At 44.2% G+C, this 57,671-nt stretch carries 37 protein-coding genes (1 of these 37 running past the window's edge); 19 read left to right on the top strand and 18 right to left on the bottom strand.

What is annotated here, in order from left to right:
• A protein-coding gene (locus AC55NX_RS12745) for a TolC family protein (RefSeq protein ID WP_496996117.1) crosses the window boundary here: on the bottom strand, window positions 1-1,171 show its 5' portion. 212 nt of this gene lie to the left of the window's left edge; the window shows 1,171 of its 1,383 coding nt (coding positions 1-1,171); it begins with the start codon at window positions 1,169-1,171; its stop codon lies off the left edge, out of view.
• 84 nt (window positions 1,172-1,255) lie between these two features.
• Window positions 1,256-1,603, bottom strand: a complete 348-nt coding sequence (locus AC55NX_RS12740) for a hypothetical protein (RefSeq protein ID WP_496996091.1) — start codon at window positions 1,601-1,603, stop codon at window positions 1,256-1,258.
• A gap of 233 nt (window positions 1,604-1,836) precedes the next feature.
• Here AC55NX_RS12740 and AC55NX_RS12735 point away from each other — a divergent pair, with 233 nt between their 5' ends.
• Window positions 1,837-2,304 (top strand): hypothetical protein, encoded by a 468-nt coding sequence (locus tag AC55NX_RS12735; protein WP_496996090.1) that lies wholly within the window; start codon window positions 1,837-1,839, stop codon window positions 2,302-2,304.
• A 120-nt stretch (window positions 2,305-2,424) separates the two neighbouring features.
• Window positions 2,425-3,399, top strand: coding sequence for a zinc transporter ZntB (zntB, locus tag AC55NX_RS12730; protein ID WP_496996089.1), 975 nt, complete (start codon window positions 2,425-2,427; stop codon window positions 3,397-3,399).
• A 194-nt stretch (window positions 3,400-3,593) separates the two neighbouring features.
• Here zntB and xylA read toward each other — a convergent pair whose 3' ends face one another.
• Window positions 3,594-4,913, bottom strand: a complete 1,320-nt coding sequence (gene xylA, locus AC55NX_RS12725) for a xylose isomerase (protein WP_059122479.1) — start codon at window positions 4,911-4,913, stop codon at window positions 3,594-3,596.
• Window positions 4,914-5,244: 331 nt separating this feature from the next.
• Between xylA and AC55NX_RS12720 the strand changes: the two genes are divergently transcribed.
• Window positions 5,245-6,648 carry a sugar porter family MFS transporter gene (locus tag AC55NX_RS12720; protein WP_496996088.1) on the top strand — a complete coding sequence of 468 codons (1,404 nt, stop codon included), beginning with the start codon at window positions 5,245-5,247 and terminating at the stop codon, window positions 6,646-6,648.
• 150 nt (window positions 6,649-6,798) lie between these two features.
• Here AC55NX_RS12720 and AC55NX_RS12715 read toward each other — a convergent pair whose 3' ends face one another.
• A complete protein-coding gene (locus AC55NX_RS12715) occupies window positions 6,799-8,058 on the bottom strand; it encodes a XylR family transcriptional regulator (RefSeq protein ID WP_496996087.1) in 1,260 nt (419 codons plus the stop codon).
• A 276-nt stretch (window positions 8,059-8,334) separates the two neighbouring features.
• Between AC55NX_RS12715 and xylB the strand changes: the two genes are divergently transcribed.
• Window positions 8,335-9,789, top strand: coding sequence for a xylulokinase (gene xylB / locus AC55NX_RS12710; RefSeq protein WP_496996086.1), 1,455 nt, complete (start codon window positions 8,335-8,337; stop codon window positions 9,787-9,789).
• Window positions 9,790-9,993: 204 nt separating this feature from the next.
• Here the strand turns inward: xylB and AC55NX_RS12705 are convergent, their stop codons facing one another.
• The 3 genes from AC55NX_RS12705 to AC55NX_RS12695 all read right to left on the bottom strand — a co-directional run bounded on the left by AC55NX_RS12705 (window position 9,994) and on the right by AC55NX_RS12695 (window position 13,797).
• Window positions 9,994-11,391, bottom strand: coding sequence for a peptide MFS transporter (locus tag AC55NX_RS12705; RefSeq protein WP_496996085.1), 1,398 nt, complete (start codon window positions 11,389-11,391; stop codon window positions 9,994-9,996).
• Window positions 11,392-11,714: 323 nt separating this feature from the next.
• Complete coding sequence (locus tag AC55NX_RS12700) at window positions 11,715-12,905, bottom strand: cellulase family glycosylhydrolase (RefSeq protein ID WP_496996084.1); 1,191 nt, start codon at window positions 12,903-12,905, stop codon at window positions 11,715-11,717.
• A 439-nt stretch (window positions 12,906-13,344) separates the two neighbouring features.
• Window positions 13,345-13,797, bottom strand: a complete 453-nt coding sequence (locus AC55NX_RS12695) for a DUF1353 domain-containing protein (RefSeq protein ID WP_496996083.1) — start codon at window positions 13,795-13,797, stop codon at window positions 13,345-13,347.
• A gap of 301 nt (window positions 13,798-14,098) precedes the next feature.
• Between AC55NX_RS12695 and AC55NX_RS12690 the strand changes: the two genes are divergently transcribed.
• The 5 genes from AC55NX_RS12690 to AC55NX_RS12670 all read left to right on the top strand — a co-directional run bounded on the left by AC55NX_RS12690 (window position 14,099) and on the right by AC55NX_RS12670 (window position 19,821).
• Window positions 14,099-14,785 (top strand): DUF4336 domain-containing protein, encoded by a 687-nt coding sequence (locus AC55NX_RS12690; RefSeq protein WP_496996082.1) that lies wholly within the window; start codon window positions 14,099-14,101, stop codon window positions 14,783-14,785.
• A gap of 295 nt (window positions 14,786-15,080) precedes the next feature.
• The gene (locus tag AC55NX_RS12685) at window positions 15,081-15,710 is read left to right on the top strand and encodes a 2OG-Fe(II) oxygenase (RefSeq protein WP_496996081.1); all 630 of its coding nucleotides are present in this window, start codon (window positions 15,081-15,083) and stop codon (window positions 15,708-15,710) included.
• Between the two features lie 25 nt (window positions 15,711-15,735).
• Entirely contained in the window at window positions 15,736-16,137 is a 402-nt protein-coding gene (locus tag AC55NX_RS12680; protein ID WP_496996080.1) for a GFA family protein, read from the top strand.
• A 153-nt stretch (window positions 16,138-16,290) separates the two neighbouring features.
• The gene (locus AC55NX_RS12675) at window positions 16,291-18,084 is read left to right on the top strand and encodes a CHASE domain-containing protein (RefSeq protein WP_496996079.1); all 1,794 of its coding nucleotides are present in this window, start codon (window positions 16,291-16,293) and stop codon (window positions 18,082-18,084) included.
• A gap of 27 nt (window positions 18,085-18,111) precedes the next feature.
• Window positions 18,112-19,821: a putative bifunctional diguanylate cyclase/phosphodiesterase gene (locus AC55NX_RS12670; protein ID WP_496996078.1), complete on the top strand. Its 1,710-nt coding sequence runs from the start codon at window positions 18,112-18,114 to the stop codon at window positions 19,819-19,821.
• A 36-nt stretch (window positions 19,822-19,857) separates the two neighbouring features.
• On the opposite strand, the gene AC55NX_RS12665 is transcribed toward AC55NX_RS12670, so the two are convergent.
• Window positions 19,858-21,894, bottom strand: coding sequence for an oxidoreductase (locus AC55NX_RS12665; protein WP_496996077.1), 2,037 nt, complete (start codon window positions 21,892-21,894; stop codon window positions 19,858-19,860).
• Between the two features lie 86 nt (window positions 21,895-21,980).
• On the opposite strand from AC55NX_RS12665, the gene AC55NX_RS12660 reads away from it, so the two are divergent.
• Window positions 21,981-22,592 carry a TetR/AcrR family transcriptional regulator gene (locus tag AC55NX_RS12660; protein ID WP_496996076.1) on the top strand — a complete coding sequence of 204 codons (612 nt, stop codon included), beginning with the start codon at window positions 21,981-21,983 and terminating at the stop codon, window positions 22,590-22,592.
• 128 nt (window positions 22,593-22,720) lie between these two features.
• Here the strand turns inward: AC55NX_RS12660 and AC55NX_RS12655 are convergent, their stop codons facing one another.
• Window positions 22,721-22,903, bottom strand: a complete 183-nt coding sequence (locus AC55NX_RS12655; protein ID WP_496996075.1) for a hypothetical protein — start codon at window positions 22,901-22,903, stop codon at window positions 22,721-22,723.
• A 705-nt stretch (window positions 22,904-23,608) separates the two neighbouring features.
• Here AC55NX_RS12655 and AC55NX_RS12650 point away from each other — a divergent pair.
• Both AC55NX_RS12650 and AC55NX_RS12645 read left to right on the top strand, forming a co-directional pair.
• The gene (locus AC55NX_RS12650) at window positions 23,609-24,373 is read left to right on the top strand and encodes a putative ATP-dependent zinc protease (protein ID WP_496996074.1); all 765 of its coding nucleotides are present in this window, start codon (window positions 23,609-23,611) and stop codon (window positions 24,371-24,373) included.
• A gap of 379 nt (window positions 24,374-24,752) precedes the next feature.
• Window positions 24,753-26,249 (top strand): endo-1,4-beta-xylanase, encoded by a 1,497-nt coding sequence (locus AC55NX_RS12645; protein WP_496996073.1) that lies wholly within the window; start codon window positions 24,753-24,755, stop codon window positions 26,247-26,249.
• Window positions 26,250-26,535: 286 nt separating this feature from the next.
• Here AC55NX_RS12645 and fruA read toward each other — a convergent pair whose 3' ends face one another.
• From fruA to fruB, 3 genes are read right to left on the bottom strand one after another with little or no spacing between them, the layout of a single operon-like run.
• Window positions 26,536-28,269: a PTS fructose transporter subunit IIBC gene (gene fruA / locus AC55NX_RS12640; RefSeq protein ID WP_496996072.1), complete on the bottom strand. Its 1,734-nt coding sequence runs from the start codon at window positions 28,267-28,269 to the stop codon at window positions 26,536-26,538.
• Window positions 28,270-28,291: 22 nt separating this feature from the next.
• Window positions 28,292-29,245, bottom strand: coding sequence for a 1-phosphofructokinase (gene pfkB / locus AC55NX_RS12635; RefSeq protein ID WP_496996071.1), 954 nt, complete (start codon window positions 29,243-29,245; stop codon window positions 28,292-28,294).
• Between the two features lie 9 nt (window positions 29,246-29,254).
• On the bottom strand, window positions 29,255-30,391 hold the full coding sequence (gene fruB, locus AC55NX_RS12630) for a fused PTS fructose transporter subunit IIA/HPr protein (protein WP_496996070.1): 1,137 nt from the start codon (window positions 30,389-30,391) through the stop codon (window positions 29,255-29,257).
• Window positions 30,392-30,749: 358 nt separating this feature from the next.
• Between fruB and cra the strand changes: the two genes are divergently transcribed.
• A complete protein-coding gene (cra, locus tag AC55NX_RS12625) occupies window positions 30,750-31,745 on the top strand; it encodes a catabolite repressor/activator (protein ID WP_496996069.1) in 996 nt (331 codons plus the stop codon).
• A gap of 99 nt (window positions 31,746-31,844) precedes the next feature.
• Here the strand turns inward: cra and AC55NX_RS12620 are convergent, their stop codons facing one another.
• The 5 genes from AC55NX_RS12620 to AC55NX_RS12600 all read right to left on the bottom strand — a co-directional run bounded on the left by AC55NX_RS12620 (window position 31,845) and on the right by AC55NX_RS12600 (window position 39,055).
• Complete coding sequence (locus AC55NX_RS12620) at window positions 31,845-32,594, bottom strand: class I SAM-dependent methyltransferase (protein WP_496996068.1); 750 nt, start codon at window positions 32,592-32,594, stop codon at window positions 31,845-31,847.
• A gap of 74 nt (window positions 32,595-32,668) precedes the next feature.
• On the bottom strand, window positions 32,669-32,851 hold the full coding sequence (locus tag AC55NX_RS12615; protein WP_496996067.1) for an MbtH family NRPS accessory protein: 183 nt from the start codon (window positions 32,849-32,851) through the stop codon (window positions 32,669-32,671).
• A gap of 87 nt (window positions 32,852-32,938) precedes the next feature.
• Window positions 32,939-35,263, bottom strand: coding sequence for a penicillin acylase family protein (locus AC55NX_RS12610; RefSeq protein ID WP_496996066.1), 2,325 nt, complete (start codon window positions 35,261-35,263; stop codon window positions 32,939-32,941).
• Window positions 35,264-35,394: 131 nt separating this feature from the next.
• A complete protein-coding gene (locus AC55NX_RS12605; RefSeq protein ID WP_496996065.1) occupies window positions 35,395-38,067 on the bottom strand; it encodes a lyase family protein in 2,673 nt (890 codons plus the stop codon).
• Entirely contained in the window at window positions 38,060-39,055 is a 996-nt protein-coding gene (locus AC55NX_RS12600; RefSeq protein WP_496996064.1) for a pyridoxal-phosphate dependent enzyme, read from the bottom strand. The genes AC55NX_RS12605 and AC55NX_RS12600 overlap by 8 nt, the downstream gene beginning before the upstream one ends.
• Before the next feature lie 803 nt (window positions 39,056-39,858).
• Between AC55NX_RS12600 and AC55NX_RS12595 the strand changes: the two genes are divergently transcribed.
• The 6 genes from AC55NX_RS12595 (at window position 39,859) to tnpA (ending at window position 56,288) form a co-directional block, all read left to right on the top strand.
• Window positions 39,859-41,160: a KamA family radical SAM protein gene (locus AC55NX_RS12595; RefSeq protein WP_496996063.1), complete on the top strand. Its 1,302-nt coding sequence runs from the start codon at window positions 39,859-39,861 to the stop codon at window positions 41,158-41,160.
• 26 nt (window positions 41,161-41,186) lie between these two features.
• The gene (locus AC55NX_RS12590; RefSeq protein ID WP_496996062.1) at window positions 41,187-42,272 is read left to right on the top strand and encodes a hypothetical protein; all 1,086 of its coding nucleotides are present in this window, start codon (window positions 41,187-41,189) and stop codon (window positions 42,270-42,272) included.
• A 21-nt stretch (window positions 42,273-42,293) separates the two neighbouring features.
• Entirely contained in the window at window positions 42,294-52,616 is a 10,323-nt protein-coding gene (locus tag AC55NX_RS12585) for a non-ribosomal peptide synthetase (protein WP_496996061.1), read from the top strand.
• A gap of 10 nt (window positions 52,617-52,626) precedes the next feature.
• Window positions 52,627-53,544 carry a GHMP family kinase ATP-binding protein gene (locus tag AC55NX_RS12580; RefSeq protein ID WP_496996060.1) on the top strand — a complete coding sequence of 306 codons (918 nt, stop codon included), beginning with the start codon at window positions 52,627-52,629 and terminating at the stop codon, window positions 53,542-53,544.
• Window positions 53,545-54,389: 845 nt separating this feature from the next.
• Window positions 54,390-55,631, top strand: coding sequence for a hypothetical protein (locus tag AC55NX_RS12575; protein WP_496996059.1), 1,242 nt, complete (start codon window positions 54,390-54,392; stop codon window positions 55,629-55,631).
• A 219-nt stretch (window positions 55,632-55,850) separates the two neighbouring features.
• On the top strand, window positions 55,851-56,288 hold the full coding sequence (gene tnpA / locus AC55NX_RS12570; RefSeq protein WP_077333056.1) for an IS200/IS605 family transposase: 438 nt from the start codon (window positions 55,851-55,853) through the stop codon (window positions 56,286-56,288).
• A gap of 267 nt (window positions 56,289-56,555) precedes the next feature.
• Here the strand turns inward: tnpA and AC55NX_RS12565 are convergent, their stop codons facing one another.
• Window positions 56,556-56,738: a hypothetical protein gene (locus AC55NX_RS12565; protein ID WP_496996058.1), complete on the bottom strand. Its 183-nt coding sequence runs from the start codon at window positions 56,736-56,738 to the stop codon at window positions 56,556-56,558.
• Between the last annotated feature and the right edge of the window lie 933 nt (window positions 56,739-57,671).

Below are 57,671 nucleotides of genomic sequence, written 5' to 3'. Positions count from 1 at the left end.
GTGAATCCGCCTGAGGTAATAAGGTGGATTCAAAGCGTTCGAGGCGCTGAGCAAGGTTATTTTTATCCGTCAGCAAGGCATTCACTTTGGCGTTCATTTGACTGATAAGGGTATCTTTTCGCGACTGAGCCGCACTGACCTGATATTGTGCGGCGGCTAAGTTTCGATCTTGTTTATTCCCTGTAAACAAAGGGATATCCACGGTGATGTAGGCACTGATTAAGTCAGAAGCGGGGTCACCACGCATATTGTTTGACTGGCGATAGGCATACATCAGCTCCACACCGAACTGTGGTGTGTAGGATTGACGCGCGAGGTCAACTTGCGTGCGACGCACATCAATAGAAGCATCGGCCATCCGTACCACAGGGTTTTGATTGAGCTGAGAGTAATAGTTGTGATGGGGCGCTGTCGTTTCGATATCGTGTAAAGTGTCCCAATTCAGTTGGTTAGACGCTGGCAGCGATTTGGTATTGAAGAGCCAGTCAGAGCCTAACCATTCTGAGAACTGGGCTCTGAGTCGCTGTTGCATTTGCTCATTCGCCTGAATTTTTTCATCCAGTTTGGTCACTTGCAACTGGGCATTAATCAGATCCTGAGTTTCGCTTTTGCCAATGGCGTAATTGGTTTGAATGAAACTTTCCAGCTCTTGCATGAGTTTGCGATTTTCAAGCAGAACCCGGTTTGCCACTTGCTGATAACCCAGTTCGAGCCATATTTTAGTCATGGCATTGATGACTTCGAGTTCTCTGGCCGCAGCCTGAACTTCCAACCCGCCCGCTTGAAATACGGCTTTTCTATCATTGAGTGCAGCAGTATTTCCACGGTTGAATTGCTGCATCAGACCCACCGAAATATTCGTCATTGAGTCTTCATCGAAAGCAAAGCTATCGGTCGGTAATCCTGTTACTCCGAATCTGAGTTTGGGATCCATTAAGGTTGCACTTGCTTTACCCGTTTCACGCATCGCTTGAGCTTCTGCGTAATACTGACGACGAATCCCGTCATTAGAAAGCGCCGCTTCGATGAGTTGAGAGAGCATATTTTCGGCTATTGGCTTGACGACACCATCGGCTTGCCCAGTACTGAGTTGCTCACTGGCGTATACAGATGTTGTCGTCAATACCGCTGCGCTAACCGATAGCGCTAAAAGGTATTGTTTTAATTTCACTTGTTTAAAATCTATCACTGAGCGCGTGACGCGCACGAAAATCTCTCCGTATCAATTTACGGAACCGGAAGGTGAGAGATGGATTTAAGCGATTGGGGGCCTATAGAGGCTTTGAGTTTGGTGAACGACATCACCAAAAAGGAGGGTGGTGAATAAGGCGAGTGATATATTGGCTGTGAACAGGGTATTCGGTGTGATGAGAATCGCAGCAGATGTTGTACAGGTCGAATCACAACACTCGTGGATCATATCGGCCTGTACTTCACATTGCACATTCATTGAATTATCGATGTCCATGCTTTGATGATGTGATGACATCTTTTGAAAACTTGGGCAACTTGATGTTGCCGCTTGATTGCCGTGTGGCATGGCACTATTCATCACTGTTGAACTGAAAGCAAAACCTGACATAAGCTGTGCTGCTAATGCCAAGATAGCGATCCAAGTTGTCGGAATGATATTTAAGTGCATATTGAAACTTTCTTAACCGAATTAGAGAAAATATAAAGCTTTCCCCTGGGGGAAGGTCAAGGTGTATATCCGTAGCGACATATTCTGGGTGGAACTTAAGATTAATAATTTTTACACTGTATGACTGCTATCATCTACGGGCAGTGCGCCCTGTTATCACGCTGCGAACTAATCGGACCTGACAATGTCTGTAAATGGAGACACAGATCGCGAGACAACGCGAAGAGAAGCAGGAGCCTGAAAGTATGCGAGGGTTGAGTACTATCATTCTGATTGCCGTCGGGTGTTTGATTGGTTATTTCACACCACAGTCGTTTGGGAAACATCACCATAGCCGCACCAATATGCAGGTCATTTCGGAAACCATTGCCCCGGGTGTGGTGTTAACGGGTTACCGGGAACCTGAAGAAAATGAGCAACAAAGTCCCCAAGGCTACCACTATCTTTATTATCTGCATTCCCCCGGGGAAGCGTTGAGCGACCCGTTTCTGATTACCGATACCCCAGTGTTTAACATGCGTAAACTGAGTCCGCATCATTTGAGTATTCGCATTACCGGACATGTCCTGCATTATCAAAGTCTGTCGCAGATTGAATGGCATGACCATCTGACGACCATTGCCGTTGATCTGACGGCTCACACTGGGGGGAGCGCCTCATGAGACTCGTTCATCAGCCACATGCAGTGGCTGATGATAATCGAAACGTAACCGACTCAGTTCCTTTATGTTTATCTGAAAAAATCTGCTAATTTAAACAAGATAACGATTCCCGGAGGCAGCATGAGTCAAAGTGCGTTTATAGCAGCTTTATTATTTGATGGGCAAGGTGGTGCGGTTGAACTGGATCTGGAACAGGTCAATGCCTGGCAACCTGAACAGGGCATATTATGGGTACATATTGATTGTGCCAATGAACAAGGCTGTCAATGGTTGTCGCATCAAAGTGGCGTCGGGGAACTGGTTGCCGATGCCTTGCTGAGTAATGATACGCGTCCGCGGGTGAGTCACGTCAATGAACAATCATTGATCTTTTTGCGCGGCGTGAACCTGAGTGAGGGGGCAAGCCCCGAAGATATGGTTTCGGTGCGGATTGTGATTGATGCGCAGCGGATTATTTCTACCCGGCGGCGGAAATTGTTGTCGGTCAGTGATCTAATTCAGTCTCTTCATCAGGGTGAAGGGCCGATCAACCCCTCGGATTTTTTAGTGAGATTGTGTCATTACCTGACATTGCGGATTGATGCGGTGACAGCCACATTCGAAGACCGGATCGCGCAGATTGAGGAAAATGTGCTTGAGGAGCAGGATCCTGCCGGGCAACGTAAAGAACTGATGGAAATCCGCCGTCAGACGATTCATCTGCGACGTTATCTGGCACCTCAGCGTGAGGCGATGTTAAAAATGATGGCTGAACGTAAGGCATGGTTACTGGCGGATGATCGGCTCTATTTACAGGAGAGTACTGATCGGTTGATTCGTTCCGTCGAAGAGCTGGATGCGGTTCGCGAGCGTGCGGTGGTGACTCAGGAAGAGTTGGTCAGTCAGGTCAATGATCAGATGAACCAGCGGATGTATGTGATGTCTTTGATCGCGGCGCTGTTTTTACCGCTGGGATTTTTGACCGGGCTGCTGGGGGTCAATATCGGCGGGATTCCGGGCACGGACAATCCCGGCGCATTCCTGTGGTTTTCTGCCATGTTGGTTGTGGTGATGAGCGCCATCTTAGGATTTTTTAAGTTTAAACGCTGGTTTTAGCATCTCGTCGTGCCAAGGCGCTGAGTGAAGGGCTTTAGCGGCTAACAACCGAATCGTGATAAAACGGCTCAGCGCAATGCACGCTGAGCCGTTTTGATATGAAGACGGCATCGAAATACCGTCTGTCAGGGGGTAAGGAGCATGAGTCCAATCTGGCACTCGTGATGGGATTATCGAACGCCAATCATGACGCATTACCGATAAATAAACCGGTTGACCAGATTTTCCAGATATTCTTGTTGGCCGGATACTTTTTGTGGCGCGATATCATTGTCTACAGCGAACTGTGCCAGTGATGTCAGTGAATGTTCTCCGGACAGAATGTCACGACCCAGTGACTGACTCCAGTCAGCATAACGCTGGGCGATATGTTTGGCGAGTTGGTCATTTTCGATCATGCTTGCCGCCCGTTCGAGGGCTAATGCCATGACGTCCATACCGCCGATATGACCGTGGAACAGATCTTCGGCATCAATGGATGGACGACGCAGTTTGGCATCAAAGTTCAATCCGCCGGTTGTGAACCCACCTGTTTTGAGAATTTCGTACATGATCAGGGTATTTTCTTCAACACTGTTCGGGAACTGGTCGGTATCCCAGCCAAGTTGTGCATCACCGCGGTTGGTATCAATGGAGCCGAAAATGCCCAGTGCAGTTGCCGTGGCGACTTCATGATGGAAGCTGTGCCCGGCCAGTGTGGCATGGTTGGCTTCAATGTTGACTTTCACTTCATCTTCAAGCCCGAACTGTTTTAAGAAGCCATAAACCGTTGCGCAGTCATAGTCGTACTGGTGTTTGGTTGGTTCTTGTGGTTTAGGTTCGATCAGGATGGTGCCTTTAAAGCCGATTTTGTGTTTGTGTTCGACAACCATTTGCATCAGGCGGCCCAGTTGTTTGCGTTCCTGACGCAAATCGGTGTTCAGCAAAGTTTCATAACCTTCCCGACCGCCCCATAATACATAGTTTTCACCACCGAGCTTTTGCGTTGCGCCCATCGCGTGGAAAATCTGAGTGGCCGCATAAGCAAATACTTTCGGATCTGGGTTCGTGGCAGCGCCAGCCATATAACGTGGGTGAGAGAATGCATTGGCGGTGCCCCATAACAGTTTGACGCCAGTGTCCTGTTGTTTCTGTCCTAATACATCAACCATCTCTGCGAAATTATTGACGTATTCTTTGATGGAGTTGCCTTCTGGCGCGACGTCGGCATCGTGGAAACAGTAGTAAGAGACGCCGAGTTTAGTAAAGAATTCAAATGCAAGATCGGCTTTTAAGCGAGCCAGTTCCATGGCACTACCGCCATGATGCCATGGACGATCAAATGTGGCTGCACCAAACACATCAGCGCCCGGCCAGACGAAGTTGTGCCAGTAGCAGGCTGAGAAACGTAAGTGATCTTTCATTGATTTGCCAAGAATCATACGGTCCGCATCATAATGATGGAATGCCAAGGGATTGGTTGATTCTGTCCCTTCAAATTGAATGGGTTCAATGTGTTTAAAAAATTCAGTCATGATGGTTTTCCTGTATTAGTGGATAAATGCAGAGCGAATAAACTCAATTTCTATTCATCATGAAGGGATTGTTGAGTTTGCGGCAATTGTGATTTTTCTTATTTCTATTATTCATTTTTTTAAATTTGAACTGCGTTGTTTTTTAAAAATACGGGCTTATCTACAGGATCACATAAATAAAAAATCATAACTCCGTTGAATCATTCCATAATATGCAAACCTGAATCGTTTGACTTTATATATAGCCAGATAACACCAAGATGAGGCGAAATCTGCATCTTGAGATTGTTGGATAGAAAGACACCCTACAAATATAAAAGAGGTCATTCAGATGAAAACAGGTACAAATGTTATTCATTTAACGCTGGTTGTGGCGTTAGGTGGATTGTTATTTGGTTACGATACTGCGGTCATTTCCGGTGCGGTTGAAGCACTGCAAAATTATTTTCAACTTACCGCAACCGAGTTGGGATTTGCTGCATCTTCAGCCTTAATCGGTTGTGTGCTTGGCGCTGCGTTGGCAGGTTATGTCAGTAACCGTCACGGGCGGCGGGGAGCATTAATTATTGCTGCGTTACTCTTTTTGATTTCTGCCATCGGTTCTGCAATACCGCAGCATTACTGGACCTTTGTGATTTATCGGATCATTGGCGGCGTCGGTGTGGGAATTGCGTCGATGGTTTCCCCGATGTATATCGCTGAGGTTGCACCACCCGCACGGCGCGGTGGATTGGTGGCATGGAACCAGTTTGCCATTATTTTCGGGATGTTAGTGGTGTACTTCGTTAATTACGGCATTGCACTAATGGGCAGCGATAACTGGCTCAATGATGTGGGTTGGCGGTATATGTTTGCATCGGAAGTCATTCCTGCAATCTTGTTTTTTGGGCTGCTGTTTACTGTGCCGGAAACACCCCGTTGGCTGGCACTGAAAGGGCGTGATAGCGAAGCGCACGACCTACTGAAGGCGATTAATTCCCATCAGGATGTAGAACCTCAGTGGCAAGAGATTAAACAATCGTTGATTAAAGTCCATCGTCCGGGCATTGTTGCTGCGGGATATCTGGGCGTGTTAGTGATCGGGATTATGCTGAGCGTGTTGCAACAGGTCACGGGGATTAATGTGTTTCTCTACTATGCGCCCGCAATTCTCAAAGGTTTCAGTGATTCCACGACGGATATCGCACTGCTGCAAACGATTCTGGTCGGTGCCGTCAATTTAAGTTTTACCGTGTTGGCGATTTTTACGGTGGATAAAATCGGGCGTCGTCCGCTGATGATGATTGGTGCCGGTTTGATGGCGATCAGTATGTTAGCTATTGGCACCGCGGCATATCTGAATGCAATTGGTGGTTATCTGTTAGTGTTCATGCTGATGTATATTGCAGCGTTTGCATTGTCACTGGGGCCGGTCACTTGGGTGTTACTGTCTGAAATATTTCCCAACAGCGTTCGCTCCAGAGCGTTATCGATTGCTGTGTTTGCGCAATGGTTCGCAAATTTTGTGGTATCTCAGTCCTTCCCGATGATGAATGAAAAAGAGAGTTTCATCTTTCAGCAATTTCACGGCGGTTTTCCGTTCTGGCTCTATGGCATTATGGGGATATTTACCGTTTACTTTATTTATCGCTGGGTTCCGGAAACCAAAGGCAAGTCACTGGAACAACTGGAAACCCTCTGGCAGCATGATTCAGCACAAGCCGGTAATCGGATAAAAGCGGCTGATTTATCTTGAATGGTAAATGGTAAGTGTATGTTGGTACCACCCGATGGTCTGATGCCAGACCAGTGTATGATAACAATTTGATTTTTCATGAAAATCGTTCTGTGCAGTTGCCCACCGGGATTCGGTGGGCCTGCCTATTCAGAGATGTAATCGATTTGGTTATAGCGCATCACGATGACGCCATCGGTCATGATGCTGTTCGCGAAATTCTTTCGGGGTACATTGCTGATGTTTTTTAAACACGCTGTACATGTATTGCAGTGACGGGTAGCCACATAATTCAGCAATCTCGGCTACCGGTAGCGACGTGGTTGCCAGCAGGTGGTGTGCTTGCCTCAGCTTCGAGTTATGGATTTCCTGATGAATGGAATGCCCGCACTCTTCTTTAAAACGGATTTCCATGTTGGAACGGGAGATACCGACATAGTCGAGTACCTGTTCGACTTTAATACCTTTGCAGGCGTGATGACGGATAAAATGCATCGCCTGAATGACATAGGGATCTTTCAGAGCCTGATAGTCGGTACTCTGCCGTGCATGAACCTGAGTCGGGGGAACCAGCCGACGTGTTTGCCTCAGCGAGTCTAATTGTTCGGTCTCTTGGGGATCGGTGCTCAGCAGGCGATGCAGCAGTTTGGCCGCCTGATAACCCATCTCTTTACATCCCTGTTCCACCGAAGATAACGATACACGGCTCAGGTAGCGGGTCAGCTCTTCATTATCAATCCCAATGACGGAAATCTTGTCCGGCACCATCAGCTTCAAATGATCACAAACTTGCAGCAGATGACGAGCCCGGGCATCGGTGACCGCCACAATTCCGACCGGTGTCGGTAGTTGTTGCAACCAGTCGGCGAGACGGTTCATATCGTACTGCCACGTTTGTGGGCTCACCTCATTGCCCCGGTAAACCGAACCGGAGTATCCCTCGCGCTGTAACAGATGAATAAAGGCTTGTTCTCGCTCATGAGACCAGCGTCGCCATGATTCCTGAGGCATCCCGTAGAACGCGAAATTCTCAATGCCTTTACTTTTCAGATGCTGAAATGCCAGTTCAATCAAGGCCTGATTATCGGTGGCAACATAAGGGACATTCGGATAATCGTCCGGATGTTCATAAGAGCCGCCGATTGCGACGACCGGGATCGTGGTATCTTCAAGCAGAGCCCGGATGTCAGGATTATCGAAATCAGCAATCACACCGTCACCTTTCCAAGTATGAAAATTATCCAGATGTGTGGTGAATTCTTCTTCAAGATAAATATCCCAGTTGCATTGGGAAGCCTGTAAATATTCTCCGATGCCTTCTATCACTTCTCGGTCATACACTTTATTGGCATTAAATAACAGTGTAATCCGATAACGGTGATCGATGAACTGACGATATAGGTTGTGAGGGTAAGGTTTCAGAGCAGTCATGGATGGGTTTTTATTCATAAATAATATTAATTATATTTTGTCCATAATTTTTAAGTCTAACAGGCAAGTACTGTGTTAAATGTGATCCTTCACTCAGTCATTAAATCCATGAAGCTATCTATGAAAAATCGTAATTGTGTCGTGAACTGAGAGACTTATGATAATGATTCGATAAATAAAATCATCACGAAGCATAAATATATCCGGATGACCCCGTCACGCAGTGTATTTCCTGAGGTTATCCGAGTCTATTGACTGAAAATAAAAGGGTAGCTTATGTATGTTGGAATCGATTTAGGGACATCCGGCGTCAAGGTCATTGTGCTGGCTGAAAACGGTGACGTGGTGGCGAGTGAGGTTGCGCCACTTGAGATCTCGCGTCCGTTTCCGCTGTGGTCAGAACAGGATCCGCAGCACTGGTGGCAAGCCATGTGTCAAGCCATTCAGGCGCTGGGAAAGCAGACGGATCTTCAGGCGGTCAAAGCCATCGGCTTGTCCGGACAGATGCACGGTGCGGTGTTGCTCGATCAGCAAGGGCAGGTTTTACGTCCGGCCATTTTGTGGAATGACGGGCGCTGTCAGGTACAATGCGCCGAACTGGAGCGACGCGTCCCTGGCAGTCGTCAGATTACCGGGAATATGATGATGCCAGGCTTTACCGCGCCAAAACTGCTGTGGGTGGCAGAACATGAGCCGGACATTTTTGCCCGGACAGACAAAGTGCTGCTGCCGAAAGATTACTTGCGTTACCGGATGACCGGCGTGTATGCGTCGGATATGTCCGATGCCGCCGGAACCATGTGGCTTGATGTCGCTCAGAGAGACTGGAGTGATGAACTGCTTGATGCCACTGGTCTGAAACGGTGTCAGATGCCGGATCTGTACGAAGGAAATGCGATCACCGGCACCTTGAATCGCGAACTTGCCAATGCCTGGGGAATGCCGGAAGTGCCGGTGATTGCCGGTGGTGGCGATAATGCTGCCGGGGCTGTCGGGGTCGGGATTATCGAGCCGGGGCAGGCGATGCTCTCTTTGGGAACCTCCGGGGTTTATTTTGCGGTCAGTGATGGTTTTCTTGCCAATCCGGACTCTGCGTTACACAGTTTCTGTCATGCATTACCCGGAACGTGGCATACCATGTCGGTTATTTTGAGCGCGGCATCTTGTTTGTCCTGGGTATGTGAGTTGACCGGATTTACCAATGTGACCGAGATGTTGCGTGAGACGGAAAGCCATGCTGATCCTGATTCAGGGGTGGTGTTTCTGCCCTATTTGTCAGGAGAGCGGACACCGCACAATGACCCGTATGCGAAAGGTGTTTTCTTCGGTATGACCCATTCGACTTCGAAATTCGAATTGGTTCAGGCGGTATTGGAAGGGGTCGGGTTTGCATTTGCGGATGGATTTGATGCACTGCATCAGACAGGGTTAGTACCGGAAGAGGTGGTTCTGATTGGCGGCGGGGCCCGTAGTCAATATTGGCGTCAGATGCTGGCGGATATTGTCCGCTTGCCGCTGGCCTATCGTCAGGGGGGGGATGTCGGTCCGGCGCTTGGTGCTGCACGACTGGCGATGTTAGCGGTTCAACCGGAGATGACCGCGCGGGATATTTGTGCGTCACCGGTCTTGATCGAAAAACATCTGCCGGATAGCGAGAAAACGGCACATTACCAACAGAAGAGAACGGTTTATCAGCAATTATATAGTCAATTAAAACCACTCTTTGTGTAAGTGAGTAGAGTGTATGTGAGTAAAATGTAAGTGAGCCGAGTGTAAATGAGTAAATGTTACTTCGGCAGGTGTCTGGCGGTGATTGGAAAATAATCGCGAGTCATCAAATCAATAAGGAGCCTTCAGGCTCCTTATTTTGATCTGACAAATACGTGTGCCAGCTTAATTCAACTATATTATGACGTACTTTATTATGACGTACTGTTATGCTGTTTGAGTGGTCCGGTCAACGTCTTCCTGTGTCTCGTTCAGGTGGGTTACTTTTTCCGCACCGTGCATCCACATCACCAGTTTATTGGAGAATAATAGCAGGATCAGGCCGGACACCGTGGCGGTGACGGCGATGCCGCCGAAAATTGCTAAGGCGCCGAAATCACCGACATGGGCTCCGATCAGCCCGGCAATATAGTTGGCAACTGCATTAAATCCTAACCAGACCCCCATCATCAGTGATGCCAGACGCAGCGGTGCCAGTTTGGTGGTCATCGACAAACCGATGGGTGATAAACAGAGTTCCCCGATGGTATGGAAGAAGAACGCGCCCACCAGCCAGAACATGGAGGTTTTCACATTCAGATCGCCGCCTTGCTCTAAAACTGCGCCAATCATACACAAGAAACCGATCGCCAGAAAAAATAATCCCAACGCAAATTTGACCGGTGAATTGGGTTCACGGCTGCCAAGTTTGATCCAGAGCCACGCAATCAGTGGCGCACAGGTAATAATGAAAAACGGATTCAGAGACTGGAACCAGGCTGCGGGCACTTCAAAACTGCCGATCATCCGGTCGGTATATTGTTGGGTATACAGGTTCATCAAGCCACCGGCTTGCTCGAATCCGGCCCAAAAGACAATGACGAACAGTCCCATGATGATGATGACCTTCATGCGATCAATTTCTTTTTTGGTTAACGGTTCTTTCTTCACCGATTTCTTCTGTTGTAAATCCCGGGCTGCCGCGGGTTTGAGGCCAATATCTCCCAGCAAGCGTTGTGCAAACAGGATCTGAATGACGAAGCTGATTATCATCCCAATTCCGGCAGCGACAAAACCGGCTTTCCAGCCGAAATTATTGGTCGCGATACCGGAGATAATCCCCGCCAGCAGTGCACCGATGTTGATTCCCATATAAAAGATAGTGAATGCACCATCACGACGGTGATCACCTTCTGTATACAGATCACCGACCATGGTTGAAATATTGGGCTTGAACAAACCGTTCCCGATGATCAGTAGTGCCAGTCCAAGATAGAAGCTGTGTACCGCGTCAAGACCGAATAACTGATGTGGCAGAGCCAATGTAAACTGACCGATGGCCATCAGGGCTCCCCCCGCGAGGATCGAACGGCGCTGGCCAAAATAGTTATCGGCCAGCCAGCCACCGATTAAGGGCGTAATATAGACAAGCCCGGTATAGATGCCATAGAGATCCAATGCCTCTTTGGCTGACCAGCCCATGCCACCGTTTAGTGTTGTGTCTGTGAGGTATAAAACCAGAATTGCTCGCATTGCGTAGTAGGAGAATCGTTCCCACAGTTCAGTGCCGAACAAAAGAAACAGGCCACGAGGATGGCCTAAAAATTGATGATTGTTGTGATTCATATTTGCTTTATTTAGATTGTTTATTAGTTTTTTATTTTACTTTAATGTTACATATTGGGTAAATGATTCGAGTTTTAACATTTTTTTAATATATTATAAATATGTATTTTTAAGTTTTTGAAATTCAACCATTTTGTGAATTCAGCTTCAAAACAAGAAAATCGGGTGAACTAAGTTTTCATATATGAAACAATTACTTGCATCATTGGTACAGAAAAATCAATAAATATGAAAGAATTGTGACGGTGATTGATATAGAGATAAAAAAGCCAGCACGGAATGCTGGCAAGGTCCCACAAAAGATGAGGATAAGAGCGTATTGGTTAATCTGTACAGATACCGGTCAAGGTCCAGGCGTTGTCACTGCCGGGAACTGATGTGGTATACCAGTTGGCCTGATAGAGCTTATTCTGATACACCATATAGTCACCGTTCTCGCTATGGTCGTAGTTTCCGCCTTCCCATGACTTACGAGTCCAGTTCGGGTAGACATTCACACCGGCACAATCTTGCGGTGTGCGATTTCCAAGTTTGTGTGGCCAGTTTGCGATAATCGATTTTACTTTCTTACCGGATGGCGTCAGCGTCATGGTATCCGGATAGTAGGTTGATGCGCCTTCATCCTTGTCATTCAACGCCCAGTTTGCATTACTGAGGTCATGTTCTTTCATGAAATTCACCCAAGCATCAGTTTCTGCTTCATTGACATCACCATCACCGTTGGCATTGATGGTGCCCCATTCGGTGACGAATAGCGCGATACCATTATTCATCGCTGTGATAGCTTTATCTCTGAGATATTGTCCATGTGTTCCGGCATAAAAGTGCAGCGTATAGGCGATATTTGTGCCGTTGATCGGGTTCCAGGACGCAGTATCGACGTCTTGTGACCAGCTTGGGGTACCGACTACGATTAGGTTATCCGGATCAAATTCACGGATTGCAGCAATAACGGTTTCTGCATACGGTTTGATGACATTATCCCAAGAGATTTGCAGCGGCTCATTGTAGATTTCATAAATGACATTGGGGCTATCACCATATTTCTGTGCCATTTCCCGGAAAAAACTGACCGCTTCTGCAACATTGTCTTCGGCATGATGAGAATGCCAGTCGATGATGACATACATATCGTTCGCGATGGCAGCATCTACGACGGTAACAACTTTCGCTTGATTGCCCGCCGGATCATCAAGATAGCCACCGTCTTCCTGAATGCCCATTGACGCTCTGACGATACTGGCATTCCAGTCCTCCCGGAGCATCTTGACAATATCTGCACGATAGAATTTTTCACCGCCCCATTCATTATTACTCCAGAACAGGCTATTTCCTGAGAAACTTTTAATTTCATCTCCGGCATATATTTTATTGCCGGAAACCGATAAAGGTTCAACAGCATATGCTTGTTGACTTAATCCGATAAATAAGCATCCCAGACAGGAGAGTAATAATTTTTTGACAGAGGAACTATTTTCCTTCATAGATAGACGTTGTATTGGTAAATATGACATCAGGTCACCTCTAATTAAACATGAATGTACCATTCATTATGAATTGAACAACTCATGATAATTGTATTGTTAGCTAAAAGTATGTTTGACAAAGATTGCCACTCAATCCATTGGCAATTATTTTTAAATATAGGTGGTAATAGGAAAGAAGGGATACAAACTATAATAGTTGTGACAATACGCTCGATAGTCGATTTCTATATTTTTATTTATATTATTACGGGTGATATTTCAATTTTATTAAAACGATATTTGTGATCTGGATTTCAATAATCAGGATAAAATAATGTATGAAAAATTATGAGATAGAATATTGGGTGCTGTATTCATATGAGATTCCGTCCTATAAAATAGGACGGAATAGTGACATCATTCAACCGTACTTTTATTTTTTGAAAATAAAAGACTATTTTATGAGCACTTTGTTTTGTCAGTAAAATTACAGCCCATACTTTGAGGGTTGGCGATTATCATTCTGAATCATGGTTTTCAAATCAGATAAATACTTCAGATCATCTTCATTGTTTTCCCAGTAGAAATGACCGAATGCTTCAACAGCTTCGCGCATTAAAATCGCTTTGACTTTTTTGACGCCGGATTCACGCAGAAGCTCATAAAACAGTTGATCTGCATCTGAGCGTTCCAACAGATGCGTGTAATAGAGCCAATCGTGGATAACCGCTGCTTTCATAAAGCGTGGGTTAAACGGCGTTCCGATAATGCTGTAGGCGGCACTCGGGATACTGGCACCATCATACTGAAAGAACTTCGGTACCCAGATGGCGACACCTTGGTTCACAATGCCGAAATCTTCAGCAACTTCGTAGGCTTCATCAAGCTTACTGCTGTGAGGTTCGGTAATCGGAAATAAATATAAATTGCTCATGCTCATATTCGAGTCTCCATATTGAAGCGTGTTATTGGGTTGTGTGTTCGTCCGGACGGCTGAGGCACATAAACCGCAGCGGAGATAGACTATGTGCTTCGATGACTATTGAATAGGGGGGCTTGCGAACAGTTTTGCGAACAAATATAACGTTTACAGAGAGTTAGAAATACGTTTCTGAGGCGAACGTCGGAGAAAATGAGAGTAAGTTGCGGGTAGTCATGCGGCCTGTGCATTTTATGTTTTTTGTTGCATACTGGTCATCGTGTAGCAACAACTCGGATTAAAAACCAGAGCGGAGGAGATCATGAGAGCGATAGGCGAAAATATTTGGATATTTGATGGTAAAGCCGTCCCGTTTTTGACGCTGCCTTACTCGACTCGGATGACGATCGTTCGGCTTGCTGATCAATCTTTATGGATCCATAGTCCGATTGAATTAAATCCTGAGCTGAAGGCTTCCGTCGATGCTTTAGGTGTGGTCAAGTATTTGATCGCCCCCAACCAACTCCATCACCTGTTTATTTCCCAATGGCAAGCTGCCTATCCTGAGGCGCTTACTTATGGAACGGAAGGTGTTCGTCACAAGCGTCAGGATTTGACGTTCCATGCGACGTTATCTGCACAGGTGGATTATCCTTGGGCTGACGAACTGGATGCCGTGCTATTTACCGGTTCACAGGTCATGCAGGAATGTGTCTTTTTCCACTGTTCGAGTAAGACATTAATCGTCACCGATCTGATTGAAAATTTCTCACCGAAGGCTTTCAATTTCTTTCAGCGTTTGCTGGCTAAGCTAACCGGGATTCTGTCACCGACCGGCAAAATGCCACTGGATTGGCGGTTAAGTTTTTTGATGGGAAAAGCGACTGCCCGGACGCATTTGGAGAAAATTCTGAATTGGAATCCCAAGACAATTGTTATGGCACACGGTGTGATTGTGACTGAAAATGCCGATAAATTCTTACGCCGTTCGTTCCGCTGGTTGTTGTAATGTCAGTCATGTGAAATGTCTAAGCGTAATCCGCGGAATGTGATAATTTGCTGGGCAATGCATTGAGCGTTTCTGCGTCATGCAGATCTTGATATGACTTAAAGAGTGATGTGATATCAGCATTTCGGTGATATCAGTGATTGGCACTGATAATAATGAATCATCATAAGGAATCAATGTGGCAGCGTTTGATCGATTTTCAAAAGCGAATAGATTGTCAAAAGCAAACGGATTGTCAAAAGCAAACAGATTGTCAAAAGCGAACGGATTGTCAACAACAGATGACGGGAGCGCGATGAATGAAAGTTTATTCGAGCTGATTGCTGATGATCTGGAAAAGCAAGGTTATAGCATTCGTCCTGCTGCGTTGCCGGAAGCGATCTCCGGCCTATTGTATGACCACCAACAATCTCTTCATGCCGATAAATATATTGATGCCGGTATCGGACGTCGCGACGATTATCTGAAAAATGATTTTGTCAGAAAAGACGAAATTTGCTGGATTACCGGGCAATCGGATTCAGGACAAGCATGGATCGATTGGACATCACAGTTACAGCGTTTCCTCAATCAACGACTCTTCCTGGGACTTTTTTCGTTTGAAAGTCATTTCGCTCATTATCCCCCGGGCGCTTTTTATAAAAGACATTATGATGCCTTTCGTGGTGAAGCAAATCGGGTATTGTCCGTCGTGACCTACTTAAATCCGGACTGGTGCAATACCGATGGCGGGGAGCTGGTTTTGTATCGGGATGATACTGATCAGGAAGGGATCAGTGTTGTGCCACTGTATGGCACCATTGTGGTTTTTCTCAGTGAAGAGTTTCCGCATGAAGTCCGCCCCGCGTTGCGGGACCGATACTCGATTGCGGGTTGGTTCCGGGTCAATACCTCGATTAATAATAGAATTGATCCACCCCGTTAATTTCAGTCTGTCGTCAGGAGGAAGTATGAATCATTTCCAAGGATCGTGTCTTTGCAACAGTGTCCGGTATGAACTGGCCGGTGAATTACAGAAATTTTTCCTGTGTCACTGTCAACGGTGCCGTAAAGATACCGGGTCGGCTCATGCAGCAAATTTATTTGTCAAACCAACCGCTTTTCACTGGTCGAGTGGGGACGATTTAGTGAAAACATATCACTGTCCCGACAGTCGTCATGTGAAAAGCTTCTGCCAAAACTGTGGTTCTGCCGTACCTACCGTGATCGACAACACGATGGTCCTGCTCCCGGCAGGAAGCCTTGATTCAGATCCCCCACTCACTCCCGACGCGAACATTTTTATCGACAGTCAGGCAAACTGGTCAAAAAATTCAGACACCCTTCCGAGTTTTGCCCAACTTCCTGAGTAAACCGGTTAGTCTTCGATGCATTTCCGGGGTTACTCTGATTTTCCATGATCGTATCGCTCAAATTAGCAGTAATCGCTGATTGAGCGAATATTGAGGTTTTCGATTCCTTCAACTAACTTGAAAATATCGTTTTTATTTTGGGTCATACCATTGATGCCATTTCGATCAAAAAACATAGAGTATGAAGTGAAGGGGATTACCTCTGGATTACATTGGTATCACTGGGCTGTTATTTCGTTGTCTCTGGTACTAACTTTTGGTGCTTACTACATTACCGAGCGCCAGACCAATCTGAAAATCGCCAATCAGTTTGAATTCCAGTCACAGCAAATCGTCGAGCTGGTACAAGAGCGAATGATTCGCTACGAAGAAGCATTATGGGCAGGGGCCTCCGCATTAAAAATGTTTCCGCGTGATGCCTCGCGGGAAGATTGGCGAGAATTTTCAGCAAGCTTACAGATTGACCAGCGTTTCCCGGGGATTAACGGCATTGGGGTGATTCACTATGTGCCGCCGGAAAAGCTTGCGAATTATCTGGCATGGCAACGGGCATCCATACCGGACTACGCGCTTCATCCTGCTCATTCAGAACCCGAATACTGGCCGATCACCTACATCGAACCACAAGCTGAAAACCGCCGGGCGGTTGGCTTAGATATGGCACATGAAATCAATCGCTATACCGCAGCGAAAAAAGCACGTGACACCCGGCATGCGAATATTACCGGCCCGATTACCTTAGTCCAGGATGATCAGAAAACTCCGGGATTTTTATTTTATGCGCCGTGGTATTCATCGAATCGCGCTTCTGACCGATATGGTGAAACCGACGGCGATTTTAAAGGGTTGGTTTATGCGCCATTCATCATGTACAAATTGATGGATGGCACCTTAGAAAATGTCAATCGTCTCGTCAATTTCAGCATCCATGACGGAGATACGCTGTTGTATTCCGAGCTGGACTCGGATTCTGAAAATCTCGATGCTGACGCACTCTTTCAACGAGAGATAACGCTGGAACTTTATGGACGGCTATGGCGTTTTTATCTGCAATCGACACAGCTATTCCGGACGCAGCAAAGCCATGCTCAGCCTTTAATCATTCTGTTCGGCGGCCTGATAATTGATGTGTTGCTTTTCGCCATTTTCTTCATCCTTGCCCGATCAAACCGTAATGCGATTGAGTACGCACAAAAAGTCACGGCCAGTTTAAAATTGCGTCAAGAAGAACTGGAACAGGCCAGTCAGAACCTCCAACAAAAAAACCAGGATTTGCAAGAGGCAAACAGCGAATTGGATCAGTTTGCCTTTGTCGCATCACATGACTTAAAAGCACCACTCAGAGGGATTAACCAGTTGGCGCAATGGATCGAAGAGGATAGTGAAGGAACACTGACAGCAACGACCTCTGCGCATCTTGAATTAATGAAAAGCCGGATCTCTCGCCTCGAGAATTTGTTAGATGATTTACTTACCTATTCGCGTGTCGGCAGAAATAAAGAGTTGCCTCATCCCGTTCATGTTGCGTCTATGATTGATGATGTATTTCATTTGCTGAATCATGACGGCCGTTTTTCGTTAACGGTCGATGCACCTGATGAAGTCGTGACGACAGTTGCCACACCGCTGGAACAAATTATCAGAAATCTGATCGGGAACGCAATGAAACACCACGATCAAAAGACGGGAAATATTGCGATCAAGGTGTCTCAATCGCCACAGTATCTGCATTTTGAGGTGGAAGATGACGGGCCGGGAATTCCGGCTGAGCATCAGGAAAAAGTCTTTGATATTTTTCATACACTCAAGCCCCGTGATCAGGTCGAAGGGAGTGGCATGGGATTATCGATCATTAAAAAAATATTAGAGCGTTATCACTGCTCATATCAGATTCAGTCAGACGGTAAACGTGGGCTCACTTTTTCATTTTCCTGGCCCATTGGTTGAAATTCCGGGGTAAAGGCAAGGAGTTCTATGGATATTTTAATTATTGATGATGATGCGGTCGACCGGATGTCAGCGATAAGAACTTTGCATCAGTCAGAGCTGATTTTAGATAAAATTGATCAGTCTGATACCGCCGCCGAGGGCATTCGCCTGGCTGGTGAGCAAGTTTATGACATGATTTTACTCGATTATCAGATCCCGCCCTCAAACGGCATTGAAATATTGCGTGAGATTCGGGGGGAGAATGATTATTCCACCGCGATTGTGATGCTGAGTCATAGTAATGATGAAAAGCTGGCGTTAGCGTGTATCGAAGCCGGAGCGCAAGATTTCATTATGAAAAGTGAAATTACAGCGTCACGTTTGAAACGTGCGATTTTGCTTTCACAAGAGCGGCATTCACTTGAGCAACAAATCCGATCAAGTCATGAGCAACTGCGGTATATCGCTGAGCGTGACAGTTTAACCGGGTTATGTAATCGGTACTTTTTTGATGAAGCACTCCGGGATGCAATTACCAAAAATTCGCGCAGTGGTGAGCAACTGGTTTTAATGTTATTGGACTTGGATAACTTCAAGAAAGTCAATGATGTGCTGGGGCACCAAGCCGGAGACTGCCTCCTTCAGGAGATTGCCCGACGCTTGGAGCAACCCATCCGTAAAAGTGACAAGCTGTGCCGTTTAGGCGGTGATGAATTTGCGATTCTTGTTTACGATCTGCCGCAACTTGAGCAGGTCCGCTTGCTGGCTGATCGCATTTTAAAATCTTTAGAAAAACCGATGATGATTCAGGGGCAAACCGTGGAAGTTTCCGCAAGTATTGGGGTTGCGACTTATCCATTATGTGCGACGGATGCGACAGGGTTGATGAAATGTGCTGATGTCGCCATGTATCGTGCCAAAGAGCTTGGCCGTAATCGCGTTCAGTATTATTCCCTTGATTTTCATCAAAAAATGGTCTCGCGGATGCAGCTGGAGTTTGACTTAAAGCAAGCGATAAAAAGCGATCAATTGACCCTGTATTTCCAACCGCAACTGGATACACATTCAGAACAGTTGGTCGGTGTCGAAGCGTTGATTCGTTGGCAACATCACGATTTAGGCATGATACAACCCGATGAATTTATTCCGATTGCAGAAGAATCCGACCTGATTATTGATATTGGCCGCTGGGTGATTCAAGCCGCTTGCCACCAGTTTAGCCAATGGGTTGATGCTGCACAGGGAGCGCACATCCACTTTTCCATTGCGGTTAATCTTTCCGCTCGTCAGTTAAAGGATCATGCGCTGTCGGAATACCTGCAAAACTGTCTGGTACAATACAACATTCCCGCAAATCTCGTTGAATTAGAGTTAACGGAAAGTCACCTAGAAAATAGCCTTAGTGCGATTGAAATGCTCAATAACTTGTCAGCAACGGGGGGGCGTCTCTCATTGGACGATTTTGGTACGGGTTACTCATCTTTATCGCATCTGAATCAGTTCCCGTTCAGTATTTTGAAAATCGATAAATCCTTTGTACAAAGTGCCGATGATGAGAAGCAACGGACTTTGCTCAAAGCCATCTGTGCGTTTGCCCATTCACTGGGCTATGAAACTGTGGCCGAGGGGATTGAAACTGAAGAACAAAAACAATTCTGCCAGTCACTGAATGTGAATCGACTCCAAGGTTATTTTTTCTCGGAACCTATCCCGGCAGAAGCGTTCGAAAACGACTGGCTTCAAGGCGTGGTTTAGGTTTAAGCCGTCCGGATCGGGAGGAATGGCTGTACATTATATCTTTATGGCAGTGACGGTTCCTTGATGGATGGCCCGTTTGGCATCGAGTTCGGCAGCGATATCGGCTCCCCCGATCAAATGGTAGGGTTTATTCAGCCCCTCGGTCAGGGTTCGTAACGGTTCTTGCCCGGCACAAATGATCACATGATCCACACCGAGACATTGTTCTTCATCATTAACCCGTAGCCATAGTCCGTCATCATCGATCCGCAAATACTCACAGCCTGATATCATTTGCACGCCTCTGTTTTGCAAACTGGTGCGATGAATCCAGCCGGTCGTTTTACCTAACTCAGCACCGACTTTGGTTGTTTTACGCTGGAGCAGATAAATCTGGCGTGATGATTTTTGAGTGTGGGGCTGAACGCCTTCAATCCCGCCGCGAGCCTTGAGGGTCATATCGATACCCCATTGCTGCATAAATATCTGGGGTGTGGTCAATGTGGTCGGGTTCGGTTCATGCGACAGATATTCGGCAACATCAAATCCAATGCCTCCGGCACCGATGATGGCGACTCGCTGCCCGACGGAGTGTTGCTCACGTAATACATCGAGATAACTGAGCACTTTCGCGTGATCGATCCCCTCAATCGCAGGCGTCCGGGGGAAGACGCCCGTAGCAATGATAACTTCATCCGCATCTGACTGATTGAGTTGGGCAACATCAACGTGGGTATTGAGCTGAATATCGACCTGCAATAACTCAAGTTGACGACGAAAATAGCGCAATGTCTCGTGAAACTCTGATTTTCCCGGAATCTGTTTGGCAATATTAAATTGGCCGCCGATTGCAGAAGACGCGTCGTATAGGGTGACGTGATGACCGCGCCGTGCCGCTGTCACCGCTGCGGCCAGCCCGGCCGGTCCAGCGCCGATAACCGCAATCCGCTTCGGCTGAGCTGTGGGGCTGACCACCAATTCGGTTTCATGACAAGCAAACGGGTTGACCAGGCAACTGGCGATCTTACCGACAAAAACGTGGTCGAGACAGGCTTGATTACAGCCGATACAGGTGTTGATTTCATCACTGCGACCATGCCGGGCTTTGTAGACAAATTCGGGATCGGCCAGAAAAGGGCGCGCCATGGAAACCATATCGGCATCTCCGCGGGCTAGTACGCTTTCAGCCATTTCCGGAGTATTAATCCGGTTGGTGGTAATCACCGGGATGTTAAATGCCTGACGGAAATGTTTCGTCACCCACGTAAAAGCTGCCCGGGGGACACAGGTTGCAATGGTGGGGATTCTGGCCTCATGCCAGCCAATGCCGGTATTGATCAGGGTGGCCCCGGCAGCTTCAATGGCCTGTCCGAGTTCGGTGATTTCTGCGGCACTTGAGCCCCCCTCAACCAAATCCAACATCGAAAGGCGATAAATGAGGATGAAATGCGGGCCGACTGCTTCCCTGACGCGTCGTACCACTTCCAGCGGAAAACGGATACGCTGGTGATAGCTTCCTCCCCACTGATCATCACGTTGGTTGGTGCGGGTGGCAATAAACTGATTGAGCAGATAACCTTCTGAGCCCATGATTTCGACACCATCATAACCGGCCTGTTGTGCGTTGAGTGCCGTTTGCACAAAATCATCGAGCTGCTTTTCAATCCCTTGTTCATCGAGAGCCTTCGGTGTGAAGCGGTTAATCGGTGCTTGAATTGGCGACGGTGCCACCAGCGCAGGGTTATAGGCATATCGTCCGGTATGCAGAATTTGCAGGCAGATTTTGCCCCCTTCGGCATGAACCGCCTGCGTGACTACCCGATGGGCCTGAATTTGCGCAGCGGTGCTAAGCCCCGGACTATTCGGATGAGTCGCTCCTTCGGGATTCGGCCCGATGCCACCGGTCACAATCAAACCGACGCCGCCTCTGGCGCGTTCAGCATAGTAAGCGGCAAGGCGTTTTTCACCGTGAGGGATGTCTTCCAATCCGGTATGCATCGACCCCATTAATACTCGGTTTTTCAGGGTGGTAAACCCTAAATCGAGTGGTTGGAACAGATGTGGATAGTCTGGGTGAGCCGATGTCGTCATGAATCATGTCCCTCGATTATTATCTTGACAGTGTCAATATTGTCGATGATTTTGACACTGTCAAGATTCATGCTAATTTACAGAGTATGAAATCAAGAAAATTGAACTACCATCATGGTGATTTGCGTCGGAGCCTATTACAGTCTGCTGGTCTCATGTTGAGAGAGACAGGGATTGAAGGGTTGTCATTACGCAAACTGGCGGATCACGTCGGTGTGTCACGGACAGCGTTATATCACCATTTTCAGGATAAAAATGCATTACTCTGCGCCTTGGCCGAGCAGGGGTTTCATCATTGGTATCAGCGGACCCGTCAGTTGGTCGAAAGCGCTGAGTCTGATCACTGCGAAACGTTTCGCCGCTTCTTCTATCACTATATTCATGATGCGACCACAGCACCGGAAACATATGAATTGATGTTTGGCCGGGCAATCTGGAAGCAAGCACAGGCCACCCCCGCATTAAAAGATATTGCCTACCGCTGTTTTCAGTATCAGGTGGAAATCACGGCTCACTGGCAGCAGCTGGGGCTTTTCCCTCAGGAAGAAACAACCGTGCGGCTCGCACAGGTCATTTGGAGTACCATGCACGGTTTAGCGCGATTGGTTATTGATGGCGTGTATGCCGATAGTCAACATATTGATGATATATGTGATTGTGCGATTCGGATGTTGCTGACATCGAAAACCGGAGGATGAAACAGAGAGAGACAGAAGCAAGAGAAAAACATGTTGGGTATTGCCTTGGGCTGTGGCGCCACCCAAACATGTGGGGGAATTTTGTTAAAAATTGCTCAGTCGATTGTAATCAACTGATAAAATGTGAGCTATGCGCTGAATAGAATCTCTCCGGATTCATTGAGACAAAGATGAGCTTGATGGTTTTTGAGTAATTGAACGGCAAGTATCGGACTGACGGCTAACAACTCACCTTTGGCATGGGAAATAGGCGCTTCCCATGCGTGGTCTCTGTGTTTTCCGTTTTGATCAAACTGAACTAAAACTTTCATATTTACTTCTCCTCAACAACGGTTTTTATTGAATTTTTTAGTAACCTGAAAGTAAACGTAGCGTAAATAAATTGTTAATTCACTAATTAAAAGTGAAAGATTAAATTGATGAAATGATTATTAATATCATTAGTAAATATAATTTTATCTTTACATTGGATGATAATATTACAGGTGTTGAATATGATGTAACACAATATGCTAGCCTAGCAGACTCAACAAAGAGATATTGATGAGGATTGTGATTGCCCCTGACTCATTTAAAGAGAGCCTGAATACCGTTGACGTGGCTGACATAATTAGGCTGGCATTGATGTCGCTTTCGGTGCAGTACAATCGGTCATGGCACCCGATGATGTACTCGTTCAGGCCGGCAAATCTTTGAACAGACCACCTTCAGGTTGCTCGACTGGGATACCTTGGTGGACAGTCGAGCACCGGTGAGCAAGCATAAAGCGCAAAAATTTGTGGTTTTCAGGACAAAAAATCAGCTAACATCTTGAAAATTACCTATAAACCGCCACAATTTGATAAGTAAGAAATAGATAAGTAAGAAATAGATAAGTAAGAAATAGATAAGTAAGAAATAGATAAGTAAGAAATAGATAAGTAAGAAATAGATAAGTCATCAATCGATATAACTCAGTTGATGGATTTCAGTGGCAGCATAAAATTTGGCGGCCACAATAAATGTGGGGGAATCGGATGAAACGACCATGGAAGTCATGGATAGTACTGATGCTGTTGAGTGGACTGGTGGGATGCAGTAATTCGGGGTCTGTTGAGGTTGAGGCACTAACAATACAGCATGATACAAACCATGCGGATCGCGAAAAAATCATGCAGCAGATCGATCAATCCTATGGCTATGAATTCGCGTCCCAGAGCGATGTTGCAACGCAGGAGACGTCGGGTGTGGAAACTCAAACTGATGTTAGCGGCGAGCCCGGGGAAATATCTGCTGCTCCAGTGGAGGACAAGCGTCTTGGTGAACATACTGCGGCTGATATTCAGCCCACCACTGAGGTAACAACCGTATCTCCGGCTCAGCCGTCAGACGTCGATCAGAAAGATTGGGTGTATCTGCCGGGGGTTGATGAAAAATTTCCGGCTCAGCTTGATCGGGATGCCGAGATGTCCCAGTTATCGACGACGGATGTCAACTATTTTCAACGCAGTGGCCAGGACTGGGTTCAGTTCAGTATTCAATCAGGCCAGCGTAAAAGTGCTTCCGTTAGTTTACCGGTCATGCGTTGGATGAATGTTGCATCGTCCAAGACTAACACGGCCGATAAGCGACATCCGGTGGTCGTAACTTGGGTTGAGTTTGGCAAAGAGATTAAAGAGCGGACTGAATTTATGCTGACTGATGCTGCACTGCGGACGCGCTTTCCCGTGCGACTCGGACAAAGCTTTTTTCGGGATATGGGATCCCATGAAACAGCACAGGTTATTGATATTTTCCACTAAGAATAATGAATAAAATTAAAACCATGCTTCAAAAATAAATATTTAATATGACTCACTCATCATGGCCTCAGGATGCTTTTGTATCCTGAGGCCATTTTTTTATCAATATTATGCTTCTGGCATGTCAAATTAGCCCACATTGATAACAGACTCCAATCCAATGATACGATCACAGATTGATACTTCGGTTTAAAAATATATGGACGGGAATAACAAAAAATTGAAGTGACGTCTCTCAAAATTTAAGTTTGATGATATTCTATATGCGACCTGATTTATATTTATGGTCTATAGTTGCGCGGTTTGTCGTAGCCTTCTCTATGACTGGAGAAGCCTCCTGATAAGCCGCGATATCAGCGTTTAACGCAAAGGAGAAAACATGAAGAAAAGAACACAACGACAATGGCTGGGTTTCAATTCGAAGCAGTTCCGGACAGTACCTGTCTTGACAGCTTTAGCTGCATTGACAATGCCATTTATGAGTGCAATTGCCGACACTCAGGTAGATGTTAGTGCAGCGGCACCGTCGGGTTTCGAAGCATATTATGCTTCTGAATCATTTGCTGGTTTGGCAAATAACGGCGATGCTGAAAATGGGTTAACTAACTGGTCATCGATTGGTGGCTATATCACTCATACCAATCAAGCAAGTCATAGTGGGGCCGCGAGTGTCCTCATTGTAAATCGTAACGCAACATGGAACGGTATTACATTTAAGCCTGCATCATTAGGCAATGGTAAAAAATATAATGTATCCGTCTGGGTCAGATTGGCTCCGGGGTCTCAGGGTGCGAATATTATCCTGACCGGTAAACGGACAGATGATGGTGATAGTTCGACAAGCAATGAGTATGTCCGGATTGCAAACGCATGGGCCACCGACTATCAGTGGACTGAGCTGAAAGGTTCATACACCCAGTCCGGGACACCGTTCCAGCACTTCATCATTGAATCTGATAATAGCACTGTCAGCTACTATGCAGATGATATGTCAGTTGAAGATGTTGGCGGTGGCGGTTCTGATAACTCCGGAAACGGTAAGAAATTCGTCGGTAATATCACAACATCTGGTCAGGTTCGCGGAGATTTCTCAAAATATTGGGATCAAATCACACCAGAGAATGAAGGCAAATGGGGTTCTGTTGAAAGAACGCGCGATGTTTACAACTGGAGTGGGATTGATGCCGCTTATAATTATGCGAAACAAAATAATATTCCATTTAAACAGCATACATTTGTCTGGGGAAGTCAGTATCCGACTTGGATTGATAGCCTGAGTCCATCTGATCAGGCGGCTGAAATCGAAGAATGGATCCGTGATTTCTGCTATCGCTATCCTGATGTTGCGATGATTGATGTGGTGAACGAAGCAACACCGGGTCATGCACCGGCTGAATATGCCAAAAGAGCTTTTGGTAATGATTGGATCATCAAGTCATTCCAACTGGCACGTAAATATTGTCCGAATGCAACATTGATTCTGAATGATTACAACGTGTTAAGCTGGAACACCGATCAATTCATTGAGATGGCAAAACCTGCGGTACAAGCTGGCGTTGTCGATGCTATTGGTCTTCAGTCTCATGGATTGGAAAACTTCTCGAATGCTGCATTGCAAGCGAATCTGAACAAAGTAATTGCACTGGGATTACCGATCTATATTTCGGAATATGATGTTGCCAGAAGCAATGACCAGACTCAGTTGGATATCATGAAACAACAGTTCCCGCTCTTCTATAACTCCGATGCAGTTGCGGGCATTACCCTGTGGGGATATGTGGTCGGCAAAACGTGGGTCGATGGCTCCGGACTGATTTATGACGACGGATCACCACGTCCGGCAATGAGCTGGCTGATGAACTACTTAGGCCGGTAATCTATGCAGTGATATGTTAGTTTCCCATTTAGAACCGATTTCCCATTTGGAACCGATGGGTTGAGCGAGCATATTGAATCACTGTATTTGATCCCCTCAGGTATTTGTCTGAGGGGATTTTTATATCTGGTGACTGAATGAACGGGACGGGGTCGAAAAACGGTGACAGTGAAGCGTTGTGATTGATGAATGAACACCGAATATAAAAAAGCCAGTGGGGTGTCGTTCCCACTGGCAAACCGTTTTCAATGGGGCACAAAAAGGATGCCCCGAGAGGTTTAGGAGATTATGCTTTTGCTTTTTCTAACGCTAGCTGAGGTTTGAGCATCGCATAGCCAAGACCTGTGATTGCTGTACCAACTGCGATAGCGACCAGATACATCAGAACCGGTGAAATTGCGTTTGGAATCAACAGCACGAACAGACCACCGTGAGGTGCCATCAGTTTTGCACCGAACAGCATCGATAATGCGCCGGTTACTGCACCACCCGCCATACAAGCAGGGATAACGCGCATTGGATCTTTAGCAGCAAATGGAATCGCACCTTCTGAGATGAAGCACAGACCCAGTACGAATGATGCTTTACCGGCTTCTTGTTCACTTTTCTCAAATTTATTTTTAGCAATAAAGGTTGCAACACCCATACCGAGTGCAGGCACCATACCGGCGGCCATGATTGCAGCCATTGGCAGATATTGTTGAGAAGCCAACAGACCAACACCGAAGGTATAGGCAGCTTTGTTGACCGGACCACCCAAGTCAAAGCACATCATTGCACCCAGAATAATACCCAGCAGGATTGCATTGCCTGAGCCCATATTCTCAAGGAATGAGGTCATCGCTGCCATGACATTCGCAACCGGTGTACCCACGATATAAATCATGATCAAACCAGTCGCCAGCGTAGCTAAGAATGGGATGATCAGAATCGGTTTCAATGCTTCCATCGATTGAGGCAATTGTACTTTATCCGCAATCAGTTTGGCTGCATAACCGGCGATGAAACCCGCAACAATACCACCAAGGAAACCGGAACCGATAGAGCTGGCTAACATACCACCGACTAAGCCTGGGGCAAGTCCGGGACGGTCTGCAATAGAGAAGGCAATGTAACCGGCCAGTACCGGAATCATCAGCGCAAATGCTGAACCACCACCGATTTTCATCAGTGCAGCAGCCAGTGTTCCTTCTTCTTTAAAGGCTTCAATCCCGAAGACGAATGATAATGCGATGATCAAACCACCGGCAACGACCACAGGTAGCATGTGTGATACACCGGTCATCAAGTGTTTATATACACCTTTCTTCTCTTCAGTTGCCGCTTCACCGGAACCTGCAGAACCTTGATAAACAGTCGCCTGAACGAATGCTTTTTCGATCTCTTCCTGTGTTTTCTTCAGTGCCGGTCCAGTTTTAGTCCGGTAGAGTTTTTTACCGTTGAAGCGGTCCAGTGGTACCTCAATGTCAGCGGCAATGATGACGAGATCAGCTGCTGCAATTTCTTCGGCTGTCAGTTGGTTTTTCGCACCGACAGAACCACGCGTTTCCACTTTAATCTGGTGTCCCATGGTTCGGGCGGTATTTTCCAGAGCTTCAGCAGCCATGAATGTATGCGCAACACCGGTAGGGCAGGCTGTAATCGCAACGATTTTCTTGGCGGTACTTGCTGATGCAGCTGGCGCTGCGGGGGTAACCGTTTGTGCTTTGTCAAGGATTTGCGCTTGTTCAGCGGCCGTTTTCAGATAAGCAGCCGGATCCGCTGTACATGCGGCAATATCGCTTTGGTAAACTTTTTTGCCAACGAAACGGGTGGTATCAACAGGTGTATTGGCAGCAATGACAACCAGCTCCGCTTCAGCAATATCAGCATCAGTGAGCGTATAGCCATCGACAACGGAAGAGTGACATTCAACCGTTGCTGACCAATCCAGAGACTTTGCTGCTTGCTCTAACAAACCGGCAGCGAGAATACTATTTGCGACGCCGCTTGGGCACGCGGTGATAATGGCAATTTTCATAGTTACGACCTTATTGTTGTCCTTAATTACTAGCCTCAGGGCTATACGGTTGTAATTGGATCTGCTGTTGTAGGGTGTTTAACTCTTGGATATCGGCTACACCGACACCCACCTGACTCACTGCTAGTGCAGATAATGCCGTTGCAAAGGTAAGTAGTTCCTCCTTCTTCATGGACTGCATATGTCCCCAGCACAACCCGGCAACCAGCGTATCACCGGCGCCGACGGTACTGATAACATTCATCCGAGGTGGTTTTGCATGTAGCCATTGATCATTGTTCAGCCACATTACCCCGTTTGCACCCATTGAGACGACGATATTCTCAATCTCTTTTGCGGCGAGTTCACTCGCTGCTTGCTGGCATTCGGCCGCAGACTCAAGCGGTCTGCCGACGAAATGAGACAATTCTTCATCATTCGGTTTGATTAACCACGGATGAGCATCCAGACCGGCTGCAAGCGCATCGCGGCTGCTATCAAACAACACTTTCTTACCCAGTTGGTGCAGTTTCTCGATCCAAGATGCACACAGCTGAGGTGAAACGCCTTTCGGCAAACTGCCTGCCAGTACAAAGTATTCGTGATCTTCGGCCAGACGGAACAACGTGTTTTCAAATTCGTCAATAGCTTGTGATGACACTTCGACACCGGGGAAGTTGATGTCGCTGACTTCACCGGAAGATTCAACCAGCTTGACGTTAATTCGGGTTGCGCCATCTACACGGATAAATTCATCCGTTGCGCCCATTGCTTCAAATAGCTGACAAAAAATGTCTTGATTATCTTTGCCCAGAAAACCAGTCACTGTTACTTCGGCACCCAGATCACTGAGCACCTGAGCAACGTTGACCCCTTTCCCTGCGGCATGCAGTGACCCTTGCTTGACCAGACTGACTGACCCCACTTGTAATGTGTCGAGGCTGCCGGTCAGATCCAGTGCCGGGTTGAGTGTAACGGTGACTACTCGATTCGTCATAATAATCCCTTACTGTTCGCCTAAACCTGCATTAATCGCGACACCCAGTGCTTCAAGCGCTTGGCTTGCATCAGGGCCGTTGGCGGTAAATTCAAGTCGGTGCCCGCATTTCACACCCAGTGCGATCACTTTCATCAGGCTTTTGGCATTCACTGCTTTGCCATCACCATCGAGGTTGGCGACTTTGATGTCAGATTCAAATTTCTTCGCTTCTGCCACCAGCATCGCTCCCGGACGGGCGTGCAGACCATGAGCATTTTTCACTTGGAAAACCGCAGTGTTGGCGTCGTTATCTGCGCTTGCCGGTGTTGATTCAGCCAAACCGAATGCCGCTAGAACTGCTTGCTTGTCACTGGTAAATAGAGTGTCTTGCTTTTTCTGGAACACAATATCAGTGATTTTTTGCATCAGTGGCTGATGTGCACCATTGCAAGCTGCAACCACGAGCAGTCCTTTAACCGACTGTCCTTGTACGTCAAAAGCATCGCTGGCAGTAATGAATGCCAGACCGGTGCGGGCAACACCACGATTGCTACTGGTGAGCCACAGCCCACCACCGAGTGGCGTCGCTTCTTTGGCGATCACATCCGCAACAAAATCGCTGCTGACACAGCCTTTGTTTTTCAACAGGCCACTGGCTACGGCCGTCAGCGGAGTCATATCGGTTGCCGGAAATTGCAGTTGAATCAGCGAGTCATCAAAGTCGGCTTCAAACTGAACGTCACCATTGAGTAGGGCAATGATTTCTTGCGCTTTACTTGCTTGTTGCAATTTTTGTTCAACACCATCGGCTGACAGTACTTTAGTCAGCTGTTTCAGAATGCCGAGATGTTCATCAGATTTGGCTGCAATCCCGATTGCAACATAAACGGTATTACCATCACCCCAGTCAACACCCTGAGGAAAATGGTGAACAGCAACACCGGTTTGTTTGACTAAAGAACGAGTGTCGGTTGTACCGTGCGGAATTGCAATTCCATTACCGAGGAATGTTGAATTTTGTGCTTCCCGATTGAGCATTCCATCTACGTAACCAGTATCGACGAGCCCCTTTTCGCTCAGGTGAGTAGCAATGGCACGGATTGCATCTTGTTTATTCGATTGAGACTGTTCCAGATGAATGTCATGAGGAGTGAGTTGCAGCATGTTTGGCCCCTTTAATTGCCTTATTTGGCGCTTTGAGTGCGGACACATCCGATAGCTCTCTAATGGAGTTTCTGGGCGGGAAGATCATCCCGTGGTGTCTGCACCATTTGTTTTATCATTAAAATAGCTGAATCGTTTCAGTGTCTATTTAAAAAAAGTCAGCAAAAATCACTTCATATTGCTCATAATATCGAAGTTATCTAATAAATAGTCCAAAAAACTAGATTTCGCTATCATTTTTGAATTTTGCTGAATCCTTTCAGCTTTTATAGTGAATCGATTCAGCATATAGTTCAATCCTATTGAGGATCTTAATTTTTATTTCTATGATCCGACGCACACTAAAAAGAGTAGCGATATGACACTAGATGAAATTGCCAAATTAGCGGGCGTGTCTAAAACCACTGCAAGTTATGTGATCAATGGAAAAGCACAAAAGTATCGCATCAGTGAAAAGACCCAGTTGAAAGTTATGGATGTGGTGAATGCGCATAATTACCGTCCGGATCACACCGCTTCGGCTCTGCGGGCTGGGAACAGCCGATCATTCGGCTTGATTATCCCGGATCTGGAGAATACCAGTTATGCGCGTTTATCTAAATTACTAGAACAAAATTCCAGACAGGCGGGATATCAAATCCTCATTGCTTGCTCGGATGACAATCCCGAAACTGAAATGTCCGTCGCCAATACACTGATTGCTCGCCGGATCGATGCACTGTTTGTCGCCAGTTCGATTCCCAATGCCAGTGAGTTTTACTATGGGCTTCAACAATCCGGCACACCAGTGATTGCGATTGACCGTCCGTTGGATGATGAATTCTTTGCGTGTGTCGTCAGTGAAGATTATAGTGCGGCTCTGGAGTTGACCGAATCGGTTCTGGATGATCAGCTTCAGTCGATTGGTCTGATTGGTGCATTGCCGGAGCTGAGTATTTCTACCGATCGCCAGTTGGGATTCGAAGCTGCGGTGAAAGCAAGAGGGATTCAGATTCTAGAAGGGTATGGTAATCACTTTAACCGCGAAGAGGGCAAGAAAGTTTTTTCTGAGTGGGTGAATAAGGGCACTGTACCGGAAGCGATTGTGTCAACCTCATACACGTTATTGGAAGGAATTCTGGATGTGTTACTGGAACATCCACAACTGATGGACAACATCCGGTTGGCAACCTTCGGGGATAACCGCCTGCTTGACTTTTTACCGCTGAAAATTAATTCACTACCGCAGCAGTTTGAACTGATCGCAGACAGCGCATTGGCTGTCGCTTTAAATGCAACCGCGAAACGTCATCAGCCCGGCATTGAATTAGTCCCGCGGAAGTTACGGGTACGTCGCAATCCGAGCCATTCATAGTGAGATGAGTCCGGTTTAAGTAAATATCATCGGGGTGAGCATCATCAACAGATGATCACCCTTGTTCAGAAGTAAACCAACAGATACAAGCCAATCTGTTCAACGCTCATGGCTGTGGGGGACAGGTGAGTGCTGCGATTCCCCTATAATATGACCAACGATTGAAAACATCATCGGGATACTAAACTGATGGCGATAAGTGCCTGACCCTTCAGCAACTTCATATAAATTCGGAAAGCAATTGTAATTGCTATAGGGGTACTCCCTCATTTCGAAAATCATTCCGGCTTTGATGAGTGCGTTACTCACATCAGAGATGGTGTGCAAAAATTCATAGGTGGTATATGAGCCTTGATCATCAGGGCTGTTCACATATGACTTTTGGTCTTTAAACGCGATTGCATCTCCTTGATGACAGTAATCGTAGCCGATGCCGGCAAATTCATCGTCAAGTACATTGAGAAACGGATGAAACTCAACCATCACCAAGCGACCGTCATCTTTCAAGTGCCGGCGGATCACTTGTGCCCATTGCTCAAGATCAGACAACCAATTGATCACCCCGTAAGAGGTGTAGATGATGTCAAACTTCTGATCCAGTTGCAGCGTTAAGACATCTTGGCAGACGAATTCTGCCGGGATATTCAGTTCAGCAGCCAGTGCTGTAGCCGTTTTGATCGCTTCAGGTGAATAATCTACCCCGGTTACGTGAGCTCCGGCATGTGCTAATGACAGGGTATCTTGGCCAAAATGACACTGTAGATGAAGGACCTCTTTATCTTGCAGATCCCCCAATAATTGTTTATCGAGCGCTTTGAGTGAGTCAGGATTTTTTTTGAATTCATTCATAGCGTAAAAATCGGAGTGTATATGAATTGGCACCCACGTGTTCCAGACATGGATATTTTTTGCATTAACAGTAGTCAATTTTGGTGATCCTCATTGGCACGTTTGGGGAAAATTTTACCATATGCATCGCAAATATTATCGAGACATTGTGTTTCGCTCCCAGAAAAACCAGTCGATGCCCACCCTTTGGGAATGACTTTATTCTCCGGCCAGATCGAATATTGCTTTGATTGATGATAAACGACTTGATAATTCATACTATCTCCGTGTGACTGGAATCTCGTTATCTTGCACTCCATCTTGGCAGATGAAGTACAAGATATATTTAACGATTCTGGTTTTAACTAATCGGTATTTAGCGTATTGACAGTCGCTGGTTGTAATATCAGGCAGCTACTCTCTATTTGTTTTTCATTGGATATATCACAAGTATCTGCAACATTTTGTGCCTTTATCGTAATATAATTTCCTTCCTTCCATCGCTCTAACAGGTTGTCATAGTTTTCATCTAACGGGTTTTCAGACTGACCAAGAGGGTGGATAAACAGACTATCATCCAGATCATTTAAATTAATGATATGTCGATAACTCGCACCTTCAACTTGAGTAAATGAGTGATCATAGCCGCCATCATTGATTGTCTGATTACCACCGGCGGTACTCACCTGACGGTTGAAAATATCCTTAAGGAGCGGTACGTCACCAAAGACACTGTTCTTAAAGCTGGCAAGGTGAATCTTGCCCCAGTGCCAGTTTTCGGGTGTATTTCCTTTATCATCGATGAGCTTTTGCATCGCGACTTGTAAACTATTTTGCAAGAACGTATCACAACCGGAGAACCCGGCTTTTTGACAATACTGACCGTTTTGGCTTAATTGTGAAAAAATGAATAATGGCTCGTCTGAATCAGACTGATATTTGCTCGGATAAAGGCGATTTATCTCTCTGTCCCAATAGGCAAAAATGCTGGCAGCAATACTATTCTCAGTCATCTGCCCATCCCAACTTGTGAGGTATTCGAGTCCTCTTTCGCTATCTTTATTTAACGGTTTTGTCGCCAGAAGGATAGGGCGGAGTTGGAGCCAGATTTCATTTTTAACATCATTCTGAATATCAATATTATCTTTCATTGATAATTTTGATTTAGATGAAATTAACTCGATGATTCTTTCTACCCGATATGGGGCAGCCATCCATCTTAAATCGATTTGATATGGGTAACTGTCTGGTGCTGCTTTATTATTAGCAGAAGCAATAAAGCCGGTTTTCGGATTATAGCTTTGTGGTAATTGATCGAAAGGAATATAGCCTTGCCAGCCTTGCCAAGACTGACTTGAAACAAGCCCATAGGCAGTTTGGGTACGTAGCGGAACCTTTCCGGCCAGTTTATAACCGATATTCCCCTCTGTATCTGCATAAACAAAGTTTTGCGCTGGTGTCACATATGTACTGAGTGCTTTCAGAAAGTCTTGCCAGTTGCGGGCATAATTCATTTCAATGAAGCTGCCCACCGTGACATCCGTGTCCATTAATGCTGACCACTGAATGGAAATATATTTGTTATCTTGATTTGATGGCAAATCAATGTAGTCATTAATAATTGGACCATTCTTAGTGCTGAGCACCTGATATTTGACGTCTTCTTCACCTTTTACTTTGATGACTTCATCTCGTGAGAAAATATTATTATTGCCATCTTCAACAATTAACTCTAAATCATTAGGATTGACATTCGTTGATCCCCATGCGATGTGATCATTATGGCCTTCAATCACTCCGGGGACTCCGGGTATCGTTGCACCTGTGACGTGTAGGGTCGGCCCTTTGATCTCGGCAAGGTAGAATAAGGATGGCGAAGATAACCCCAGATGTAGATCATTGGCTAATATAGGTTTGCCTGTGGATGTTTTTGAACCGGATAAAACCCAATTATTCGAGCCCTTTGTATGATTCGGAAATAAGTTAGTTACTTTTTTTACTGCAGCTGAAGATGCAAAAATACTGTCGGTATCCGCTGAGTTTTGAGAGATGGATTGATGGCTATCAACAGAATCTTTATCGCTGAATGTGATCTGTCTGAGATCTGACTCTGACATAATTGTCGGACCTGAATCAGGATACTTTGGATGCAAAACCGGGATCATCGCTTCACCTAAATCATTCATGATCTCCTGATTTTTTAACTTCTCACTCCAAGTGGACTGTAGATTGTAGGCCAACATTTTCTGCCATGCGATACTGTCTGTTTCGGACCATCTCTGCGGCTTAAAGCCAAAGATTTGAAATTCTATTGGCAGTTTCTGTTGCGCTATGAATGCATTGACACCTTGTGTATAACTCACAATGAGTGCTTTCTGTTTCGGGGTGAACTTCGGCCATGACTGTTCCGCTGAGCGATAAAATCCCCAAGTGCGCATAAATTTATCAGTTTCTACGGTGTCGGCACCGAACACTTCACTGAGTTGCCCTTTAACCGTTAAACGTTGCAGCTCCATTTGCCAGAATCTATCTTGTGCATGTAAATAACCTAATGCATAAAACGCATCGGCATCTGAAGCCAAAGCATCGATATGTGGTATACCATAATTGTCACGAAAGACGACAACCGGCCCGTCTAATCCGTTTAATTTGACAGTTCCCGTTCGCTGACTCTCTGTTTGGCTGAGCATATAATATAAGGACGCTAAAATTAGTCCTGATATTAAAAATAACATGTAGAAAATAAATTTTTTAGATTTTATCAGATTCACTTTTTCACCCATATTGAATTCGTTCGTATCATATCTTTACGGCTAAATATTTAGTGTTTAAAAGAGGCCAGTTGCTCATTAAATGGGATTGTTCGACGGTCTATATCAATCTTCATCCGATGCATCCAAAAAGAGTCCATACGAAGCGCATCACTCGCATGAGCAAGCTGGGCTCTGCAACTTTTAAAACCGGGGCCATTGCCATATTCCAAATGATCAGACCAGGTTAACGGGGTATTTTTTTGATCCTCAATGGTCGGTGCAAGTTCCCATACCGAGTCATTCCCCGACATTTCATTTTCTAATGATGCTCTGATTTTATCTCCAATTTTAAAGTGAGCTTCCCGGAATGGAATTTGATATTCCTTGACCAGATGTTCGCATATATATGTGGCGCAGGTTACATGCTTAATAGCAGATGACGTTGTATTCGTTGTATTCACTGTTAAATATTCGATATGTTTTTGCATGACTTTAAGTGATTTATTACATTGAAATATACTTTCGTGGAAGGGAATGATCGCTTCCGTGCCAACTTCTACCGAGTTAGAAAATGGGGTTTTCTGCATCGTGTTAAACATTTTTGCTTGATTCGATATGATCGATGCACAATATCCTTTTACTTTTTCCAACAAATATGGATTCTTTTTTTGGGGCATCATTGAAGAACTGCCACATAATGAATCTGGCAATTCAATAAAAGAAAATTCATTTGTCGTCCAAATATGGAAGTCAGTGGCAAGACGACTGATGGTAACGGCAATCGTGCTCAGGGTGTTTTGGATCCGCAGAGCGATATCGCGATTTGCGATTGCATCCAATGCATTTTTAGCAACAGATTGAAATCCTAATGCATGAGCGACTTCGGTTGGATTAATCGGGAGTGTTGTTCCTGCACAGGCACCACTTCCCATCGGACACGTTAACAAATCCACAAAGTGATGTTTCAATTCAGCCATGTCGCGGGATAGAACCTGATCAAGCCCTAAGTAATAGAAGGCTAAATTGCTTGGTAATGCGGTTTGATACTGGCTGTAAATCGGGAAAACAGTGGATAAGTTCTCTTGCGCTTGACGCAGCAAAGTAGCACGAAATAACCAGAGTGATTCAAAGATTTCTATCGTGAACTGGCGTGCAGTCAATTTGAACAATGTCGCATTAATATCATTACGGGAGCGACCGGTATGAATTTTGCCAGCAATATCAATCCCTAATTTCTCAATTAAGTAATTTTCGTAAATCAGATATGTACCGCGTGCAGAAACGAACGATTTCAGCTGCGCGAAATCATGTTTCTGTAAATCAGATATTTCAGCCAATATTTTCCGGGTTGCTTCGTTGGACAAAAACCCCTGATTAAATAACATCATGACATGTGCTGAATCAATCCATGACAAATGCCGGTACTCTTCAGATAAATCATGTCGGGGGTAGCGTTGGGCAATCAGCTGATGTAGTTCTTCATCCAGCGCGGCGGCTAATCGACCGGTGTTTTTCAGCGCTGAATCCGTTATTGCTGAATCATGACTAAAGACAACGTCAGCATTGCCTATCTCATTTTCAGCCTGATTGATCGCGGCTTGATTCTGAGTCGCAGTGGTAATCACAAAACCTAAACGGTCACTGAAATCATGGGCTAAAGAGATATATGAACCCAACGGTTTTGTGATGCGTATGGCACTGTCTGCTGGCTTCACCAAGTCTGTGAAGTAACCATTTTGCCTGGCAATGATAAACCGAATACAAGCGTGCAAATGATGTTGACTCTGTAGTTGAGTCGGCCTGCCGGTATATAGGCGCAGTGTTTGTAACACCAGGTCTAACCCGGTCGCCTGCTTAATCAGTTCGGGGATCATTCCCCCGGCCAATCTGGGATTAATTTCAATGAGGTAAGGGGTGTTATGCCGTACCCGGATTTCAGTGTGAGCGGGGCCAAAGTGATAATCTATTGCACTGAGAGCATTGATAACCAGTGCTTCGATTTTGGCACTGAGCTGAGGATCAATTTCAGCGGGGAACTCGTGGCCGGATTCAATAAAGTAGGGCGGAGACGTAAGATGTTTTTGGGTGATCCCAATAACGTGAGTCGTACCATCCTGAGAAAACGTTTCTACAGAAAATTCCTCGCCTGCAACATATTCCTGTACTAACACACTCTGCTTTGTGGCGGATAGAGGATGGTTGACCGGCTGCGCGAAAATCTTTTCAACGTGTGTCTGAAGTTCCGTTAAGTCATTACAGAGTTTGACAAGTGAACTGCCGGAACCTGATGTCGGTTTGGCAACAACCGGAAACTTAAAATGACCCGAATAGCGATCTAAAGCTTGAACATCACAAATTTCAACCGTATGTGGAACGGCCAGATCAGCCGTATTCAAGATATGACAAAGCTGAGCTTTATTTCTTGCATGGCTCACAGCCGTTGGCGTGTTTGCGGGCAGACCAAACGACTTCGCAAGTTTAGCTGCGGTCTCAATATAGTATTCAGAAGAAGAAAATATACCCACAACATTTGAATATTGGCTGATCAGTTTGAACAAATTATCGTCATCCGTCGTGTTACAAATGACGGGATGGATGAATAATTTGCTCAGAAAGGGATATTTCTCGGGTGTGCTTGTTAAGAAAACAGGCACAAATCCTTCTTTTATCGCTAAATCTACAAACTGTTCACCAGAGCCTGAAGTGTTGCTCTCAATAAATATAATACATTCGTTATTCATGATAACTGAGCTCCAAAACCTCTTCATAAGTTCTGCGTCCCCAGTGAAACGCGCACCATGTACCAGTGGCATCACGAGGGTGATCAACGTGTTGAGGTTTTAATGTCGTGGTCGGGCGATAGAAATCCTGCTGGCTTTTCCATGTTTCGTTGTAGACCGTATCTTGATAGCGATATCCTTCATCAGGAGCGATAAAAACATACTGATTCGCTGGATCTGATTTGGCTTTATAGGCTGCGACTTGATAAGCAGCACCGCTGGTTGGCCCACAGAATAAACAAGCATTTTCTAACAACTCGATTGTGTGGTGGTACGCATCTGAGGCGCAAACCCAATGGATTTCATCGTACAGTGAATGGGATACATTCTTGGGTAAAATCGTATTACCCAGACCGCGTAATTGTCTGACGCCATTGGGTTGTCCGAAGAGGACACTATTAAACGTGTCTACCCCAATTAAAGGTATTCCGGAATGGTAGGTTCTCATACCACGAATGGTGCCACCGGTGGAGCCACCTGAGCCGACAGAACCGACAAGAACTAAGTTTTTCCCCAGTTTTTCTACGATTAAACGCCCTAACGCTTCATATGATTTACCATTATCGGGATTATCATACTGCCGCATCCAGAAGGAATTCGGGTTATCTTGAATGTACTGATGCAGGGCTTTTAATCTTAAATGTTGATATGAACCCGGTATCGACGGATTCGTCACGATAACGATTTCGCCACCGAGTAATTTCAGCTTTCGGTGGAGGTGCTCATCAATCGCCGGATCCCCGAAAATGACGAACTTTAAGCCAAGCTCGCGACAAACCATCGCAACACCTAAAGCGAATGTCCCCGAAGATGTTGCAACAATGGTTGTATTACTTTTTATTTCTCCGCGTTGAATACCTTGTTCAATAATATATCTCGCCGGAAGTATTTTCATGACAGAAAAAACACAAGCATATAAATTTTCTCTGACATGTACTAATTTAGGCATACTAAACGCCATTGAGGAATTTTCAAAAATATCTAATTGTGCAGAAATTTCCATGAGTTACGATCCATATAATTTATCTATTAGAATCAGGCTATAAAAGGGTTCTTATCTCGATGTGATGGTTTTAATCATATTTAATCTTAAATGAGCCCCACCAATGTGAATTCAGTTATTTACATTTTATTACAAGTAATTAAATTTAAGGATATATTTATAACGCCATTTCATACCTGTTCTAACAGACTGAAATTAAATCTGTATCTTCAATCGGTGATGCGCAATAACCTCATGATAATACTTAACAGTTATTCATTAGACAGGAATGGGATGCGAAATTGAATGCTCCTACAGTAGGGATCACCAACATTTGCTAGGAACTATACAGAACAAAAAACACAATTCAAGAGAAATTTTAATCGATAAAAATGTTATTATAAAGCATTAGATTCTTTATTTTTAGCAAAAATATAGTGTTATATTCTGTTTATTGTGATTTTTATAGTTTATAATTCTTATTAATGTGCTCAAGATCATACAAGGCCAAAAAAGTATTATTCCCAGTTGAATAGGCGCAAGATGTGGAATAGTTTAGTGTCAACCGAGCTAGTTTTATTGAGTCAAATTTTATTTTGAAATAATGTAACTTTTAGCCATGATTAGCGATAATTATAGAATTATTCATATTTGAATAAAATAATGTGATTCGCTATCAAGATTACACGTTAATAAATATTACTAACCATATTAAGTGTGGTTGGTGAGTTTTTTTGTGAAAAATAAATTCTGATAATAAAGTGGGACATATGCAATATAATTTTAGGAATGATTGCTTTTGGAATGCTATCCCTGCTTGGGAATATATAGGGCGAGAAGAATTTTCTGACTATAAATGGCAATTAAAGAATTCAATTCATTCATTAGATCGAATTGTAAGCTTATTGTCGAGTATTGTTGATCCGATATTTTTAGCCGATATCAGGAGTGGACTAGAAAAAAGTGCGATGAATATACGGATCACGCCTTATCTTTTTTCACAAATTGATTGGTCAGATCCATACCATGATCCGCTGCGAAAACAGTATCTTCCGCTGGAAAGCGAAATGAAATCGCCTCATCCGTGGAGTGATGATGACAGTCTGGCAGAGAAAAAGAATGGTAAGGGGTCTCTGATTGTTCATCGTTATCCAGACAAAGTGTTATTTCTGCCAATTACTGTTTGTCCTGTTTATTGTATGTACTGTACGAGAAGCCGGCTTGTCGGTGGCTCGACAAAAACCAAAGAAAAGGATATGTATGCCCCGAAGCCCAAAAACTGGACCGAAGCATTTCATTACCTGAGAGAAAATGAAGACATAGAAGATGTGGTCATTTCGGGAGGGGATCTTTATCAGATATCTGCCAAGCATATCGAGTTAATCGGTAAATCATTATTAGATATCCCCAATATACGCAGAGTCAGATTTGCAACCAAGGGGTTAGCTGTTTTACCCATGAAAGTATTGGGTGATCATGACTGGACCAATGCAATTTCTAATGTCGTTGAATATGGACGGGAAAAGGACAAGCAGGTATTTCTTCATACTCATTTTAATCATCCCAAAGAAATTACAGAGTGGACTAGAGAAGCATTATCACTTCTTTTCAAGAAGGGGATTATTGTTCGGAACCAGTCTGTTTTATTAGCGGGGGTGAATGATAACCCGGAAACAATGAAGACGCTTATCAAGTATCTCTCATATATGGGGGTTCAGCCTTATTATATTTATCTTCATGATATGGTTCCCTATTCAGAGCATTTAAGAACATCATTAAAAACAGCCGTTCATATAGAAAAATCTATTCGTGGAAGTACGGCTGGTTTTAATACGCCAACGATTGTTTGTGACTTGTTGATGGGAGGCGGGAAGCGTCAAATTTGTTCTTATGAATACTATGATGAATTATCCGGTATATCTTTATGGAAATCTCCAAACCTCGATCCGGATAAAATTTTCTTTCATTGTGATCCTCTGGATGAACTCAGCAAAGAGGGTCGTGAAATATGGTGCGACAAAAAGAAATTAGACGCTCATAAAGACCTGTTAATTCAAAAAATCAATCAATAGTATTGGATCTTAGCGAGGAATAGATCGTGGAAAAAACGAATGAAAATAATAGCATGGTAAATTGCTTTAATGAATGGGATAAATTAGAAGAAGTTATTGTTGGTATTGCAGATGAATCAATGGTGCCGACATGGCATTCATATATGGGACCGGTATTACCAGAGAAACAGCATGACTTTTTTAAAGAAAATGCAGGTAAGCCGTTTCATCATGAATTAATTCGTAATGCCAATCATGAATTAGATATGTTTGCTCAGTTATTGGCGTCACGAGGTATTGTTGTTCGCCGCCCGACTAACTATGGTTTTGCAAAATCTTACGCAACACCGGACTGGAAGGAAGATAATAGCCTTTATGCCGCGATGCCGCGTGATTTATTGCTTGTGGTGGGTAATGAAATTATTGAATGCCCGATGTCATGGCGCTCCCGATATCATGAAGTGAATGCTTATCGCCCGCTGTTGAAAGAATATTTTGCCTCAGGATGTAAATGGTCAAGCGCCCCTAAACCACAGCTAACTGATGAACTTTACCAAGAGAATTTTGTACCGGGTAAAAAAGGTGAGCGTTTTAAATCTTGTCTTACTGAGTTTGAACCGACTTTTGACGCTGCTGATTTTGTTCGGTGTGGCAAAGATATTTTCGGTCAGTTAAGCCATGTCACGAATCAGAGCGGATTTGATTGGCTAGAGCGGCATTTGGGGGATGAGTATCGTCTTCATCAATTAGAGTTTGACGATCAACATGCTATGCATATTGATACGACATTTATGCCGCTTGCGCCCGGGAAATTATTAGTTCATCCGGACAAAATCCGTACCTTACCGAAACAATTTAAAGATTGGGATATTATTACTGCACCCACGCCATGTTTCCCTGATTCTTACCCACTCCATTTTTCGAGCAAATGGATCAGTATGAATATTTTTATGATTGATGAAAACATCGCAATTGTCGAGCAAGATGAGAAAAGTATCCAAGATACTTTAATGCAGCATGGCATTGATGTGATTACAACACCATTTAAAAACTTCAACGCACTTGGTGGTTCTTTCCACTGTGCCACATTAGATATTCGTCGGCGCGGAAAATTACAATCATATTTCAACTAAATTAAATTCACGGGGTAAAGAATGTTCACATTGACGCGGTCGCAAGAAAATATTTGGATTGATTGTAAGTTAGGTGATGACAACGCTAGCTATAATACATATTTTGTATTTGATATTGTTGGTAAATTTAATAAGGATGCATTAAAAGAAGTATTCTCTTTATTTATCAATCGTTATGAAACAACGCGATCTTATTTTTTAGAAACAGATGGCATGCCATATCGTTATTTGGTCGATCATGTGTCAGTAGAATTCATTGAGAAGGATATTGTTTTCAATGAACAACTTGAAAATATCAGTGAACTTTCAGATATCATCTATTGTCATTTTAATTTAGAAGAATTACCCCTGTTTAAAGCCGGATTTCTCACTATATCAGAGGAGAGGGCTTTATTTGTTGTTAACTTCCATCACATTGTTTCTGATGGATTATCCGGAAAAATTCTGATTGATTTTTTAAACAATGAATATAACCGTATCGTCAATGATACGGTTCCATTCAATGAAACAAATGATTCAATCGATCTGACTCAGGTCTTGGAGATCGAAAAGGAGTTATTTACTCATGAAAAGAATGAGGCAGACAGCGACTACTGGTGTCATTTACTCCAAGATAAGGAACAGGCTCTTGAACTGCCATTCAGAAAGTATAAAGAGCAAGATGAAAAATTTAGTCGATACCATTTCTTCCAGCTTGGTGGAGACTATGTTCAACAAATCAAAAATTACTGTATCACCAACAGAACATCACCATTCATTGTGATGCTGACAGCATACTCGGCAACATTGTCGAGATTTTCTAATGCGAATCAATTTGCCATATTACACCCGGTACAGGTTCGTCGTCCTCAGTATGCTAAATTACCGGGTTGTTTTGTGAACAATATTCCTTTTTGGGTTGATTTGGCAGAAAATGATGATCTGGGTACATTGGTTAAGAAAAATACGCAACAAAGAATCAAATCCAAAAAACATCAGCTGTACACATATACTCAGATTTTAACTGATCTGAGAAATGCCGGTAGCATGACTGACGGTAAAGTGATCAATGTCGGCATCAACGAAGTTGCAATCAGCCAAGTTAAACTGGTGCTGGACGACTGTGAAGTACACAATATTACCCCAGAATTAAATGTGAGTGATCATGATCTCTATCTTGAATATGAATTATCAGATTCCGGGATCGACTTAAGAATTAATTATAAAGAAAGAAAATTAAGTAGTGCCTTGATTAAAAGTTTTACGTCATATTTCAACTATTATCTGGATGCATTGCTTGAAGGAAGCACTGAGAGCCTCATTCAATTAAATGAGCGTTACTATCACAGCCACTTGTCGGATGCTTCAATCATTGGTGGTGAACGTCGTGATGATGATATTTCAGTCATCACGAATGCGATTGATGCCCATGCTGCTGCTTCGCCCGATAAAATCTCACTGATTACAGAGCGGCAACGCTTATCATATGCTGATTTGCAGCAAGAGATCTTAAAAAGAGCGACGGTTTTTCAGCAGTCAGATATTCAGCCAGAAACAGTTGTATCAGTGCTGGTTGCAGATCGGCTTGAGCATATCTTATGTATGCTTGCTTGTTTTAAAATCGGGGCCGTATACCTTCCCTTAAATACCAATCTCCCTCATAAAAAAATCACGGATATTCTTGATTCAAGCACAACTTTCATCATTGCAGATCGACATTCATCTTCGCAAGCGCTGGAATCAAATGGTTATGATGTTATTTATGCTTCAGAGCACGTTGACAGCGTAGATACAGGCAGTTTTCAAACTTATCATCATCGACCAAACGATGGCGCAGCCATTATTTATACATCAGGCACAACCGGTAAACCCAAAGGCATTCAAATTAATCATCAAGGGTTGATGAACTATGTGAATTCAGTCGGCAATCATTATCGTATTTCGAGTCATGATATTGGTTTACAATTTGCCAGTATCGGCCCGGATACCATTCTGGAAGAAGTCCTTGTTCCGTTAAAATTTGGCGCAAGTTTGGTTATTTCTCCTGAAATTCATGACGCCTATCAATCACTCCTTTCACTAGTGGCACGTGAGAAAATCAGTTATCTGACATTGCCCACCGGCTATTTCTCCAGCTTACTTGATTTTGTCATCGATGCTGATTGTCACCATGATTTAGCGACATGTCGTTTGATTAACGTCAGTGGTGAGAAACTCTTCTATCATGTGATCGAAAAATGGGAAAAATGCGGTTTGAATGATATTGAACTATTCAATATCTACGGCCCGAGTGAATCAACGATTGCAGTTTGCTATCACAAAGTCGGGAAGCCAGAGGATTACGCTGAAAAAGATATTCCTATCGGGTTACCGATTGCAAATACTGAATTATATGTATTGGATCAGAACCTGTTACCCGTTCCGCATGATGTTGAAGGTGAGCTTTATATCGGCGGCGATTATATCGCCGATGGTTATTTTAATGATGATGAGTTAACACGGCAGTCTTTTATCAATATCCCGTTGGGTCGGTCTCAGTCACAGCGAGTCTACAAAACTGGTGATATCTGTATTTATTCACAAGACGGGCAGTTATACCATCGCCATCGTCGAGATAACCAGCTAAAAATCAGAGGCTATCGGGTCGAAACCAGTGAAATTGAAAATGTGTTATTGATGGTGCCGGCGATCGATACTGTTGCGGTTGTACCTCATGTTTCCAGTCATCACGAGGTTCAGTTAGTTGCGTATATCGGTTCGCTGGATGATGCGATCGTGAGCCGGGCGAAACAAGTCATTGCGCAACATTTACCATCCTATATGATGCCTGCGCGATTCATTTGTCTGCCAGAATTACCCTTAACAGCATCAATGAAAGTTGATAAGCAGCAGTTATCACAACTGGCGCTGCCCGCTCACTCGTCAGAGAAAGTGTTGCCTGAGAATCAATTGGAAGAAGAAATTCATCATATTTGGTCTCAATTCATGCCACAGGCCGATTTTGGTGTCACCGATGATTTTTTCTATGTCGGTGGTAACTCACTCAAAGCCATTCAAATCGCTTCAAGGCTGACCAAGGCATTTGGTTACGGTATCAAAGTTTCAGATATTCTGAACCTTCCGACCATCCGCGATTTTGCCCGGCAGTTAGAGATTAAACTTCGGCAACATCCTGAATATCCTGTCAATTTATCTGCAGAACATTCGGATATTCGCGACGATCATGCGTTGAGTGCAGCCCAGTTAAATTTATGGTACATCCATCGATATGATCCATTATCACCAGCCTATAATGCGGTTGATTATCTCTGTATCACTGGCGATTTAAATGAGTCATGGTTAGCACAAAGCTTACAGGCAGTTATTGGCAGACATGAGCTTTTGCGCTCAAAATTTTCTGCCACCGATGTGAAACCGACCAGAATTGTTGATGCAGCAATCGATTCTCAATTAACACAATCAGATTACTCGGATTTGAGTGCTGCTGAGGCATCTATTCAAATTGAACAAGCGCTGAGATGGCACAGCCAACAACCCATCAGCTTAGAATCCGGGCCATTGATTCGGGCCCATCTCATTCGAAAATCAAAGACTGAGCATATTCTCATCTTAACGGTACATCATATTGTGACAGATGCGTGGTCGATTGCACTGCTGAGAAAAGAACTGGTTGAGTTTTATCGTTCGTTTGAATCGAATCAACCGGTTAATTTAGAGCCGATTCATAAGCGTTTCGGGGATTATGTTGCGATGGAGAGGTTCGAGTATGAGCAACATCATGGGGAAGCGCTTCAGTTTTGGAAGAGTCATCTGTCCGGAACGATTCCGACGTTACAGTTACCCAATGACAAAGTGCGCCCGGGGCAGCAACAATTTAATGGTCAGTTACACACGTTTACGATCCCGAAAACAACAGAAGCCAAATTGAAGCTTTTCATTAAAAACAACAATACATCCATGTTTGTCGCTTTGTTATCAGCGTATCAGAGTTTTTTACATCGATATTCACAATCACAAGAAGTTATTATCGGCCTGCCAGTCCAGCGCAGGAATGATCCTGAATTTGAAAAAATGATTGGTCTTTTTGTCAATACTTGGATATGCAAGTCAACAATTTCGGATGAAACGTCATTTGCTGAGTTAGTGAAGCAATCGGCCTTGCATACCCGTAATAGTATGGATCATCTGTGTGTCGGTGTGGATGAACTGATTCGGGAACTCAACGTTGAAAGAGATCCCGCACGACATCCGCTTTTCCAAACAATGTTTACGCTGCAAAATGAGCATCATTCTGAGCTTAAAGTCGGAGACCTGACATTTACGGATTATATATTCGATAACAAAATGTCCAGATTTGACATTTTGCTTGCGGTCTATGAGCGTGACCACGATCTATTCGCTGCATTTGAATATGATAGTGATCTATTCAGTGAGGATAGAATTGCTCAATTCAGCCGGCACTTTGTCAATCTGCTCGATTTACTGTTAGAGAACACCGAGGCGCCGATTGAATCTCTGCCGTTGGTGACTGAAAATGAGTACCGGATTTTAATCGATGATCCAAATTCGTCATCAATTAAATACGATAATAACAAAACCTTCATCGAATGCTTTTTATCGCAATGTCAAAAAACGCCGGAGCATATTGCTGCTATCTGTAATCAGTCAAGTATCACCTACTTACAACTTGCTGACAGAGCAAAACAAATTGCAATTATGTTGCATGAGAAAGGATGTCAGCGTGAGAGTCAAATCGGCTTATTGATGGAAAGAAGCATCGATTACCTTGCCGCTATTTTGGGATGTCAAATGGCGGGCTGTTCATTTGTTCCTTTAAATCCTGATGGACATGCAGAAAAAACCGCGTTCATTTTGGAGCAAATTCATGCTGAGATCGTATTTGTCGATGATGACAACGGTTCAGTACTGAACAATATCGATCATCACTGTGAACTGATACCGATTGGCAGAACGCACCATATCGATATATCCGGATTTGATTATACTTGGTTCCCGCGGCTTGGTGATCTGGCCTATACGATTTACACGTCTGGTTCAACAGGGCAGCCCAAAGGGGTAATGATTGAACATGGAGGGATGATTAACCATCTGTACGCCAAATGCTTCGATCTGGATATGGATGAAACTACGATACTGGGGCAGATTGCGGTACAAACATTCGATGTATCGATTTGGCAGTTATTAAGTCCGTTATTGTGCGGTGCAAAATCAGTAATTTTGCAAGGAAACAATGCATGGGAACCAAATCTGTTACTGGCTGATATTCAGAAATTCAATATCTCTTTAATTCAGTCAGTGCCATCCCATTTAAAACTTTTACTAGATGTTCTCGAAAGCACTCCGAACCAATTTGACATCTCTTGCCTGAAACAATTTATCTGTAATGCTGAAGCATTACCGACGGATCTGGTCAAACGATGGTACGCTTTACCATTCAATTGCTTATTGATCAATGCGTATGGCGCAACAGAAATTTCTGATGACAGCATCCATTATAAAATAGTAGATGACCGCCATTTCCATTTGCCGTACATGCCCATTCATCAAAGTTTACCGAATATGAAAACGTTCATATTGGATAAATTCTATAACCCGCTGCCGAAAGGTTTAACCGGTGAGATTTATATCGGTGGTATTGGCGTCGGTCGCGGATATCTCGGCGATCCGAAAAAAACGGCCCGGCAATATGTTCCGAATCCATTCCCTGATTGCCCGGGAAGCCGGATATATCGAACCGGTGACATCGCCAGATATCTGGATGATTATGCAATAGAATTTGTCGGAAGATCGGATTTTCAGCTGAAAGTTCGCGGGCTGCGGGTTGAAGCCGGAGAAGTTGAAACGGTGATTAACAGTTTCGACAAGGTCAGAGAATCAGTGGTTTGTTTAAACAAGAGTGCAGGGCATGAAGCACTGGTTGCCTATTATGTTACTGATAATAAAGAACCGATAGAGACGGCCTTGCTGCTTAATTACTGCCATGAAAAGCTCAGTGATTATATGGTGCCTTCTTACTTTATCCATGTGCCGTATTTTGAATTATCCGACAACGGTAAAGTTGATCGGAAAAAACTGCCGTCAGTTGAGTCACAACATGTATCAGATGGCGCTAATTTTGTCGGCCCGCAAACTGCAACGGAACAGCGCATCGCTGCCATTTGGTGTCATGTTTTTCAATTGAGCGCTATCAGTATCAACGATAACTTTTTTGCGATTGGCGGACACTCGCTGCTGGCGGCTGAAACGATGATTAAAACCCAGCAAGCAACAGGCTTAGAGTTAGCAATCAAAGTATTATTTGAAAACCCAACGATCAAACAACTCTCCGCGTACATTGATTCTGTCTCTCAAGCGCAGCATCAAAACGTTGAACACATCACCGATGCGCTCAAGCCACTCGGTTATCAAAGCCGATTTGAGGTCGCTCCGTGTCAAGTCCCTGAGTGGTTTGCATTTAAGTCAGCACCGGATAGCTCATTATATAATGTCAGTATTTCCAATCTTTTCTTAGACGGAGAATTAAATCGAGATGCCATGATTCATGCATGGAATATGTTTATATCACGGCATCATGTATTGAGTTCCCGGTTTGAATATTGTGACGGTGTTCCTTATCAAATTATCGCTGAACCAGCGGAATTAGATATAGAAACGGTCTTTATTGATCGTACCGATATTGAACCGAACCATCTTGTTGACACCGCCAATGATATTGCTGCCTATTACGGGAATATCTCATTTGATCTTGATAATGGCCCCCTGTTCAGGTTGAAAATCGTTGCTTATCCCGGAGATATATATCAGGTTGTTTTTGTTGTGCATCATATTATTTGGGATGAGACATCAACTATTAATTGCTTGAAAGAAATATCGATGATTTACAACAATGTTGTCAATCATACACATCTCCCTCTGCCAGAAATTGCGTTGCAATATAGTGATTATGCTATCTGGATGAACGGATTAAATAAAGAAGGGCGGATTGAACATCATCGTCAATACTGGCTGAACCAATTTGCTGAGTTACCATCGCCACTTGAATTACCGACCGATTTCCCCCGGCCACCGATTCAAACTTATGATGGTGCAACAGTTGATTTGAATTTCTCGGAAGCATTAACGAAGAAAATCGACTTCACCCTACAAGAAAATAATGTCACTTTATTTATGTTCATGTTGTCGGTTTTAAATACATATTTATATAAAGTGACTGGTCAGGATGACATTGTCATTGGTAGCCCGATAGCCGGCCGTGACAGTGATAGCCTGAAATCTTCAATCGGGCTGTTTGCGACACCATTGCCGATGAGATCGTTTGTCCGGGATAATGTTGCATTTTCGTCATTGTTGAGAGATGTGAAGCAAACATCGCTCGATGCGTTTGAACACCATTATTATCCTTGTAATCAATTGATTGAAGAATTAGATCTGCCAAAGGATCTTTCCAGAACAAAACTATTTTCAATCATGTATGGTGTTCAGAATGATAAAAATGAAGAATTAGATAAATTCCATTTTGACGGGCTCAAAGCATCTTTCGATTCAAGACTAGAGGCGACGGAAGCGCATTCAGCCAGATTCGATCTCACCTTTGTTGTAGACCGATTTGCTGAAGAGATTACTTTCTACTGTATCTATAATACCAATCTGTTCAGGGAAGAGACGATTATAGAAATGATGAATAGCCTCCATCATATTACTGAACAAGCGATCGCCAATATCGATATTCCGATTCAACATATTTCTTTGTTGAGTGAAGCAAATCAGTCTCATATATTATCCGATTTTAATCAAACAGATAATATGATTGATAATACTCATGATTTGGTCTCTGGTGTCAATCATCATGCGCATCATCATCCGGAACAGCTTGCCGTTGTCGATGGAGAGCAACGTTATACTTATTCACAACTTCGCGATCATGCGAATAATTTAGCAAACCATATGGTTGCTTCTGGTGTTAATACCGGTGAATCGATCGTTGTTTTTTTAAATCATGGTGTGCAACCGATTATCGCAATGCTCGCTTGTCATAAAATTGCCTGTCCGTATATACCTGTCAGTGGTGATACCCCCGTTGAGCGACTTTATGATATTTTTGAGATCAGCCATTCAAACTATATGATATCTGAGTCAGGGTTAATCAGCACTTGTGATTTGTCATGTCGTTTATTTGATATCAATAACATTCCGAAAATGTCGGATTCATCAGCGTTTATTGATCGTGAAATATCCGGTGAAGATCTGGCCTATATTATTTTCACCTCTGGTACAACAGGTCGACCAAAAGGCATTCCAATTCAGCACCAAGGATTGGTGAATCTTCTCAGTTCAACTCAACGTCATTATGACTTGGTTGATTCTGATCGTGTATTGCACCTCACGACATTTGCATTCGATGCATCGGTTTTAGAAATTTACTGGCCGCTCTCCCGTGGTGCATCCGTTTATATTCCGGGTCATGCGATTAAAAATAATGTTGCTGAAGTGTATGATTTTATTGATAAAAATTGCATCACCATTTTGCAGATGGTTCCTACGTGGCTGGATACTTATGTTGATTACCTGGCACATGCCGATCTGCACATTGCCGAAAGCGTTCGATTAATCATTTCCGGTGGCGCGCCATTAACTCGCGTGATTCGAGATAAGTGTTTGCGCTTATATGATGGAAGACTCGGCAATCACTATGGCCCGTCTGAAGTCACAGTCGATGCAACACAATTCGATGCAAGGGAAGCATTTGTCGGTGATATTGTCCCCATCGGCCGACCTATCGATAATGCCCGCGTCTATATTTTGGACAAGTATTTGCAGCCTGTTCCGATTGGTATTCCGGGGGAGATCTATGTTCAATCACCGGGTTTAGCGCAGGGGTATCTGGGCGAAGCAGATAAAACTCGTACGTCATTTATCGTAACCGAGATTCAAGGTCAGTCGGTACGTTTATTCAAAACGGGCGATCTGGGGAAATATGACCAATCCGGCACCATTTACTTTTTGGGCCGGGGAGATCGACAGGTTAAACTCGGCGGTAATCGGATTGAGTTAGAAGGGGTCGAAAACGCCCTTGAGCAGCTGCCTTTTGTTTCTGGTGCTGCGGTGAAGTGTTTTAAAAATGAAGCGACCCAAACAATGACAGCCTTTGTCGAGCTACAAAAAAGCATCAATGTGATCAATCATCGCGGCCAGGATTTATACCTGTTTACCGTCAGCCAGCAGCCCGCACAGAAGGCGGTGATGGATGCGATTCATGTTGATATATGGCCTGAATATTTTGCAGGTAGTCATACGCTGAAAGTCTATTGGCCTGAAATTTATCAGTCTTTCCCGGACTATCAGATCACCGTCACAGATGCTGCCGGTAGTCTGATTGCGATAGCCAATACCGTGCCGATTTACTGGTCCGGCAAGGATGAAGATATTCCCATGGGGTGGGATCAGGGCATCCGGCAAGCCATTACCGATCAACACCACCAGCCTAATTGTCTGATGGTTTTAGCCGGTGTGGTTATTTCTGAGCAACAAGGACGAGGATTCAGTCAGTCTTTAGTCACAGCATTTCAGGCACTGGCCAGTAGCCATCACCTCGATTCAATCTTGGTTCCGGTGCGGCCGATCGGCAAAGTCGCTCAGCCAGAGAGTTCATTAGATGAGTGGTCTGAATATCGCAGGGACGACGGTAAATTAGTCGATTCTTGGTTACGTGTTCATGAATCGATGGGCGGACGAAAAGCTGCGGTATCAACGCAATCTCAGTATATTGAAGGCAGTATCGAAGACTGGCAGCGGTGGACCGGGCAAACACTGACCAATTCCGGTCATTTCAAGTTGCCACAGACATTACAGCCGGTAACAGTCGATATTGAGCAAGACCGAGCGGTTTATTTTGATCCGTGTATCTGGTTTGAGCATCAGGTAGGGACCAACACATCCTCGACGTTTACACAAATTGATGAGAGACGAATTAAGGCTGAACTCAGTAAAAAGTTACCTTTTTACATGTTACCTCATCAGGTGGTATTTCTGCCTCAACTGCCTCAAACGACAAGCGGAAAAGTAGATATGAGTCGTTTGCAATCTGTCGGATTGAAGTCAGTCGCCAAAGCGCCGGTTACCAATACGCAAATAGCGTTACACGATTTGTGGCGTCAGATATTAAATGTGGAAACAACATTTGGTATCGAGGATGATTTCTTCCTTCTCGGTGGTCAATCGCTACTGGCGGTTTCGTTATTGAGTCAGATTGATACTCAGTTTGGCGTGAAGGTTCCACTGTGTAATTTTTACCTGAACCCGACGATATACGGTTTGGAACAATTGATTACTGAATTTGTTGAGTGAGGCGTAGCTCATGTTTGAAATTCCTTCTGAGCCGTTGATTGATATCCTGTCAGAACCACAGGATTCGAGCGGCCTCTGTCATTTTGGTTCTGGTCAGTCTTGCTGTACATTTGGCGAGTTACTGCAAGGTGCTTTGCCGAATGGACAAGACTTTCTTGTGACGCTCCCGATTCGTCGATACGTGAAAGCGAAGTTTTATCGCGGGGAAGATGGGACGGGATTGCAAGTTTGTCCGCCCCATAAGACTAAGGCGCTGGCTTTGGCACATGCGCTGTTGAGTCGATATCGACTGCCATGCAACGGTTTGCTTGAGATTGAATCGGATATCCCGGAGAGTAAAGGCTTAGCCAGCTCGTCAGCAGACCTTGTTGCGGCGGCCCGAGCGATTACAGACCATCATCACATCCGTATCAGCAATGACGACCTTGCTCATATGTTGTGTCAAATTGAGCCAACCGATGCTGTGATGTATGGTCACTGTGTCGCGTTCCATCAAAATACCGGACATTTAATTGCCGATCTTGGCCCATTACCCAAAATGTCGATTGTTGCTTATGATGAAGGGGGTTGTGTCGATACCGTGGCGCATAAAAAAACGCTTCCCCGGATTGGCTTCACGGAGATGAAGCAATACGAGCATTTATTGGAACGTCTCCAACATGCAGTCAAACAGCGTGATTGCCATGAGATCGGCCATGTCACCACGATGAGTTCTATTTTAAATCAAAGATTCAGACCCAATAAATATCTGAGTTTGTTTATTGATATCTGTGAGCAGCATGGCGGGCTTGGCGTTGCGGTCGCACACAGTGGCACATATATCGGTATTCTTCTCGATGCCAATGATGTGCAGTTGGCCGAAAAGAGGGCAGCCATTGAGAATGCATTAAGCGCCAATGGATTAGCGCCTGAAACGTTTCATACCTAAGGTGACCATATTGATGGTATTGATGACGCCGGAGCGTCCCAAATTGCTGCATCACCATTTTACTTTCCCAGCCTCTGGCACTGAGTTGTGACGCACAATCTGTTTTTCCGATTTCAGAGGCATCGGTACTCAGTGCGCCAGTTCATCTTTCAGAGATGAAAGATGAACCAGAAAATCTTTTTTGTTTGACGGAGTCACGCGTTATCCAGAACCAGCTTTTACGGGCGTCCTGCCCGGAAAAGCTTAACCATTCTTCCTTGAATGGTTTTCTTCGGTGGGTGGTTTGTTTGAGTGAAGTGAAACATGTTTAGAACGAAGCTCAATTGATCGATGATCTCAGGGTGAAAAATCACGGATGATTTTTCAGGATTGCTTGAGCAGGATGCGAATCAATCCGACCCTGATTCGGTGCGCTGAACCCAACCCCTAGGCCTTTTGGGGTACTTTTTCGGCCGTGAAAAAGTATCTGGGGCGCAGTCGGAGATGTGATTGAACAATTTAGTTGGACACTCGAAGTACGCGTGTGTTCGGTAAACTCAAATCAATTTCTAAGACTAGAGAGACTTTGTTATAAATAATTTACTAACTAAATTTCTAATAATTTGATTTGTTCATCATAAATTCTTAGGTAAATAAGAAATATTTATTAATAAATTGACGATAAGGAAGTCTATTTTTTTACTCAACTATAATCATATGGATTTGCAGTTAATCACACATGAAGAACTATATGGGTTATCAATTTATAGATGATTGGTTTTTTGTTCTCAAAATAATGTGGTTAATAACTTGTTAGTCATTATTGCCTTCTTGTAGTGGCTAAATACCATGAAAAGGAATTAAAAATGAACATTTCCGACGCTTTAAAAAAACATGCTCCTCAAATGCAGAAAATGTACAACCACCCCGTTTTTTCTGCTCTGGCAAGTGACTCTAATCAAGCAATCTTACCTGATGTATATAAGGCCAATGTCGCAGCAGTAAATAGCTGTGTATCTAGAGTTTTAGATAGTCAGTTACCAACTCTGCAATTGCCGCCAGATAATTGGTCTGAATTTTGCCAAACCTATACAGAGGCTCAATCAGATGCACTTATATGGGTAAACCAAGTTGTGGCTCGTTTGGATAATGTCCCGGAAGATGTACAAAGCTATAATGGTGATGTTATGGCATTGCTAAAAGATGCGATGGACATGGCAAAGTGCATGATAAATTATCCCGCTCGTCGCACGATGTATGTTTCGATGCTTAATCAAGATTTAACTATGGTTACTAAAAAATTGGACATGGTTCTTGGTTTTGTTCAAGGTACAGTTGATGCTTTAAAAAATTTCCAAAATGTATTGCCAGAAATGGCACAGAAACTTCAGAACCTTGCAAATATGGCAAGTAAAGAAGAAGGCGTTGATCAAAAGAAAATTGCTGAATTGAAAGATGATATAGCAAACTTGAATAAGGAAATTGATAGCTTAACAGCAGCTATTGTTGCATTGGGGATTGCAGATGCAGCGGCTATTGCACTTGGAACCCTTGCCACTGTTGTTGCGTTTCCTGTTGGCGCGGTAGCTTGGCTATTCTGTGCTCCTGCAATTGCGGTTGCAACAACTTATATTGTACTTGATGCAGAAAAGATCAAAGCAGATAAAGCGAAAATTGAAGCCAAAGAAGGCGAAATGGACAAACGAACTCAAGATGTGGCTACATTGCATTTATTAGCTCAGACTTTCCAACAGTTGGCTGATTCTTCAAAAGAAGTACAAGATAATTTAGAACAGATTGTACAAAATTGGAATGGGTTAGTTAATGACCTTTCTGGGAGCATTGCTGATGTTCAAAAAGCTGCTTTAGATTGTGAGAATTGCGATGATCAGGCAATTGTTGATGATTTAGAACAAGCCATTACCTGCTGGAATGATGCTTATGGTGATGCAGGAAACTTAACGATTGAACTAAACCATTCTGATGCCAATATTGAGCTTGGCATGAATCAGGAACAGGTTGAAAAAGCATATAAATCAAGTAATGTGGTAGATATGGTAACGTACTTTAATGAATATTCTCATACTGCCAAATCACAGAAAAAATGATCGTTAAAATATACAGGAAGTTTATTCATAGTTAATAAAGCTCCTATCAATAAGCCGTTCCGCAAGAAGTAATGCCACTCGCTTAAGCGCGAGTGGCATTTTTGTTGTCATCCCTAAACCACCGCCTTGGGCGGTAGTGATTGTCCCTTTGGGCTATTGAGAAGTGCCCATGTTAGAAGTAAACCTCTTATTCACCACAAGTAAGAGGAAACAAAAAACATGGGCGACTATAGAAGTTCATCATATGTCTATTGGCGTTGTAAATACCACATAGTTTGGACGCCGAAATCCAGGTTTAAGATCTTAAAAGGAAATGTAGGTAAGGAGCTTTATCGCTCGATCTATATTTTGTGCAATATGAAAGATTGTGAAGTGTTGAAGTTAAATATTCAGCCGGATCACGTTCACTTGGTAGTGATAGTTCCACCCAAAGTATCTATATCGACGTTAATGGGGATATTGAAAGGTCGTTCAGCAATTATATTGTTTAATAAATTTCCGCATATAAGAAAGAAATTATGGGGCAATCATTTTTGGGCGAGAGGGTATTTTGTTGATACGGTTGGTGTAAATGAAGAAATCATCAGACGGTACGTCAGGCACCAAGACAAGAAAGATCAAGAATATGAGGTGCAGTTAGAGTTGAAGATGAACTAGCAGCGTAGGTATGCCCCCTTTTAGGGGGCTGTAAACCAAATCCGCCTTCTAAGAAGGCGGATTTTTACTTTTCACACTTAAAAAACAAATAAAATCAACAGCTTAAAAACAAGCATTTTTAACAAGGTAAAAAAGGGATTTTCCGACTAACCTTTTGCTGTGACAGGGTTTTTCGTGATAATTTATTGTTCACTGCCGCATAGGCAGCTTAGAAAGGAGTGACACTCAGTGCAATGTCACTCCGATTGATTTCAATCAGCCATTGGCTTACTCATCGAGCATGATTTCTTCTTTCCGCAGATTCATTTCATCAAAGGTAATCAGATTATTGAGGTACAGGAGTACCTCCCGCAGTTCATTTTGATCGACACTGGGGTGGGTATTGGTGATAAGACAATCAATCAGATAGCCGCGAGCAGTCAGGTGTAAATCGAGGTTGGTTTTTGACATGGAAAAGCCTCTTCGAGAATATGGATTGACCCACCACGCAAAGGTTCCAATCTTTAGGTGGTGAACTGAACAAGGTTGGAACAACCGCCTCGAAGTACGGCCAGCATACGCTGCCTTGCCAGCTCACCATAATTTGAGTGAATCAAGGCTACACATAAAAAAACACTGAGACAAGTTCAGCATCATTATGCGCTATCGAGTTTTATCGGTGTTCCAATCCCGACACCATTTTTTCGGTGCCTGTGCAGCGTATGTTGCATCAGGGATGTTGGCGAGTGGTCGTGGTGCGAAACGCGTGCGGTGTTGTTAAATCTCATACTTTTCTAATACTAGGTTGAACATTTTTTTACGAGTGATTTCAAAGTATTGGGGATATTGACCTACGGTCTCACTGTTTATTTTTTCTAGCCTCTGGCACTGAGATATGACGCACATGTTGTTCCCCGGTTTCAGAGACATCGGTGCTCTGTGCGCCAGTCACTCTTGCCAAGATGCAAGAGTCACCAGAAGATCTTTTTTATTTGGCTTGGGCTCACGCTTTCCAGAACCAGCTTTTACGGGCGTCCTGCCCGGAAAAGCTTAATCATTCTTCCGTGAATGGTTTTCTTGGTTGGGTGGTTGATTTGAGTTGGGTGAAACATTTTTAAAAACCGAGTCTTCATGTTACCCCCATTCCAAAAATCACCACTCACTGACAGAACCCCAAATTTGCGCATGCATTATGAGCTTTTTTGAGTATAATTATTGATTTATATGAAATAATATTATCAATAAGTAAGTATTGATAACCAAGAATCGGTAAACAACACACTCAGGCTTTTATGACTCGACTTAAATTTAAACTCACCATCGATGGTGTCAATGATGAGACATTGGTGGTCCGTGACTATCAGGGGATCGAGTCCATCTCATATTCAGTCGATGATCAAGGCC

This window comes from Vibrio rubrogenes (assembly GCF_059641415.1).
Note: the sequence above shows the minus strand (reverse complement) of the source record. Positions and strands in the feature narration are given on the sequence as shown.

Bases quoted from the DNA above. Each gene is read 5' to 3' on its own strand.
- tnpA (WP_077333056.1), top strand. From the start codon at position 55,851: ATGGGCGACTATAGAAGTTCATCATATGTCTATTGGCGTTGTAAATAC.
- AC55NX_RS12600 (WP_496996064.1), bottom strand. From the start codon at position 39,055: ATGCCTAAATTAGTACATGTCAGAGAAAATTTATATGCTTGTGTTTTT.
- AC55NX_RS12575 (WP_496996059.1), top strand. From the start codon at position 54,390: ATGAACATTTCCGACGCTTTAAAAAAACATGCTCCTCAAATGCAGAAA.
- AC55NX_RS12650 (WP_496996074.1), top strand. From the start codon at position 23,609: ATGAAACGACCATGGAAGTCATGGATAGTACTGATGCTGTTGAGTGGA.
- AC55NX_RS12655 (WP_496996075.1), bottom strand. From the start codon at position 22,903: ATGAAAGTTTTAGTTCAGTTTGATCAAAACGGAAAACACAGAGACCAC.
- AC55NX_RS12645 (WP_496996073.1), top strand. From the start codon at position 24,753: ATGAAGAAAAGAACACAACGACAATGGCTGGGTTTCAATTCGAAGCAG.
- AC55NX_RS12690 (WP_496996082.1), top strand. From the start codon at position 14,099: ATGAGAGCGATAGGCGAAAATATTTGGATATTTGATGGTAAAGCCGTC.
- AC55NX_RS12715 (WP_496996087.1), bottom strand. From the start codon at position 8,058: ATGACTGCTCTGAAACCTTACCCTCACAACCTATATCGTCAGTTCATC.
- xylB (WP_496996086.1), top strand. From the start codon at position 8,335: ATGTATGTTGGAATCGATTTAGGGACATCCGGCGTCAAGGTCATTGTG.
- AC55NX_RS12670 (WP_496996078.1), top strand. From the start codon at position 18,112: ATGGATATTTTAATTATTGATGATGATGCGGTCGACCGGATGTCAGCG.
- AC55NX_RS12735 (WP_496996090.1), top strand. From the start codon at position 1,837: ATGGAGACACAGATCGCGAGACAACGCGAAGAGAAGCAGGAGCCTGAA.
- AC55NX_RS12665 (WP_496996077.1), bottom strand. From the start codon at position 21,894: ATGACGACATCGGCTCACCCAGACTATCCACATCTGTTCCAACCACTC.
- AC55NX_RS12620 (WP_496996068.1), bottom strand. From the start codon at position 32,594: ATGAATGAATTCAAAAAAAATCCTGACTCACTCAAAGCGCTCGATAAA.
- AC55NX_RS12585 (WP_496996061.1), top strand. From the start codon at position 42,294: ATGTTCACATTGACGCGGTCGCAAGAAAATATTTGGATTGATTGTAAG.
- AC55NX_RS12680 (WP_496996080.1), top strand. From the start codon at position 15,736: ATGAATCATTTCCAAGGATCGTGTCTTTGCAACAGTGTCCGGTATGAA.
- AC55NX_RS12580 (WP_496996060.1), top strand. From the start codon at position 52,627: ATGTTTGAAATTCCTTCTGAGCCGTTGATTGATATCCTGTCAGAACCA.
- AC55NX_RS12615 (WP_496996067.1), bottom strand. From the start codon at position 32,851: ATGAATTATCAAGTCGTTTATCATCAATCAAAGCAATATTCGATCTGG.
- AC55NX_RS12700 (WP_496996084.1), bottom strand. From the start codon at position 12,905: ATGTCATATTTACCAATACAACGTCTATCTATGAAGGAAAATAGTTCC.
- cra (WP_496996069.1), top strand. From the start codon at position 30,750: ATGACACTAGATGAAATTGCCAAATTAGCGGGCGTGTCTAAAACCACT.
- fruB (WP_496996070.1), bottom strand. From the start codon at position 30,391: ATGCTGCAACTCACTCCTCATGACATTCATCTGGAACAGTCTCAATCG.
- AC55NX_RS12605 (WP_496996065.1), bottom strand. From the start codon at position 38,067: ATGAATAACGAATGTATTATATTTATTGAGAGCAACACTTCAGGCTCT.
- AC55NX_RS12675 (WP_496996079.1), top strand. From the start codon at position 16,291: ATGCCATTTCGATCAAAAAACATAGAGTATGAAGTGAAGGGGATTACC.
- AC55NX_RS12660 (WP_496996076.1), top strand. From the start codon at position 21,981: ATGAAATCAAGAAAATTGAACTACCATCATGGTGATTTGCGTCGGAGC.
- fruA (WP_496996072.1), bottom strand. From the start codon at position 28,269: ATGAAAATTGCCATTATCACCGCGTGCCCAAGCGGCGTCGCAAATAGT.
- zntB (WP_496996089.1), top strand. From the start codon at position 2,425: ATGAGTCAAAGTGCGTTTATAGCAGCTTTATTATTTGATGGGCAAGGT.
- AC55NX_RS12695 (WP_496996083.1), bottom strand. From the start codon at position 13,797: ATGAGCATGAGCAATTTATATTTATTTCCGATTACCGAACCTCACAGC.
- AC55NX_RS12610 (WP_496996066.1), bottom strand. From the start codon at position 35,263: ATGCTCAGCCAAACAGAGAGTCAGCGAACGGGAACTGTCAAATTAAAC.
- AC55NX_RS12565 (WP_496996058.1), bottom strand. From the start codon at position 56,738: ATGTCAAAAACCAACCTCGATTTACACCTGACTGCTCGCGGCTATCTG.
- xylA (WP_059122479.1), bottom strand. From the start codon at position 4,913: ATGACTGAATTTTTTAAACACATTGAACCCATTCAATTTGAAGGGACA.
- AC55NX_RS12685 (WP_496996081.1), top strand. From the start codon at position 15,081: ATGAATGAAAGTTTATTCGAGCTGATTGCTGATGATCTGGAAAAGCAA.
- pfkB (WP_496996071.1), bottom strand. From the start codon at position 29,245: ATGACGAATCGAGTAGTCACCGTTACACTCAACCCGGCACTGGATCTG.
- AC55NX_RS12595 (WP_496996063.1), top strand. From the start codon at position 39,859: ATGCAATATAATTTTAGGAATGATTGCTTTTGGAATGCTATCCCTGCT.
- AC55NX_RS12720 (WP_496996088.1), top strand. From the start codon at position 5,245: ATGAAAACAGGTACAAATGTTATTCATTTAACGCTGGTTGTGGCGTTA.
- AC55NX_RS12705 (WP_496996085.1), bottom strand. From the start codon at position 11,391: ATGAATCACAACAATCATCAATTTTTAGGCCATCCTCGTGGCCTGTTT.